We start from the raw sequence: 57,671 nt of genomic DNA, 5'->3' as shown, positions 1-57,671 counted from the left end.
TGCCATTCGCTCAATTTAGCTGGATCGTCAACCATTCCCTGCGGCATGATGCCAGCGTTGTTATAAATTACATCGAGCTTGCCAAACTTTTTGATGACTAAATCGACTAAGGATTGCACCTCGTCTTTTTTCGTAACGTCAGTTTGTTGATAGGCAAAGTTTTCGGGATGGTCAACTTCATCGGCCATTCGTTCTAATTTTTCTTCGTTTCGTGATCCAACGACCACTTTGGCACCTCTTTTGAGGGCCAACTTAGCGGTAGCTTCTCCCATTCCAGAAGAGCCACCGGTGATGACAACAACTTTATCTTTAACAGACATCATAACAACTCCCTTCTTAATACAGTTAAAGGGTAAACCCTCATATGGCGTAAACGTCAAGAAAGGAGACTTGATGAAACTTTTCCGTCTTCCATGTAACGTTTTGAGACATTAAACCTGTTCAAATGAAAATTAAAGCCTAGACTATTAGTATACTAAATTGATGAACGGGCGTGACTTACATGGCAGCAAACGAGGTTTTTGTATTTATCTGTACGATTTTGGTGTTCTTCATGACACCGGGGCTGGCGTTTTTCTACGCCGGGATGGTTTCAAGAAAAAACGTGGTGAACACCCTGATGTCGGTCTTCATCATGTGCAGCATCCCCGTTCTTTTGTGGGTCATCATTGGCTACTCGCTCTCATTTTCAGGAAACTATTTCAACGTTATCGGTGGGCTGCATGATTTCATGTTACATAATTTCAACTTTACCGCCCCAGCAACTGCCGGTCCCATCTCCAACGGTTCATACATGCTGTTTCAGATGATGTTTGCCATCATCACGCCAGCCCTTTGGATTGGTGGAATCGTTGGCCGGATGAAGTTTAAGTTCCTAATCTTGTTCACGATTGCCTGGTGTATCTTGATTTACTACCCACTCGTTCACATTGTGTGGGGTGGTGGTTTCTTACAACAGTTGGGCGTCTTGGATTTTGCCGGGGGAACGGTCATTCACATTAACGCGGGAATTACCGCCCTGGTGTTGGCCATCATGCTTGGGAAACACAAACGGGGTAAGAACGATAAAGCCTATAACCTGACCTGGGTCTTTTTGGGAACGGTCATCTTGTGGCTTGGTTGGTACGGTTTTAACTGTGGGTCGGCACTTGCCATTAATCACATCGCGTTTCAGGCGATGCTGACAACCACGATTGCTACGGCAACCTCGATGTTAACATGGATTATTTTGGACGTCTTCATCCTAGGCGCACCATCCCTGATGGGCGCATGTACCGGAACTTTGTGTGGCCTGGTTGCCATCACTCCGGCCTGTGGGTTTGTTGGAATTGGCAGTGCGATTGCGATTGGCGTCATTGCCACCTTATGTAGTTACACGTTCATTAAATACTTAAAGCCCCGTTTGCACGTCGACGATACGTTGGATGCGTTCGGTTGTCATGGGGTATCTGGAATCGTTGGTAGTCTTTTGACCGGACTGTTCGCTAGTAAGGCAATCAATCCGCAGGTGAAGTTTAGTGGCATCTTTGCTGGTGGTTCACTCCATCAGTTTTGGATTCAGCTGCTGGCAACTGGTTTCAGTATCGTGTTTGTGACCGTCATGGTCGTTTTGATTGTGTTAGTGCTAAAGCACGTTACGAAGATGCGAGTTACTCCAGAAGAAGAGGCTAAGGGATTAGACCTGAGCGAGCATAAGGAACGAATTGATTGTGATGCGATTAATCGCTAGGATAACATGAAAGAAAATAATTTTATGTAGTTTGCCTATTAAGTAAAAAGTCAATTAATTTTTCAATCAAATGAGTTAATAAATTAATTATTACTGGAATAATGACTGATAGTAAGAGATACACAAATCACCAGTTTGTGGTGAACTGATGATTGAGCTTATCAGCTAATGGTGGGCTCTTTTTTGTCTTACTCTCGAAGTTAATGCCAATTGAATTACCACGTTTTTGATTTTATTTTTTTCATTTTAAAACCAACATTGTTAATATTATCTATTCAGTTTGATTATTCTAGCTCTATGTATTTCACTTGAAATTGTGGGAATAAAATTTTGAACCCAGAATAGTTTAGATAACCATAAATGCCAATGCTTTTGTTGCCAATTGATCCTACATAATAATGAAGATTAACTGACCCTTGATCATCAGATAAATTTTTGAGTGGTTCATATTTATGGCGTTTTATGTAGTTATAAGTGGCCCAATTTTTGCTAAACTTTTTAATTTTAGTATTTGATAAAGTTATTGCTCTCATTTGAATGCTCACTGCTGCATGGTCAGCAAACAAAAGGTCGAAAGCAAGAAAACCAATCGATAAAATGATAATGAGTGATGTTGATATAAGAATTGTTTTAGCTTTCATTTTGTAGTCTCCTTAATTTATTATTTTTCGTGATAATATTTTATCACTAAATATTATTTATGTAACATAACACCTATGAAAACGGATAAGTTAATTTTGTTTGTTGTAATTTCAATTTTCTCGGTGCTTTTGATTGTTTTTAGTAATATTAATTCAAATCCAATTAATATTTTTAGCAAGGACTTAATGAGCATGGACACGGAGTCAAAGACTGCTCATCAGGGAAGAGTCAAAAGAAACGACATCACAATTGGCCTAAAACTGCATGGTATCGAAATTAGAAAAAGTACTATTAGATACTATAGGTAGGCATTTATGTGATTTTTCTGTTTCTCATTATAATGATGATACAATTGTCACAGGAGCCTTTATAACTCTAAAAAACAAAAATCGAGGTAGATATCTATGTCACAAGAAGATGATCTTTTAAAAGCCGCCTTAAACGGTGGAACGTTTGACTTTCGTGACCCGTCGTTTAAACCAATCTTTGATATTCATTTTAAAAATGCTGAACTATTAAAACAGTTTAACAGTGAACTAGATCCAGTTAAGCAACAGGAAATCCTGGCGAAGATTACTGGCAGAAAAGTACCAGAAAATGTGATTGTCTTTCCACCACTTCAGACTGATTTTGGCCGCAATATTTTCCTAAAACCAGGTGTTTTAATTAACACCGATTGTCTGTTTGACGACGCTGGTGGGATTTATCTCGACGAAAACGTTTTGATTGGACCACGAGTTTCACTGATTACGCTTAACCATGATACGCGACCAGATCACCGAAATTTGATTACCGCTAGTGCCATTCATATTCACAAGAATGCTTGGCTTGGAACTGGTGTCATTGTCCTTCCAGGCGTTACCATTGGTGAGAATGCCATTATCGGTGCTGGCTCGGTTGTCAATAAGGATGTGCCTGCCAATGCAACTTACGTAGGCGATCCGGCCAAACCAATTAAGAGGCATGATTAAGAGTAAAATTGGTTTCAGCGTTTTTGAAACGTGGAATGATTTGATAATACTGTTAGTACTAACAATATGAATGCCAAAGCCTCTAACTAATTCGATAGTTAGAGGCTTTTTGTGGCGTATCAGTTTTTTATTACTATTTGTTTTATCCCTGGCTAGGGAAATTAAAGATCTGACCTACTAATTGTTCTATGATTAGTAAGTCGTATTGAGTTAATTTTTCAATGAATTTAATATTTCTATCACTGTTGCTAGACCAATCATAACTTGCTAGCTGACTAGTTATAACCTGACCATGTGTTTTGTATCCATTTAAATTAAAATTACCAGCATAGTTTCTAATTGTACTCGTAATTGGACAAACAACAGCAAAACGAGTTGCGTCATTAAAGGCTTTGGTACTGATTACTAGGCCAGGACGTCTTTTTTTAATTTCGTTTCCTCTACTGGGATCAAAATCAATCCAAACAACGTCTCCTTGATTTGGACAATACGATTGATTATTCAAATCATTTCACGTCCCTCTAGTTGACTTTTATTATTAATGGGAGACTGGTAAAGTTTTCCGTTGGCATATTTTTTGTCGCCATAAATTTGTTTTATTTTTGGGACCAACATAAGTGCTCCCTGTTGATCTTTAGTTAGAAAGTATTCTTGTCCCAAAGCTAATCCATATTCTTTTTGAGTCTCACTATTGAAGTTAATACCAATTGAGTTTCCACGTTTTCTGATTTTAACTTTTTCCATCAACATCATCTCCTCAATTACATTGTATCACATGTAACACTGAAGAACATAAGAGTACATAGTTTTTCTTTTTTTATTGTTAATTAAACTTTTTAATATATTTAGAACCTCTTAATTGGTTTTGAATTTTTGGTATTTTATTTCTCATTATTGGTGGCTGTTGTACGTTTTTGGAGGATTTATAGGATGGTTTGTTCCTGAAATTGTTGATGTATTTAAATAAATAAAATGAAGTGTCAGACATAGAATTTTAACTTTATCTGGCACTTCATTTTATTTTTACGGTTTTTATTAAATAAAATTACCTCATCTTAATCACTATCTTGCCAGTAGCGTGGTGTGATTCCAGTAGTTTATATCCCGCTAGCACGTCACTAAAGGGGAAAACCTTATCAATAATCGGCCTTAACTGCTGGTCTTCAATCATTTGGGTTAAGATGTTTAGTTGATGACCACTGGGATGCATGATGAAAAAGGTGTATTCAATGTGATGTTTTTTGGCTAAAAGTTGTAGGGGACCACTAGCAATCTCAAACAAAATTGATTTAAACCAACCGAGATGATGTTTCATGCCGAATTTAAAGGTTGGAATTCCGTTGATGGTGATTAGCTTGCCACCAGGTTTTAAGATTTTAAAGGTATCTTTGAGGGTCTTGCCGCCACGACTGTCAAAAGCAATGTCGTAATCACTTAACACCTCGGAAAAATCCGTCGTATGATAATCAATCACTTGATCGACACCTAAAGAGCGCATTAACGCCACGTTCTTTGGACTCGTGGTCGTTGCAACGAAGGCACCCCGCGCTTTGGCAATCTGAATTGCCATGGTACCAACACCACCTGACCCGGCTTGAATGAAGACCTTTTGGCCCTTTTTCAGTTTGCCAATTTCAATTAAGGCCTGATAGCTCGTTAATCCGGTTAGGGGAACGGCACTGGCGTCAACTAGACTCAAGTTACTAGGCGTTTTAGCGATGTTGTTCTCATCGATCGCGATAAATTGGGTTAAAGTGCCACTTTGATAATCAGCAGGACGCCCATACACCTGGTCACCCGATTTGAATTTAGTTACCCTTTTGCCAACTTTGACCACCGTGCCAGAGAGGTCGTTTCCGACGGTAATTGGCAACTTGTATGGCATGATGATTTTTACCTTACCGGATTGAATGGTGTAGTCGATTGGGTTGAGTGATGAGGCCGCGATTGACACCAAGACCTCGTTGTCATTGATTTGAGGAACGGGGATGATGTCCTTTACGAAGGGCGTTCGGTATTTCAGCAGTTGCAGCGCGGTCATTTGTTTGGAAATGTTAGTCATATTAGGCACCTCTTACATAAATTTGGGGATCAGACGATCCATCAGTCTCGTTGGTAAAATGGCGTTGAAGAACGCGGTTGGTTTCGCACCGAACCCGATGAGATATCGTGGTCTGGGATTTCTGGCTAAAACGACTTTTTGAATTGTTTTGGCAATCAAAGTGGGTTGTGACGCTAATTTTGAAGCATAAATTTTATTAGTTTTATTGGCCATTTCTTTAGCGGCTGCTTCGTACTTGGTTCCCTTAGAGGAATTAACCAGCTTGTTCATAGCGATTTTGGACCAGTTACTTTTTACAACCCCCGGTTCGATTAAGACCACCTGGATGCCAAGCTTTCTTACTTCCATTCGAAGTGAATCACTTAAAGTTTCAAGCGCATGTTTGGATGCGAAGTACCAGCCGGCGAGTGGGCTACTGAACCGGCCCGCCATTGAAGAAATGTTGATAATTTTGCCCGCGTGTTGTTTTTCCATGTAGGGTAGAACCAGTTTGGTTAGGGCAACTAATCCAAAGACGTTGACGTCAAATTGGCGTTTGGCTTCCTCAGTACTGACGTTTTCGATGGCGCCAAAAGAACCATAACCAGCCCCGTTGATCAAGACGTCAATCTTGCTGGCAGTTTGAATAACTTGATGAACACCTTTTTGCATCGAATTTTGGTCGGTAACGTCCATGTTAATTGGAGTAACCCCGAAAGCCTTTAATGGTTCCATTGCGTCCGTGTTTCTGGCAGCCCCAAAAACTTGATAACCGGAGTTTGCCAGTCGTTTAGCGGTTTGATATCCCATTCCGGAGCTAACTCCTGTGATTAAGATTGTTTTCATTAGTTACCTCCTAAATGATATAAGTTTCGTTGATTAAGTTACACGAGTATATTATAATACAACTGTTGCATTTGCAACTATTAACCTAAAAAAGGTGATTATTAATGGAAAAAAAGATTGACAGAAGGGTTCGAAAGACCCAAAAAGCCATCCAGGACAGCTTTCGTGAACTATTGCAGGAGAAGCCTAGTTTAGATCAAATTTCGGTGAAAATGATTTGCGATCAAGCCGACATTACGAGAAAAGCCTTTTACGACCACTATTCTGACAAGTCGGCGCTGGTTTTGGACTTTATGAATTCATATTTCAAAGAGTTGAGGTTGACCTGTCAGAATGTCGACGACACGAAAGTCCAAGAAAAGATTGAACTTTGGATTAATTTCTTCACTCAGGACCGTAACTTCTTTCGTAATCTATTAAAAAGTCAAGATTCGTATCAGTTCAGAAAAGAATTCAACGATTTTACCAGGGAACAACTGGCGTTTGTCACTAAAGACATCAGTCAAACGGAACTAGACTTCATTTGCTACGGAATTGATGGCATCATCGAAGAGCTAGTTTTATCAGACGAGCAGGTTGATAAGGGTAAGCTGGCCAAGAGAGTGAAGGCAATTTTAGTGCCATATCTGGGTCAAGATAAATAGGAGGATGCTGCGATGAAAAAGATTTTAGTGGTTGAGACTAACACAACTAATTTTCCCAATAGTAATCGACTGACTGGCTTATGGTTGGGGGAATCAGCTGAATTTGTGGCGGAAGTTCAAGAGGCTGGATACGACGTGGATTATCTTAGTCCGAAGGGAAGGTACGTCCCGATTGATCCGAGAAGTATGAAGTCGTCGTACGTTGATGCTGATACTCTAAGGATGTATCAAGATCGCGACTATCAGAATCATGGATTGGCTAACACTCTGAAACCAGTCGACATCAACCCCGAAGATTATTTGGCGATTTACTATACTGGTGGCCACGGAGTAATGTGGGATTTCCCCGATGACCCGCAGTTACAAAAAATCAGTTTGGAAATCTACAATAACGGTGGATACATCTGTTCGGTGTGTCATGGCATTGCGGGAATCCTTAACATTAAGTTGCCAGATGGGAAATATCTCATTTCTAATAAAAAGATTACTGGTTTTACGACTGCTGAGGAAGTTTTAAGTGGCAACTATAAAAGAGTGCCGTTCTTAAATGAGAAGGTTTCCGAAGAGCACGGGGCCCATTTTGAAAAGGTACGACCATTTAAAAGCCATGCCGTAAAAGACGGACGCTTAATTACGGGACAAAATCCGTAATCACCGAAAGCGGTGGCAAAGGAGCTTGTGGGGGCGATAAATAGTAAAAGTATTTGAACAATAAGAATGGAAGTTGTTTAATAGAGCTAACTTAATTGTAAAAGGGGAAGAAATATTCTTCCCTTTTTTTAGAATCTGATTGATTGGAGGAGATCCTATCGATGCTTTAAGTACTCAAATAAAAAGCTTTTTAACCGGAAACTTTATGTATAATTTTTCCAGGGTCCTCCCGCATGCGATCTTATCCGTAATTCTGTTGGATAAGGGATTTTCTATCAGTCAAATATCTATCATTCAAAGTATTTTTATGGTTGCAGCTCTCATAATGGAGATTCCATCTGGTATTGTTTCAGATATTATTTCAGAGAAGAACATGTACCAACTTTCTCTAATTTTGATTTTTATTTCTTATTTTTTAACTTTTATGACCAAATCATTTCTGCTAATCAGCGTGGCATGGTTTTTGTATGGGATGTCATCAGCGGGCATGACAGGGTCTTTAGACACCTATTTTGTGAAAACCATTAAAAATCATGACGGTAGTATCAAAAAATTCAACGTGAAAAACAACTATGCGATTTTGTTTAGTGGATTAATTGGTGGCGGACTAGGTGCAACCATTTATAACTACATCGGAATTAACATATACATTGTGTCTTTATTAGGATTTGTGCTTGCCTTTATACTAATTCAAGGCTTAATTCCAAAAGTAAACATCAAGATGGAGGATCGGATCACCTTAAGTCAAATGGTAGGCGGACTTAAAAGTCTTAAAAGTAACAGTAAATTATCAGTAATCATTGTATTGATGTGTTTTCTGCAGATGTTTGCCCAAGTGTTCTATCAATATTGGCAATTTATCTTGTTACAAGACCACATCTCTAAAGCTTACTTCGGAATTGTGTATGTGTTGTTTCAACTCTTTTCAATTATTGGAAATATGATGTTAAAACACATCAAAATTTCAAAGATATCTTATATTATTAACCTGATACTTATTCTGATTTTATTTGCGTTGTGTAATGTATTCAGGCTTGATTTTATGCCCGTCGTTTTTTTTGACGCTTTTACAGATTCCTTTCAATGTCTATTCGTATCAACTTAATATTGAATTTCAGCATTACGTTAATAGTAAGATGATGTCCACTTTTATTTCTATCATGGAGTTCTTATCAATGATTGTTGCCGCTCTCACTTTGTGGTTTATTGCGGCTTTTGTGTCGAATAGTAATTTAATGATGGTTTTAAATGTAGTTGTGTTAATTTTCTTTGTTGGGTCTATGATAATCAATTTTTTGAGAAAAAATGAAGAGATTCAGAATGAATAGATTTTATAAATGATTTGTTTTAGATGGTGCTATGATTATCTCAATTTATTTGAATCACATAAAAATTAACGGTAGTTAATATTAGATATTGGGAGCAGGCCAATGAAATATTTTGCTAAACATTTGATTAATCGAATTGGTATTTTGAAGATTATCATTTACCTTTTATTTTTATTTGTATCGTACGCCATCTTCTATTTGCAGCCGTATTTACTAAGTAACATCATTAATTCAAACGGTAAGAAAGTCATCTTTACGAGTTGTTTATTGTTTTTAACGCTAATGATTCCTTCGATTACCACTTATGTTAGTAATTATTTTTTACAGGCTACCCGTAAGTATTCTAAACAGGAGATCTGGTCAAACATCGAAAAGGGTGGTTACAAGTACTTTCAAGCAGAAAAAGTGGGCAAACTTCAAAGTTACATTGATGAGGTATCGTTTTCATGTCGCAAGTTGGTTCAAGAGGTGATGCCAGCAGGAATTAAGGGAGTTGCCTTACTTTCTTTATATACCGTTATTTTGGCTAAAATGAATTTAATGATTGGAATTGCATATTTAATTGTCTTTCTCATCTACATTTTACTTTCCGTTAAATTGTCGGGAAGAAATCGGCAATATGTCCGCGACTCTTTAAGTAAAACTTCCAAAGTGAATGAATACATCTTGGATTTTTATAATAATAAAGAAACAATTTATTCACTAAGAAGTTTAAGCTACGAAAACGGTATTTTTAATAACCTACTAAATAATGAGAGAAGAATCTATTATAAATTACAAAATAAAATTAATGGATCTGCGATTATCCAGCAGTTATTCATTGTGGTGATGGCATTTGGAATTATTGTATTTATCAGTATTGTTGGTAAGAACAAGTCCTACAGTATTTCTGGACTTTTAATTTTAGTGTATTCAATCATTAGTTTGAGTCAATTTGGGTCCGAGTATCTGGAGATGATTGAGCTTTTTGATCGTATCAGGTCAGGATTAGACGATTTACACTATCCTGTTTTGGGTTCGGTTCATGAGGGCAGAATTTTTGCCCCGGGTAGTGATTGGTTGAAGGTTAAAAACATTAAATTTAGTTATCGTAATAGCAAAAACATTTTTATCCATTTGTCATTAAACATTCATAAGGGTGAAAAGACGGCGATTGTTGGTGATAATGGCTTAGGGAAAAGTACGTTGTTAAAAATAATTGGTGGACTGATAGTGCCACAAAGGGGTGAAATTATAATTCCAGCGGAAGGTCCAACTGATGTTGTTTATCTTGGTCAGGATACACCGTTATTTAACCGATCGTTATACGATAATTTAACGTATCCAGGAAATCAGAGGACATCGTTTGACTTAATTAATCAACTTTTTGACGAAATCGGATTAGGGAAAATTTCAAAAGATGATGCTTTGAAAAATTATTCTACCAAAGAATTTAAGAGTCATTTTTCTGGCGGTGAGCAACAGAAAATTCTGATTTTGCGAACTTTTATTCAGGACCCATCGGTGGTTTTGTTTGATGAAAGTAGTAATGGACTTGATCCACAATCGGTTAATATATTTTATGAATTAATGGGAAAGTATTTAAAAAGCAGTACCGTTATTTCTGTCGTTCATAATAAGTCTGAACTACAGTACTTTGATCATGTAGTTAATCTAAATAGCTTCATTTGATAATCATTCCTTGACCACTAGGACATCTTCTAGCGGTTTGGGGATGTTTTTATTTCCGAACAATTCGTGTGATTTTCATTTTTACTTCGTTTTACCAAAACAATTATTGTGAAATTATTATTTATATTAATTTATTTCAGAATAAAATGAGAATCAAAATGATTTAAAATATTGATCTTAGTATATTTGCTGATTCAGAGGTGCTTGTGAAGTTGTTATTTATTGCCATGCCAATAGTGTAAGCGGTTGCATTATTAAAATTCCGAGTATATATTGAATGTGTAAATAAAAACAAGCGCTTATTTTACTTACTATTAATTAATACTAAATTTAACATGATAAAAAGAGGCTATTTATTATGAATGATAAAATGAATGCTTTAGTAATGACTGCCAAACAAAAGATGAAAATGGAGCAGATTGACACTCCAACTCCAAAAGACGATGAGGTTTTGGTTGAAACGGCCTATGCAGGAATCTGTGGGACTGATAATGGGCTGTTTAACGGACTACCAGGCTCCACTGACGCTACCCCACCAATCGTGTTAGGTCACGAAAATTCTGGGATTGTTGCCGCCGTTGGTAAAAACGTCCAAGAATTTAAAAAGGGTGATCGGGTGGCCGTTGACCCCAATATTTATTGTGACAAGTGTTTCTATTGTCGAACTGGTCGTTATGAACTCTGTGACAACTTGTCAGCCATTGGAGTAACTCGTAATGGTGGACTTGCTCAATACTTTACAGCACCTGAAAAAGTGGTTTACAAGTTACCAGATTCAGTCTCACTTCAAGCTGCATGTTCACTTGAACCAATCTCTTGTGTGGTTCACGCAATGAAGATTACCGAGAACATTACCCCTTACCAACACGCTTTAATCATTGGTGATGGTTTCATGGCTCGTCTGTTCGCTCAAATCCTGCGTGACTACGGGATTCAACGAATTGATTTAGCCGGGATTCTAGACGACTCGGTGCTTGACCGTTTGAAGACTGAATTAAAGTTAGACAACGTGATTAACACGACGAAGACCCCGATTAAAGAAAATTATGACTTTGTGGTTGAAGCCGTTGGTCGTCCCGAGACTCAAGAAGAAGCTGCTGAGCACACCAACAAGGGTGCTCAAGTGCTGATGTTTGGAGTCGGTAAACCTGATCAGACCTTCTCAATGAATACTTACAATGTCTTTAAGAAACAGTTAACGATTAAAGGATCGATTATTAATCCCCATGCCTTTGAAGATGCGATTGCTTTACTGGCATCCGGTGCCGTTAAGACCACTCCGTTCCAGGATAATATTTTAAAGCTTGACGAAGTTGAAGGAGTTCTAAATCACACGACCCCTAAGATGGGGAAGTCGATTGTCGCAGTTAACCCAGAACTTAAATAGAAAAATGTGGTGATTGTTATGACTGCAAAGAAAACACCACGAACGATTTCGATGAGTGCTTCGATTATTTATTTTATTATTTCAATCATCATCAATTCACTTGGAAACGTTCTGACGTTGGTCACCAGTGCCAAGGTGGTTCCCCAGTTTTTGGGGTCCGCGTACTGGACGGCGGCCGAAACCAACTTTAGTATTGCGATTCATTGGAATCTTTTTTGGACTTTCGTCCTGATCGGAGTCGCCATCATCATTTTGAATGCACTCTTGCTTGGAAAATGGGACTGGGGCAGAGCCATTGGAAACATGATTTTCATGATTCCGTTTTCCTGGTTAGTTCAGGTATTCTATGACCTTTTGACCGAGATTATCAAGTTACCGGAGGCCCGTTCGTTGGGCTTAATCACCGTTTACGTGCTGGTCAACTTTATCGGAGTTGCATTTATTGCGATTGGAATTTCGATTTATCAACGGGTCAACCTGGTCTTACACCCAAATGACGATCTAATGCAGATCCTACGTTTCAAGTATTTTAAGGGGAACGCCGCTGAAGCAATGTGGGCTTCATACATCCCACCGACTGTTATTGGAATAATTGCGATTTTGATCACACATCGAATTGAATACTATGGGATTGGAACGGTTTTTGCCTTTCTTTTCCAGGGTGGCATTACCGGAATTGCCGATAAGGTCGTCTTTCCAAGCCTCAAGCACCAAGCGTTAGATACGTCTAATGGCATAGAAGATTCAACGGTGGCAACCGACGTTGATAATGATGAACACCAATTATCGCATAATAAAAAGGGGAGTAAGAAAATGAATATTAGTGATTACTTTACTGGTCTTCAACACGTAGGAATTCCTACCAAAGACCTTAACAAAACCATTCAGTACTATGAAAAACTTGGATTTAAAAAGATTGGCGATTTCCCAAATGGTAACATTCACTGTGCCTTTATGAAGTACGACAACCTTACCCTTGAAATTTGGGAAGGCGAGCCAACCAACCCAGTTGATGGCGCGATTAACCACTTTGCCTTAAATACCACTGACATTGAAAGTGCCTTTAAGGCCGCTAAAGAAATGGGACTGAACGTCGATGATGATCAGATTCAATACATTGGGGCGTACTGGACGAAGGGAATTAAATTCTTTAACGTCTATGGTCCTAACCATGAACGCATTGAATTTTGTCAGATTCTGAAGTAACGATTGATTGCCATTAAATTATTAAAACCTCAATTTTTAAAACCCATACCAAAAAGGGGATGTTGAACAATTCGTTCAGCATCCTCTTTTAATTTTATAGGGCTTTTTCTAATTTTTGTAGGTGAGACATGTGTTGGTTGAACTTGTTGTGAATGTGTCGTCTTACGAAGTACTTTCTGATCTCATCGATTAGAACCAGTGGAATTGGGATGGCAATCAGATAGATCCAGTCACTGACACCAATTGCAGCGGTTCCAAAGACACCTTGAAGGAACGGAACGTAGATTAGAAGGGTGATTAGGACAATCTGAAAGGCAATCCCCCACATGATGCGGTGGTTACTAAAGATCCCAATTTTAAATAGGGAAGTCGAATCGGTTCGACAGTTAAGGACGGCAGCGATTTGACAGAAGCCGATGGCAGCTAGCGTCATGGTAGTGGCTTCGGCGTAAAACGTGCCACTGCCAGCTAGCGGAATCTTGGGCCAACCGTGTTGGTAGTTGGCAAAGAAGTAACCGCCAGTTGACAAGATAGACGCAAATAGTCCGTACCAACCAAACGCTTTGATAATAAGTCCCTTGTTTAGTAGGTGCGAGCTTCTTGAACGTGGTGGCCGTTTCATGATTCCCGGTTCACTCTTTTCGGTTCCAAGTCCTAGCGCTGGCAGTAAGTCAGTCCCCAGGTCAACGGTCAGGATTTCCATGACCGTCAGTGGGAGTGGAATTGCACCGTTGGAGATCAGGAACAGGATTGACGGAAAGGCTTCGGCCATATTACTGTTCAAGATGTAGAGGAGGAACTTCTGGATGTTGCTGTAGACGGTCCGACCTTCTTCAATGGCAGAAACAATGGAGGCAAAGTTATCGTCGGTTAAAATCATGTCGGCGGCATCCTTGGCGACGTCGGTTCCGTTGACGCCCATGGCAATGCCGATGTTGGCCTTCTTTAATGCCGGAGCATCGTTGACACCGTCACCAGTGGCGGCAACCACGTCACCGTTCTTTTGACACATGGAGACGATGCGATACTTGTCTTCCGGAGCCACCCTGGCGAAGATGACTTCACCCTTGACGGCTTCTTGAAGTTGATCGTCTGACATCTTAGTTAATTCTTCGCCGGTAATGACCCGCGCCTTGTCAGAAGTAATGCCGATTTGAACGGCAACACTTTTGGCGGTCAAGGAACTATCTCCAGTGACCATGATGATCCGAATGTCGGCACTGTGACACTTTTTAACCGCGTCGAAGATTTCCTCTCGTGGCGGGTCGGACATGACGGCTAGACCAACAAACACAAGGCTCTTTTCGGTGTTGTCAATCGTGGCTTGTTTCGGATCATCGGTATCATTATCGCGGTAGGCAAAAGCGAGTGAACGCAGGCCTTGTCTAGCGTAATCGGCATTGGCCTGGTTAATCTTTTCCTTATCAGTTGCGGTGATGGGGCGCACCTGACCGTTTACTAGGATTTTGTCACAAATCGAAAGAATGTTATCAAGGGCTCCCTTGGTGTAAATGACGTTACTGCCGTTTAGCGCCGTCTTTTGAATCGTGGTCATGCGGCGCCGATTGGCGTCAAATGGGAGTTCTTTCAGCCTCGGCGTCTGTTTGGTCGCGTCATCACGGTTTAAACCAGCCTTGTCGGTTAAGATGTTCAATCCCGCTTCGGTTGGGGTCCCTAAAATTGACGGAGCTTTCTTGTTGTCTGGGTCGTACTTAATGGCAGTATCATTATTTAATAGGGCAATCTTTAACAAAAGGGCCAAATCCGGTTCGTCAGCGAGATTGACATTTTTGCCGTTGAACTGGATTTTGCCGTTGTTGAAGTACCCCGTTCCGGTGACGGTGTACTCCTTGTCTGGAAGCCAGACGTGGTTGACCGTCATCTGATTTTGGGTCAGCGTTCCGGTCTTATCAGAACAGATGACGTTGGTTTCACCCAAGGTCTCAACGCTGTCTAAGTCCTTTAAAAGGGCGTGACGTTTGGCCATGACCTGGGTGCCATGGGCTAGAGACAACGTGACGGTCGGAAGGAGTCCCTCCGGGATGAAGGCCACGATCATTCCCAGTGCAAAGATAAACGATTTGGCAAGCGGGTAATGAACAAAGTAAATTGCCAGGATAAAGAACGTAATTCCAATCGCAAAAGCAATAATGGAAATTTGACGGGTCAAACGGTTCAATTCCTTAGTAAGTGGTGATTCCGTCTTCTTCTGATTTTGCGTCAGACTGGCAATCTTACCGAATTCGGTGTTCATCCCGGTCTTAACGGCTAAAACGGTCGCCGTTCCGTTGGTGACAACGGTCCCAGCGTAGACCACGTTACTGATGGCAAACTTTCCGTCACCATGTTGGTACTTATTGTTCTTATCAACCGGAAGTGATTCACCGGTTAGAGCGGATTCGTCCACCTGTAGTGATGAAGAATGGACCACGACTCCATCAACTGGGATGGCGTTACCGGCTTGCAGTTGCAGGAGGTCGCCGGCGACAATCCCATCAGCGTTGATTTGAACTGATTTCCCGTTTCTGATGACATTGACGTAGGTTGGCAGTAGATTACTAAGGGCGTCGGTGGCCTTTTTGGCTGCATGTTCCTCCCAAAATGAGAAGAGACCATTAATAATGTTGACTGCCCAAATTGCGATTCCAAGGTCGACGGTTCCTGCCAGAATGGCAATCACACCACTGACCCACAGCAGCATGGCCATTAGTGAAGTGAAGTTTTTAAGGAAGGCGATTAAAACCGATTCCTGCTTACCTTTCTTGATGACGTTGTATCCGTTTTTTTGTAACTTTTGTTTGGCTTCGCTGGTACTTAGACCCTTGGTGCTTGACGTGTCTAACGTGCTAGTGAGATCTGACAATGGCATTTTGGCGTAATCATCGTCAGTTAGAATTTTGTTATCCAATGTTTCTCACCCCTTTTTCCAAATATCGTTTAGAATGTGCTTCTAAACAACCGTGGCCTGATTTTAGCCTCTTTTTTAAAAAAAGCAATAGAAAAAACTGACTTTTGTAAAATAAATTAATTTAGCCTGAGTCAGGGCGAAACCATCACGATTAAGTAGGAATAATTGCCGCCCTTTTGCTTTTGAATTATCATAAAATTAACTACTTCAAAGGAGTCTTAAAATGGTTAAATTCATTGAACGTGAACATAAATTTTCACCAGCCGATTCTGACTTCGTGGACCGCAAGTTCATCGATGTGGCCTATGCGGAAGGCAAACGACACAAACTTGACGTTTACCTGCCAAATGAAAAGCGCGGCCGTTACCCGGTCATCATTGATGTGCATGGTGGTGGGATGTACTTTGGACAGAAGAGTTCTTTTAAATTAAACGGTGCTTTGGAACTGTTAAAGCGCGGTTACGCGGTTGTCAGCCCCAATTATTCGCTTAGTTACATGAAACCATTTCCCACCGCAATCTACGAATTAAAAGCCGTGGTGCGCTTCGTGAAAGCTCACGCTGATAGTTATCACTTTGATAGTAACGCAGTTTTCATGATGGGTGAATCATCAGGGGCTCAATTAGCGATGTTACTGGCAGCTTCTGAAGCCAGTGGCCACCTTGAAAGTGATTTTGGTAGTCATTTTGACTATTCAAGTCAGGTTGATGGTGTGATTTCTTCGTACGGATTGTACGAAATGGACCTTTTAAAGCCGGAGTTTGAGGCGCTCGGTCAAAAGCCCAATTTTTATGAAACCGGTGACGCCGACTCTTTTGAGGGTGCCATGCTGGGATTTCACCGACCGATTGACGTTCCTGATTTAGTTGCCGAGGCCAATCCGGTGACGTACCTAAATGATGCCATGGTTCCGGCGCTTCTGTACGCGGGAACCGGTGACCGAGTTGTTCCTTACGTTCAGACGATTAACATGGCGGCCGAACTCATCAAGTTCATTGGCAAACAGAACGTTGAGGTTCACATTGTTGACGGCGTTCCCCATGGTCCAAGTGGTTTTATGAATGAGACCGTGTTTGACCAGAAGGATCAGTTCATGAGACGAGTTATGAAACAAGACAAAAAGGCATCCCACTAGGATGCCTTTTTGTTAATTAATGAAAGAAATGGGCAATCGTGCCGTTTTGAACTAAAACGGAGACTCCCAAAAGGATGTACACGATTGATGACAGGTAACGACCGTATTTTCCTAACAGATTTTTAATCCGTTTATTGTCCTCAATGAGGATGGCACAGAAGAAAAAGATGACCGCCATGATGAGCATGGTGATGAGTGCCAAGAGTAGTTCTAAATTAGTTTTGCGGATGAAAATGGGAATGAAAACGGCGACGTTATCGGCACCACACGCGGTGATGGTGATCGCCACGACTTTCATCACAATTTTGAATTTTGATCCATTACTGGTACTGATATCACTACTTGAGTGCGGCTTTGGTGGAAATAACTCCTTAATTCCAAATAAAATGGGGAAGATCCCAAGAAGGCCGAGAATCCACATCTGGGGAACAGCCCCGAGAATCCGTGCAATCGCCATCGGTAGGATAGTTAATCCTACCGTTCCAATTAAGTCACCAGTTAGGACCAACTTTGGGCTCTTATAAGCTCCTAACAAAAGGACCAAGACGAGCAGGTAATCCAGATTGGTTGAAAAATAAGCCACGATTGAGCTGAAAATAATTTCGATCATTAATTCACTCCTTAAAATGCTCGAACGGCAATGACGATGCCATCGGCGACGAAGAACAAGGCCAATAAGATGACCGTTTCTGAGGTGGAGACAAACGACAGAATGGTGAGGGCCACTGAAACGATAATGCCCAAAATCCCGAGGCCAATCACGACTGAGTGGTACCACTTCCGAACCTTAGGGATGAATTTGACCGTTAAAAGTTCGGTGAGGGAGTCCACGATGATCAAGGTAAATATTAAGATCAGGACCACGTGAAAGTTTAGTAACTGATGAAAAAACAAGATGATACTGATTACGAGTTCAATCGTTCCCGTTACAATTAGGGTCTTATTAATCACATTGAAATAGTTGGACAATTCATAGTACAGGACGTAACGGTAAATTCCGGCAAGTAGGGTTCCAAGTGCCATAATGGTGATTAAAGAGCCAATTGGTCGGATAAATAGGAGGAACGCAACAAATAAAAAGTAGAGTCCGACTACAAGTGAGAAGGAGTCGAAGCGTTTGTTTTTGGTGGTGAGCATGGGGGGTGTTCTCCTTATTGATAGAATAAATCTGCAGAAAACCTGCAGAAAAAATTAATGATTTCGTTTTATTTTCTCACAGTTTTTGGTCTGACCAACAATAAGTTAATCAGAATCATGGCAATTAAAATGATGAGTCCCATTGGCAAATACGTATTTTCACCCATGATACCAACGAGTGGTGAAACAATTCCACCCATGGCGTTTTGCGTTAGACCCACAAGAGCTGAGGCACTGCCGGCGTTCTTACTGGCAGCGTTCATGGCGACGGTCGTGGACAACGTCAGCATCGCACCGATAAAAAGGAGAATGATGAAGACTAGAATAATAACCACTACTAGGTTTTTAAACCAGATGGCACTGAGAATCAGGATGAAACTAGTGATGAGGGTGGCTTTAATGAATCGCTTTAAAAGGGTAATGGAGTCAGTTTTCATTACCAAGCGACCCGGCAACGCACTGCCAATTCCAATGGCAACACCGTTTACGGCGTACAAGAAGCTGAAGCCGGTGACTGACATGTGGAACTGACTCTGAAAGACAAAGGAAGAGGAAGAGATGTAGCTAAATAGCGACCCGTAAACCAGTCCGGTCGCTAATACGAGGCGGAGAAACTTGGGATCCTTTAGGAGGTAAAACATCTGCACTTCGGATTGAAAAAGGGAACCGGTGCTCCGGTTAGCAGGAGTTAGCGTTTCTGGAATGCCAAAGAGGCACATGAAAACAATAATAATCCCAATCACCCCTAAGATGAGGAAGATTCCCTGCCAGTCGGTAATTTTGATGATTAAACCACCAAAGATGGGGGCAATAATTGGGAAGATGCCATTGACGGCGGTCAATAGTGAATAAAAACGGGTCAGGATTTTTCCCGCAAACATGTCACGGGCGACGGCTCTAGAAATGACCTGACCGGTCGCTCCTGCGATTCCCTGAACCAGTCTCAAACTAATGAGCGCGTATACGTTGGGGATGAATGCGATCATCGCAGATGAAACGCTGAATAAAAGAAATCCGATAATTAGGAGTGGTTTTCTACCATAATGGTCACTTAAGGGGCCGATGATGACTTGTCCAACCGCCAGGCCAATCAGACAAGCAGTGATGCTTAGTTGCATCATAGAGGCGTTGGTGTGAAACGTTGCCATCATCTGTGGGAGCGCCGGCATGTATAGGTCCATTGATAGTGGACCAGTTGCGCTCACGATCCCAAGGAGGACCGCTAACCAAATGACATGACTTTTCTTTGTTTCCATTTTTTCATCCCTAGTAAAAAATTTGCGATCAATGACGCACTAATTGCTATTATAAGGTATACTTACTAAATATATAAAGGAAATTTTCGGGATGGAGTTCATCCCTGACAAATCATTAGTGATAGAATAAAATTATACATAATGATTGAGGAGAATCTGAAATGAAATTTTTTAAGAGCGTCATGAGTTGGGTGATTCCGATTGTGATTGGACTGATCCTAGCCTTAATAATCAGACAATATCTATTTACGCTGGCCAAGGTTGATGGACCGTCGATGCAGCCGAACCTTGAAAATGGGGAACGGATCATGGTCTTCAGACAGGCGAAGATTAAGCATCGAAGTGTCGTCGTGTTTAATGCGGCGGGGGAGGATCCCACCGCTGCCCCGAACACCGACTACGTTAAGCGGGTGATTGGACTTCCTGGTGATACTGTTGCCTTTAAGGGTGGCAGTATCTACGTTAACAACAAGAAGGTTAACCAGGATTACATCAGTAAGAGTCAGCAGCAACAGGGAACTTACTACAACCGGATGCCTGGTGACTGGGATCTAACTAGTTTATCCAAGAACTGGCCTAAAAATAAGGGTGCCGTTAAAGTACCTAAAGGTGAGTACTTCGTTCTAGGTGATCACCGGAGCGTCTCAAACGATAGCCGTTACTGGGGCTTTGTTCCAAAGAAGAAGGTCGTTGGGGTTGTCAAGACCTTCCCATGGAGTACCACCAAGCAAAAGCGGTATAATATTAATGAATTAGGATATTAAATCAATAAAAGCTCATCATATTTATGATGAGCTTTTTATTTAAATTAATTTTTGGGGGATTATATGAAGGGATTGATGAAGAAGCTTTTATTTGTGATGTGTCTGCTTTTTGTTGGATTGGTCGTCATTTTTTACCTTTTAGAATTTATGAAATCAAATCAAAATGAGACCCAATCATCAAAACAAGCACACGCCTATCAGGTAGTTGACAACAAGGATTACTCACGGGGCTATTATCCATACGAATCGGCCTATAAACCCGATGAGAACTATCCGAACACTTTACATACGATTCGGGGTGACGGTCATTCTGACTTTGTTACCCAATACTTTTTACCTACTTATACCAGTAGACACGCGCGTTTGAACGACCGCAATCACCGGCTGATGCGTAATCCACAGAGTGTGGTGCTACACGGACAGTATGCGTACGTTATGTACACCTTCTACGGTGGCTCCAACACCGGGTTCGTGGTGCGCTATGATTTAAAAAAGCTAAACGAACTGGGATTTGACTTGCCAGGCTACATGGGGAAGTTTCGTCATAGTAAGACCGAATTGGCCGCCATCAAGGTTGGGCCCGTCTTTCACACGGGGCACGGGCAGTCGATGGCCTATAACCCTAAGAATAAACAGATGTGGTTTATCAGCCAGAATGGGTTTAAGCCGGTTGTCCAACGTCTGAACATGGACACCTTAAAGCCAGAACAAAAAGTCAGAGCACGGGTTCAGTCGACCATTCCTGGTAAGGTTCCAATGGGAATGGTCCTCGCCTTTGATAAAACTGGTCGGGCGTATTTTTACAGCATTACTCATCACGGCATCGCTCCAAGGGGGGCCGTCAAGATTTATCGCGGTCAGATTAACGAACGGGGAGCTAAGTTCAAACTAATTCCGCAGTTAATCCGACACGCTCCTGGCATTGTACCCCAGTCACTGGCATATAACGGTCAGAATAATAACCTTTACCTCGTTTCTAATGGTGGGGTCATGCGAATTCCGGTCAATAAGTTAGGCCACCTCAAGACCAGCGACATCCGGACGATTATTACCGACGGTCACCGCGAGTTTGAGGGGCTGTCGTTTGAAAACGGGAAGGGCATGCTACTGGTAAACCGAGGTCCCGAACTGATGCGGATGACGAATCCTAATTTTTAGTCCCTTCGCTTGTAAAACGATTAGTTGGGACTTAGAATTACAATTAACTAATTAATCGAAAGAAAGGACAAAAATAATGACAGAATTTAACCACCCAATTACACCAGATGACGTTGATCAAATGCAGGCCGATCTGGAAGTGCAACCAAAAAATGAAGTGATCTCACGGGCCATCATGACCAACGGGATTGATAAAGCTTCTGAAGATCCTAAGACCGCAGTCCGCTTAAACCGCACCTTTTCAATTGACATTGATACGGGAACGGTTTCTAATCAGAAACACAGTGGCCGCTGCTGGCTATTTTCATTGTTAAACACCTTGAGACATAAGTTTGCGGTCAAGTACAACAAGAAAGACTTTGAGTTATCCCAAAACTACCTGTTCTTCTGGGATAAGATTGAACGGGCTAACATGTTTTACGATCGGATGATTGCACTGGCCGATCGTCCCACTAGTGACCGGGATGTTGATTTTTATTTGAGTATGCCAGGTGAAGACGGTGGTCAATGGGCCATGGCGGCGGCACTGGTCCAAAAGTACGGCGTTATGCCCAAAGAGGCTTTTCCAGAAACGGCCGTCACCGATGACACCACCGACTACGATGAGGTGATGGATCGAAAGTTACGTCACGACGGGATGGTCCTCAGAAACTTGGTTAATTCCGATGCCTCAGACGAAGATATCAACCAAATGAAACAGAAAATGATGACAGAGGTCTACCGCATGACGGCTTACTCATTTGGTGTTCCACCAAAGACCTTTGACCTTGAATATCGTGATGATGATAAGAAGTATCATTTAGACCAGGGTTTGACTCCCAAGCAATTTTACGACAAGTACATTGGCGTTGACTTAAACGATTACGTCGTTTTGACCAATTCACCTGATAAGAAGATGGATGAGATGTATTCTCTTCCAAGTCAAAACAACGTTGAGGGTGGCATGCCAATTGAGTTCTTGAATGCCCCAATGGACGAACTGAAGGAAGCCGCCATTAAGCAACTTAAAGATGGCGAGACCGTTTGGTTTGGAAATGATGTTTTGCATCAAATGAACCGACAAAAGGGTTACTTGGATAGCAAACTCTACCGTCAATCTGCCTTATTTGATGTAAACATGACCATGACCAAGGCTGAACGCCTCAAGTACCACGAAGCTGAAGTTTCCCACGCCATGACGTTGACCGGTGTTGATTTAATCAACGACGTTCCAACGAAATGGAAAGTTGAAAACAGTTGGGGAAAAAAGGTGGGAGACGACGGCTACTTCGCGATGACCGACGAATGGATGCAGGATTTCGTTTACGAAGTGGTTGTTAAGAAGAGTTATTTAAAGCATACCCAAAAAGAGGTTCTGAAGAAGGCTCCAATCAAGTTGGATCCATGGGATTCATTACAATAAAAATTGATTTAACATCCTTCTGATGTGGAGGGTGTTTTTTTATGGCTTATTTTATTCCGTATGATAATATATAATTATAAAAAAGCAGTCGCATTGATATACAGCTGCCAGTACAATGGCTTCATACTTTAATGAATCGTTATTGGGATGCATAGCTAGGACGGTTATTGGTCACAAAATGTTATTGGTAAAAACACGTAAATATTCCATTTTTGGTTTTAACGTAAGTTCGTTTCACAGTAATTTACCTCTTTTTTAGATTTACATTCGTTGTTTTGGCATGAAAAATTGTTTGTGACATTATACATTATTACAATCCATTTAACAGCGGGTTAAAATTCAAAAACACCGCTACTAAGCGGTAGACACTGATTTATATTGCTTGTATAATTTGCATCAATAATTATTAAACAAGCAGTAGAATAGGTGGGAGAGTAAGATGAAGTGGTTTTTAAAAATTGGATTGTACGTCGTTGAATTTATGATATTTGGATCGTTATCTTTGGTACTAATTAGTCTCCCCATCGATTACTTTCCGATGCTAATATTGGCGTTCTCAAATTTAGCGTTCTTGTTGATCATTAACCAACGTGTTCAAAATACAATCAATCATCATTATAAATATAAATGAAACATAAAAAAGTGTTCCGTAGTTGTGAGCGATGTTTACTAATCGCCAACTATGAAACACTTTTATTTTCTCAAAAACAATTGATAGACTAAGATCGCGATTACTATGGCGGCAAAGACCACGGTTGCGACCTGCGGGTTGGCAATTAAGGCGTTGACTAATCGATGAAGAATCGAAAAACTATGCACACCATGTAGTCCAAGGACAAAGTAAGAATTCATTTTCATCACCTGCTATTTCATGCGAAGTACATATCATTTTAATCCATCGTTAGCAAAAAAGTAAGCAAAGTCTTTTAAAATTATGTATTATAGACGTATAAAACCTAGGAGGATCTACAATGGCAATTGATTGGATGTTAATTTGGCACATTATCGTCATCGGTAATGCGATTTTTGCGATTATTACCGTGTTCAGGCAACCCCGAGACATCGCCGCAACGTGGGCATGGCTTTTAGTACTGGTATTTCTACCATTACTAGGTTTCATTATCTACGCTTTCTTTGGGAGAAAACTACCTAAGAGTAAGTTCTTCCGGTTAAAGGGTAGCGTGAAAAAACACGTGAGACATGAACTTAGTGAAGAAAAAGCAATGCTTAAAAAGCCGAAAGATTCTGACACACCATCAAAACAGATTGCGTGGGAGTCAGCTAACATGGTTCGCATGTTTATGAATTCTGATACCTCGCCACTCTATGACAACAACAAAATCGACGTTTTCACTAATGGCGACAAGTTGATGGATCAGATGTTTTCCGACATTAAGAACGCGAAAAGTTCCATTAACCTGGAATTTTACACTTTTTATGCTGATAAAATTGGGAAAAAAGTTCTAGCGGCATTGGTTGAGAAGGCCAAAGAGGGCGTTGACGTCCGGGTCATCTATGACTCATGGGGTTCGATGGGAACCACACAAAAGTTCTTTAAGCCGCTGTTTGAAGCGGGCGGTCATGCTTACCCATTTTTACACACCCATTCTAATTTCTTTGATTTCCGGGTTAACTTTCGAGATCACCACAAGATTCTAGTGATTGATGGTGAGCATGCTTACGTCGGTGGGTTTAACATCGGCGACCAGTACATGGGTTGGAGCAAGAAATTTGGCAATTGGCAGGACTGTTCAATTCGAATTCACGGAAACGCCATTTATGGACTCCAGTCCCAGTTTATTTTGGATTGGAACGCCACTGATGGGAAACTCCAAATTAATCCCAACAACCCCGAAATGATCAAGAAGTACTATCCAGTCATTCATACCGACGGTGAAGCGGTGATGCAGATTGTTTCCAGCGGTCCTGATACCAGTATGGAACAGATTAAGATCGGCTACATTAAGATGATTGAGATGGCCAAACACAAGGTCCAGATTACTACGCCATATTTAATCCCTGACCCATCGGTCTTGGACGCTTTAAAGATTGCATCCATGTCGGGCGTTGACGTCCAAATCATTGTGCCAGACATGCCAGATCATCCGTTCGTATACCGTGCCACCCAGTACTATGCACGTCAGTTAACCAAACTGGGGGTCAAAGTTTACTACTACAATAATGGGTTCATGCACGCTAAAACGGTGGTCGTTGATGATAAAATTGTTTCAGTTGGGTCCGCTAACATGGATTATCGTAGTTTTAAACTAAACTTCGAGATTAATTCATTTACCTACGATGAAGCATTTGGAAAACAAATGGGAGCAATTTTTGAAGAGGACTTGAAGAATAGTACCCTTCAAACAACAAAGATGTTTGAATCAGAGTCATGGTGGTTAAACTTCAAGCAACACTTTAGCCGCTTGTTGTCACCAATTCTCTAACGTTCAAATTTAAAAATAAAGAAGAGCCTAGATCAAACGATCTAGGCTCTTCTTTATTAAAAAGGATGAATTATTTAAGTTCATTCTTAGTTTGATTTATTTTTCTGGGTCAGTGGCAACCAGTGCACCTGCCAGGTTATGCATATCTGGTTCTTGAGCGGTAACGATCAATTGCTGATTGACGAAGGCCATTTGTCCAATGTCACTCATTTCTCTTCCGTAGCCAGAGCCTTTCACACCACCGAATGGTAATGCTGGAAGGGAAGCGAGGAAGTTGTTAACAAAGACCATCCCGGTTTCAATCTGGTCGGCAACCTTGGCGCCGTGTTGGGGATCGCCAGAGAAAACAATCCCACCTAGTCCATAAGGGTTGTCGTTTGCAAGGTCAATGGCTTCTTGTTCACTGTGGGCCTTGTAGACCGAAGCAACTGGACCAAAGAATTCAGTGGTGTAACCAGGGTTAGACTTGTCGATATCGGTGAGAATGGTTGGCATGAAGAATTGACCTGGGAGATCAACTGGTTCATTGCCATAAACCACATTAGCACCCGCTTTAATGGTGGCATCAACTTGGGATTGAAGTTTGTCCTTAGCCTTCTTGGAATTCATTGGAGCAAGCGTTGTGGATGGGTCCATTGGATCGCCCATTTTAACCTTACTGAAGTCTTCCTTTAATTTCTCAACAAACTTGTCGTAGACGTTGTCCATGACGATGAAACGTTTGTCAGAACAGCAGACCTGACCGTCGTTATAGAGACGAACCCGCCAAGCAATGTCTTCCGCTTTGTCTAAATCAGCGTCATCTAGAATCAGGAATGGATCCATTCCACCCAGTTCCATTGAGTTTTTCTTGAGGTTCTTACCAGCAGCCTCAGCGACTGAAGATCCACCACGTTCTGATCCGGTTAAAGCTACTCCTTGAACTCGTTTGTCTTCGATGGCCTTGGTAACTTGATCATAAGACAGGAACATGTTGGTTAAAGCACCTTCTGGAGCGCCAGCTTTTTTAATAACATCCGCAAACAATTGAGCTGAAGCAGGAATGTTGGATGCATCCTTTAAAATCATTGGGTTTCCGACCATAAAGTTGGGAGCGAAGACTCGCATAATTTGGTAATAAGGAAAGTTCCAGGGTTCAACCATTACAAGTGTTCCAAGGGCATGGTAGTGAACTTCAGCCTCACCAGTTACAATTGAAGAGATGGCCTTTGGTTGAAGTAATTCTTCGCTGTGGTCGGCGAACCAATCAGCAATGATGGCACAAAGTTCAACTTCACCTTGAGATTCGCGGAACAACTTGCCCATTTCAATGGTAGCGGTTTTAGCTAAATCGTCCTTGTTGTCACGTAAAGCCTTGGCAACGTTGTGAAGGATTTTAGCTCGTTCTTTGATGTCTTGCTTTTTAGTACTTTGATAAAGTGCCTCGTCAGTTTTAAGCACCTGCTCTAATTCTGCGTCGGTAGCGTTTGGATAAGTCTTAATTGTTTCGTTGTTAAATGGATTTACAGTCTCGTATGCCATAATAACTCTCCCTTATTATAAATAAACTTGAATTAAATTTTAGTGACCAAATAACTATGAGAATCAGTTAGCTAACTCGGATCTCACTTTGAGTATAATCCATTCGGAAGCGGTTACAATGAAATTGGCTTAATTGTTTTGAAAAAATTATTTATCTATATAATTACGAAAAAGATCCAAAAATCTTGCAAGTGGAAAAAGAACAAAAAATAAATATATACTTGATAAGGAGAGAATATAATGAATAAGTTAGAAAAGTATGTCTTAGATAGAGATAAAAAAGAACCCGGCTTTAGAAGTAGGGTTCAAAAAGAAGAAGGCAAATTAGAAGTTGCTGTTTCAGTTATGAAAGCACGGAAAGATGCGGGATATTCTCAAAGAGAACTTGCTAAAAAGGCTAGAATTCCTCAGTCAACTGTTAACCGCGTTGAAAAGGGTGATAACGTTAGTGTAAAGACGCTTTCAAAAATTGCGACGGCGTTAGGTAAAAAACTTAGTATTAACATTTCTTAAAAAAGTCCCAAAATGAACTTTTAAATTCATTTTGGGACTTTTTGTTATTTAATGTTTAAGATCCATAAGAAGACTAGGAAGATAATTGCTAACGAATACATCATCCAACCGACTTCTTTACCACGTTTAGCGGCAATCATGGTGATTGGATAGGCGATGAAACCAAGCGCAATTCCGTCAGAAATACTGTACGTCAGTGGCATTCCAATCGCGATCAGAAAGGCTGGGGCTGCCACTTCAAACTTGTTCCAGTGAATGTTTCCAAGCGATTTAGCCATCAAGATTCCAACGATAATTAGTGCTGGAGCAGTGACTTGACTGGTAATGACGGTCAAAAGTGGTGAGAAGAACATCGCTAACAAGAATAGAATTCCGGTCACAATGACGGTAAAACCAGAACGACCACCAACCGCAATGCCGGCTGATGATTCAACGTAAGCTCCCATTGGGGAAGTTCCTAGAAGTGAACCAACCAGCATGGTAACCGAATCGGCACCTAAAGCGCGGCCAATTCGTGGAATCTTGTTGTTTTTCATGTAACCAGCCTGTTCGGCTAACCCAACTAACGTTCCGGCGGTATCAAAGAAGGTTACCAAAAGGAACGTCAGCACGACGACAATTAACTGGGGCGTGTTGATCTTGTCAACGTTGAATAATCCTACTAGGAAAGTGGATTTAATGCTTGGAACTGCTGAGACGATTCCGGTAGGCATTTTGATTAATCCGAAAAGGACTCCAATTACGGCTGAAGCAACCATCCCAATGAAGATTGAGGCTGGAACGTTAGCGGCCATCAAGAACAAGGTGATGACTAAGCCGGCAACCGTCAGTAAAGTGAGTGGGTTACTGAACGAACCAAGTCCAACTAACGTTGACTTATTGGCAACCACAAGCCCACCATTGTTCAATCCTAGAAAGGCAATGAACAGACCAATCCCACCCGCAATGGCTGACTTTAAGTCGGATGGAATCGAATCAATGATTTTTTCTCGCAACTTGAGCAAGGTCAAGATGACGAAAAGAATCGAAGCGACAAACACGCCGGCTAGTGCGGTCTGCCATGGAATCTTCATCCCAATACATACGGAGTACGCAAAGAAGGCGTTGAGCCCCAGACTGGCGGATAATGCAAACGGATAGTTTGCGATGATTCCCATTAGGAAACAGCCAAAGGCAGAGGCGAGGGCCGTTGCCGTAAAGACGGCACCTTTATCCATTCCTGCGGCACCCAAAACGTTCGGGTTTACGAATAAAATGTACACCATGGAAACAAAGGTCGTAACTCCCGCAACCGTTTCACGGGTGAAGTTAGTTCCTAATTCCTGAAAGTGAAAAAACGAGGCAATTCGATTAGCCATTTCCACAACTCCTATCAAATTAATATTCGGTTTTTCAAAAACGAATTACGATAATAGGATAACACAAAGTTAAAATGTGTCAAATCACGAACGATACTAATTACAAGGCAAAAATCGTGCATTAACGTCCGTTGACATGTTTGTTAGAATTAGAGTATGAATGGAGTTTTAGAGATGAAGAAGATTTTATTATTAGGAAATACTCCGGCCGAACAAATGGTCTTTAACTATTTTAATAGAAGTAATAAATTTCAGGTTTTTGAGATTACCGCGGGCGATTTTACTAAGGAACGGACGTATCAGGGACACTTAAAGGATGTTGATATCGTGGTTTCTTTTCTGGGACCGATGGACGTCGATTTGGACATGGAAGCGTTGTTTTCCGTGATTTATTCGCACCGCTTTCAACTAGAACGAGTTATTTTTCTTTCGGTAGCAGGCATTGACAAAGAAGTTGACGGAAAACTTGATTATCCGGGAGTCGATGACGTCTCTGAATTTTTAAAGCAGCAACAGTATGCCATAAAAGTCATTGATGAATCGGAAATCCCCTACACTGTTTTTCGCTTGGTTAACGTAGTTAATACCAAACACAACGATGGTCATACGATTGAAGAAGGAAAGTCCGTTCCAGTTGGAGACGTTTCCCATGAAACGGTTGCACATTTTGTAATTGACGCAATCGTGAACGAGAAATTTATCAATCAGTCACAAGCACTCATTGAGGAGCGTTCAGAAAGGAAAGCATAATGGCACTACAATTTGTCTTAGGCAAAGCCAGTAACGACCATTTTAAAAAAGTGGTCGGAAATCTTGATCAGTCCATGCAGCAGCATCCACACGATGCATATTTTTATTTGGTACCGAACCATATTAAGTTTGAGTCCGAACTAGGGACGCTGAAACAATTGAATCATAAGCAGCAGAGCACGTTTGCTGAGACACGGGTCCAGGTCTTTTCCTTTTCACGATTGATGTGGTATTTTCTCGGTAACAGTAAGGAGTACCAACTACCTCGGCTTTCAAAAGATGCCATCAACATGATCATTTTCCAGATTATTGAAAATCAACAGGAACAATTATCCGTATTTAAGGGCGAGGGAGCTCAACCAGGATTTATTTCGCAGGTGGCTGATCAGATTAACGAACTGCAGCAGGGCAAGATTGACCCCGATACGTTGGATAAGATTGCTGATCTTGATCCTGGAACGATTAATCCCGAATTACAGGGAAAACTGAAAGACATTAGCGTGATTTATCGCGAATTCTTGAAAAAAACGGACGGAAAATACGTCTATAGTTCACAGACTTTGACAATGTTAAACCAGTACCTACTAAACACCGACCTGTCCCAGATGCATTTTTACATCAGTGGTTTCTCCCAATTTTCTGCTTCGGAACTAGACATCGTCAAAACGTTGATTGATAAGGCCAAAGACATCACGATTGACCTCAACTTGGACCGTTCGTATCCAAATGAAATGCCCGATAACTCGGCCTTCTTTTTGCGTTCGGGAAGACTGTACAACCAGTTGTACCAGTACGCTAAGGCAAGCGGGGTCAAAATCATGACCGATCAGTACGCGGGCGACTGTCGTTGTAGTGATGGCATTAAGGAACTAGAGGACTACTGGATTTCAAGTAGCCAGGTCGGGACACCAATTTCGCCGAACACAAATGGCAACTCGGACCTCGAACTTTTTCGGGCTGATTCCAATTATGACGAGTTGATGAACATTGCGACCATGATTCGTCAGATGGTTGCCACGGGACGCTTTCGTTACTCCGATTTCATGGTAGTGACTAGACATCTAGACAAGTATCAAAACGTCATTGACCCGATTTTTCAGATGCAACAAATTCCGTATTTCGTGGACATTCAGAAACACATGGACAATCATCCCTTAGTGGAACTAATCGACGCGTTGTTTTCCATCTATCGTACCGATCGGAAACGGAATTACCGCTACGACGATGTGATGCGATTACTAAAGTCAGAATTACTACTGCCAAGGGATCAAGACGGAAAGCCGATGAACATTGATCGTTACCGTCGCTGTCTTTCGTTGTGTGAAAATTTAGTCCTAAAAAATGGCTACGAGGGGAAATGTTGGACTCAGGACGAAGACTGGGAGTACGCCACTGTTTCTGACAACGATACGGGCATTGTGTCAAATCGAAATAAGGAAATCTCCACTGACATCAACGTCATTCGCCACTTTGTAAAAGAAACGTTACCACCATTTTATAAGAAAATGGCGCAAGCCAAGACGGGGAAAGATGCTGCCAACCTGCTGTACCAATTTTTGGATGAAAATGGTGTGATTAATGAACTAAAACACTGGCAGGATCATGCCACTGAACGTGGTGACTTACAGGAAGCTGGTCAGTCGGAACAAGTTTGGAACACGCTGTGTGGTTTACTGGACGACTTTGTGACTTTTTTGGGTGATCATCCCTTTGAAATGGACACCTTCCTGGACCTCTTAAAGGCTGGTTTTGAAGGGGCTTCGTACTCCCAGATTCCATCAACCTTGGATCAGGTCACGATTTCTGAAACCGGACTAGTCCAATTGAACGATAAAAAAGTGACCTTTGTAATGGGAGCTGACGACAATAGTATGCCGGCCACGATTGAAAACAATAGTCTTTTTAACGACGCTGATCGTGACCAGATGAATGATCACTTTACTGATGACCAGTATTTAAATGACAACAGTGAGACCCAAATGGTCAACGAACCCTACTTAAATTATTTAGCCTTCATGACCCCATCTGATAAATTGGTCTTTTCGTACAACTTGGGTGGCGGAAAGGAAGACGTGACTCAGTCCATCTCACCGTACGTCGCCAGAATTAGGGATCACTTTAACCTAAAAGAGCAACATGTAAGTGGGACGCCAGCATCTGATTCTAACGATGTTCGGCAGTTCATTGGTTCCAAGCGTGCCACCTTAAAGTTCTTGGTCAAGGCCGCACTCGATGCTAAGGTTAGTGGTAAAAAATTGAGTCCAGCTTGGAATCAGATTAAAGCGAACCTTGAAAATGACCCAACGATGCGGACCATCACGCAGAAGTTACTTGGTAGTCTGAAGTATGAGAACGTGCCAGCTTCTTTGAAGCCACAAATTGTGACGGGGCTGTACGGGAACACGATTAATACCTCCATTTCTAAGCTAGAAGAATTCTACTATGATCCGTACGAATACTTTTTGAAGTATGGACTACGACTAAGAGAACGAGACGAGTTTAACCTTGACCCCAGCAGTACGGGAACGTTCTACCACGAGTCCCTTGATGAGTTGGTCAAGAAGATTAATGCCGAACACATTGACATTACTAAGTTAACCAACGAACAGATTAAAAACATGGTAACTGAAATCACTGATACCATTATTGAAAACGACCCGAACCTGCAGTACGAAATCCTGAAGAGTTCCAACCGGATGGAGTACATTGCTAGGCAGTTAGTTCAAACTGTGATCCAGATGGCGACGGCACTTAGAGACCAGTCCCATTACACCAAGATGCGACCGAAAAACACCGAGGTCATCTTTGGTGAACCCGGAAAACCGAATGGCATTGACGGTCTGAACTTTGATTTAGGCAGTCAACACTCGGTGAACGTGCGGGGCCGAATTGACCGGATTGACCAGATGTTCATTGATGGGACTGAGTATCTCGGGGTGGTCGACTATAAATCCGGTGAAAAGAAGATTGATTTATCGGAAGCCTATGACGGAACGCGGATGCAGATGATGACTTACCTTGATGCGGTGCTACAAAATCAGGACAAGCTGTCTACTACTGACAAGGTGAAGTTAGCGGGAGCGCTTTACATGCACATCTTTGACCCGATTTTGAAACCGCAGGACGTCAAGAATTTTGATGATCCGAAGCAGCGGGAAGCTGCATTGATGAAGGCTCATAAGTACACGGGCCTCTTGGTTAATAACGATGGTATGTTAGAAGACATGGTCAATAACGTTGACGATGCCGGTAATATTTATCCCTATCAGTTTACCAGTAAGGGTGATTTATACAGTAATGCGGTCAAGACCAGTATTGTTGAACCACGTGACTTGGACCTTCTACTGAAACGGACTGAGGATCGGATTAAGAATGCCGGTAAGCAGATTTTTGCCGGAAACATTAAATTGGAACCGTCTCAGTATAAAGACCAATCCAAGATTATTTATTCTCCCTATAAACCGGTGATGCAGTTTGACCCATTATTAACTGAAAATAACTATCGAATTGTGAAAGACATGGGAAACAACAAGGACGTGATTGACTTCTTAAGAAAGGAGGCACGTGATAATGGCGAATAATAGTATGAATTTTACCCCCGAACAAGAAAAAGCTATTACGGAAAAGTTCCCGGGGAATGCGCTAGTGTCGGCCTCGGCTGGCTCGGGAAAAACCCGAGTGCTGGTTCAACGAGTCCTAAATAAGGTTGAACACGGCGTTGACGTCGATCATCTGTTGATTGTGACGTTCACGAAGGCGGCTGCTAAGGAGATGCAGGACCGCATTAAAAAGGGTCTCCAGGATCAAATTAATCAGACCAGTGATAATTCACAAAAACGAAACTTGGTCAAACAAATTCGGAAGTTGTCAGTGGCCCAAATTTCAACGATGGATGCTTTTTGTCAGTGGTTGGTCCAGAAGTACTACTACGCCATTGACCTAGATCCCAACTTTCGGATTTTGGCCGACCGAACGGAGCTGGAGATGCTCCGGGATACCGTTTGGGAAGACGTGCGCGAAGACCTGTACGGAGAGGATGAGGATGGGTCATTTGCCAGATTAACCCGCAATTTTTCAAGTGATCGGGGTGACGACGGTTTAACCGACGTGGTTCTGGGACTTTATGATTTCGCAAACGTTGATCGAGATCCAGTAGCGTGGTTAGATAAGCTTTCAGGCTTGTATCAAATGGACGGTAGTATCACTCGGAGTGCGTTTTACCAGAAGTACCTCCTTCCAGAACTTCAAAACAAAATGAAGCAAGCCATTAGTTTACTTGAGCAGTCCCGTCAGGAATTTTTAAACGGTGCCATGTCTGATCGGGCCGATTTGGTTGAAGCTGACATTAAAAAGTTGAATCAGATTTACGATCGGTTGAAAACGGCGGACTGGGATGCTCTCTATGATGTATTTCATGATTTTAAACTGGGAACCATGTCTCGGAAAAAGGTGGATGATTCCCAAAAAGAATTCAAGAAACGAGCCATGGAACTGCGTAAAAATGCTGATGATACGATCAAAAAGAACCTTACCAATCGGTACTTTTTTGCCAAACAAGCTGACAATCTGGATGTGATTCATCATTCTGAAACCATCGTTAACAAGTTAGTGGACGTCGTTAAGACGTTTTCGACGCGCTATGCTGAAGTCAAAAAACAAAAGCACGCCTACGAATTTATTGATATTGAACACTTTGCGTTAAACATTTTAACTGGGAACAGCAAGGACAGTCCTGAAATTCAACATCAGTTTCAGAACTACTTTAATGAAATCATGGTTGATGAGTATCAGGATAATAACCGACTGCAAGACGCCATTTTAAACGCCATGAAGAATCCGAAACACGAGAACATGTTCATGGTGGGTGACGTGAAGCAGTCGATTTATCGTTTCCGGTTGGCTGACCCGGGGATGTTTCTAGAAAAACTCGATAATTATCAAGAATCCGATAATCCGGATACGGCGGTCGTTTTGGCCGATAATTTCCGTTCAGCCAAAAACGTCGATGACTTTACCAACTTAGTCTTTTCTCAAATCATGGACCGGGGTCTTGGTGAGATGAACTATACCGGCAACGCCAAGTTGAAGTACGGGGCCACTTACTACGGTGACGACGTTCAATCAAACGCCAATATCATGATGTACGTTGATGATTCAGACCATGATGACGACGATCTGACCCTTGAACCAGACAGTAGTTCTGAAGGTCAGGTTAAAATGGTGGCCGATCAAATTCAGGACCTAATGAAAAAGAAGATGCAAATCTACGACAAGACTACGCACGAGATGCGTGACATTCGTTACGGTGATATTGCCATCTTGGAACCAACCCGTAAGAACAATTTAGATATTTCCAAAGAATTTGCCCAAAAACAGATCCCACTTTCAATTGATGGTGGCGAGAGCTACTTTAAAACCACTGAAGTTCAGATTATGATGTCACTCTTACAGATTATTGATAATCCCTATCAAGATATTCCGCTCGCGGCGGTCCTGCGTTCGCCGATCGTGGGAATGGATGAAAATGAGATGGCTTATCTGCGAATTAACCACAAGACCGGTGACTATTTCACGTCGCTTCTTGATTTCTACCACAACTATCCGACACAGGAACCAACCGAATTTGGTAATTTGGTTTCCAAAAAAGTGCAGTTGTTCTTGGATCAACTGAATGATTTTAAGGACTTTGCGACAAAGCATGAGCTTTCAGACTTGATCTGGCACATTTACAGTGTGACTGGTTTCTTGGACTACGTTGGTGGGATGCCAGCCGGAAAGAAGCGCCAGGCTAACCTGCACGCTTTATACGAACGGGCCGCTGAATACGAAAAGAGTAGTTTTAAGGGTTTATTTGCCTTCGTGCAGTTTGTCAAACGATTGCAGGACAAGGACGACGATTTAGCGGAGGCCCCTGCAGAAATTGAGACCGACTCGGTCCACGTCATGACGATTCACGGTAGCAAAGGGCTGGAATTTCCGGTGGTCTTTTTGATGGACGCTACCAAACAGTTCAATAACTCTGACAGCCGGGGAAACTACATTTTCAATAATAAATTGGGAATTGGGGTTAAATACTTAGACCAAAGAAAGCATGAACTTTTGCCCAGTTTGCAGTACGTGGCCATTAATGATTTAGAGTACAACAGTATGTTAGCCGAAGAGATGCGGCAGTTGTACGTTGCGCTGACGCGGGCTGAGCAACAACTCTACATCACTGGGATTGTTAAGAACAAGAAGTCGGTCGAAGATGAGACCAAGAAGTGGGAGCGCGCCTATCAGAGTTCAGACCTGGTCCTAAATCAGTCCACGAGAAGTAGTGCGAATAACTTTATGGACTGGATTGGGGCGGCCCTTGCTCGTCATCCAAACTACTATCAGGACCGCGGAAAAGTTGATGCCACCCACGTTTTGGCGAAGGATCCGACGAACTTTAAGGTTGAATTTGTGACGGCGAAGGATTTGAAGCAACCTGGGACGACCGAAACAAAGTCGACCACAGAGGAACAGGAACTTCCAGCTGATCAAATTGATCAATCACAAATTAAGCAGATTATGGGGTTCAAATATCCATACAAAGCAGCCACTACCACCACGGCCTATCAGTCCGTTTCGGAAATCAAACGATTGTTTGATGATCCGGACAACATTCAACTGGGAAGTGTCGCCGAAAGTCGCAACATGATTTTAAGGCGAACGCGATACAATAACTCAACGTTTATGCAGCCGCAGTTTATGCAATCGGTCGGACAACCCAACTCGATGGAGATTGGAACGGCAACGCATCTGATTTTGCAGAAGATTAACGTCAAAGAACCGGTTAATCACGAGACGGTTTCAGAACTCTTGGCACAGTTGGTTAATGATAAGTTAATTACGCCGGAGGTTGCCAAAAAGGTCAACGTTGATTCGGTTGTCGAGTTTTATCAAAGTGACCTAGGCAAACTAATTAAGGCTCATCCCGATCAACTTCATCGGGAAGTTCCGTTTTCGCTGCTGGTCTCGGCCGATCAAATTTTCTCTGAGTTTGAAAACGATTCAAAACAAAAGTTGTTGGTCCACGGAATTATTGATGGTTATCTTGATTTAGACGATGGACCCGTTCTGTTTGATTACAAAACCGATTTCGTTAATCCGAAGAAGCCGGATGAAAGTGTCAAGAAGATCATTGACCAGTATCGTGGTCAGGTAAATATCTATGGAATTGCTTTATCAGACATCTTGGGTAAACCAGTTAAAGACGAATATTTATACCTGCTATCAAATAATACTTTGCAGCGGGTTAGAGCTAAGAAGTAAATAATAAGAACGTCAGTCAAAAATGATTGGCGTTTTTATTTTTCTAAAAAGCGAACAATATTAGCTAACCAACTTAATTGATTCAAAGAAAAACGAATGATAGAATTTGTGGTAACTTAATGATTTGCCTAATGTAATTCAGAATTTTAGTAATTGAGGAGGCGTTCGAATTATTCGTTGTGAAGGATTCTTTCAGTGGTATACTTGAAATAAGTTGCAAATACGACCATCAGACAGTAAACCAAACCAGTCGTTAATAATTGGAGGATAAAATGGAGCGAAATAAGAAATATGCATTTGAGTCAATCCCAATTTCCGAACGAGACATGAATTATTGGGATATGTTTGCCACGTGGTTCGGAGCGAACGCTAACAACGGAACCTGGTTCATTGGTGGCGTGATTGCCGCCGCTGGTTTCTTTGGCGGAATTAGTTCCGCCGTCATTGCTTCAGCAATTGCCTTCGCGTTTTTGAGCATGGTGGGCTACATGGGATATCAAACGGGGGCATCGACCACGATCTTGTCCAGAGCTCCCTTTGGAATTCGGGGAAGTGTCGTGCCATCAGTCATTAATCTGACGCTTTTTATGGGGTGGACGGCCGTTAACACGTTTATCGCCGCTACTTCCCTTGCGTATCTGTTCCACAGTATGTTTGGCTGGGCGTTGTTTGGTCAACCCGGCGGCTACTTTGGGATTATTGTTGGAATTATCATCATGAGCATTCTGCACTTACTTAGTATCATCGCTGGCCCCAAGTCCGTTCAAATTATTGAACGAATTGGAGTGATTTTGGTAATTATTTTTGTTATTATCGAAGTCATTGTAGTCTTTCGTGACGTTTCGTTTTCACAGATTGCCAAGTATCAAGTTCCAATGAAAGCCCGGATGCCATTTGGGGTCGCCCTCGATACGATTGCTGCGGCTGCCCTTGGCTGGGTAGTGGGTGGAGCTGACTTTACCCGGTTCACTTCCAGTAAACGTATTGCCACCCAGGCTCCGTACGTCGGTGCCATTCTTGGGATGGTCAGTTTTGTCATCATCGGTCTGTGCACGACTCTGAGTGTTGCCTTGACGTCCGGGGTCTTCAATCCTAATAACTCCGATCCTAGTACGGTTGCTAATAAATTGGGACTAGGAGTTATTGCGATGGTTGTCATTGTTTTGACCAGTATGACTGCCAACGCCGTCAACATTCAGTCTGGTGGCTCCGCCCTAAATAACTTGATTCCTAAGATTAGTTTGAATAAATCACTGTTCATCGTTACCATCTTGTCCATGATTTTGACACTGGTTCCTTTGATTAACGGTAGTTTCCTTGATGCCTTTACCGCATTTCTGAACTATACTGGGATGTTTCTTGGTCCAATCATTGCCATCTTGGTGGTTGATTACTTTGGCTTGTCAGATGGGAAATACGATTTAAAAGCCTTAGAAACTCCCGCCGGAAAGTATTGGTACAAAAATGGAATTAACTGGTTTGCGATGTTATGTATCGCCATCGGGGTGGTATTGTACATTGCGTTAAACATGTTGCCAATTATTAAAGCAACGGTTGGTGCCACCTTCATTTCCATGATTGTGATTGCCATTATCTACTATGTCGGTAGTAAGTTAATGAGAAAAGCGTAATTAAATAACAAACTAAAAAAGCATCAAATCATTATGTAATGATTTGATGCTTTTTTAGTTTTTATCAATGAATTGTTCATTTACGAAGCGATGATATTCTGGAACTCGATTCATTAATTCTTCGTGGTTTCCAAAGCCTAATATTTTGTGACGGTCTAGAAAGTATATTTTATCGGCATTTATAATGGTTGAAAGTCTGTGTGCAATGGCAATAATTGTTTTGCCGGTCATCATCTTATCAATTTCATGTGTTACTAATTGTTCAGAATCAGAGTCCAGACTAGAAGTTGCTTCATCAAGAATTAGGAATTTAGGATGTTTTAAATATGCTCTAGCAATTTGTAATCGTTGTCTTTGTCCTCCAGATAATTTAAGTCCTTGTTCACCAATGATTGTTTTTATTCCATCTGGTAATGATGATACACAATTTTCTAAATCAGCAATTTTAATTGCTGTTGATATTTCTGATTTGCTTGGGATATTTACTAAACCAAGAACTAAGTTATCATAAAATGTTCCAGAAAAAATAGTGTTATCTTGAGTTACTACTCCAAAAAGCGAACGCCATTGCGAAATCGAAAAATTAGAAGCGTCATTGTCATCAAACAAGAGTTTTCCATATTGGATTGGATAAAGTCTTGTTAATAAATTGATAATAGTGGTTTTCCCAGCGCCTGAGGGACCAACGATTGCAATTTTATCACCAGGAGTAAAATCCATTGAAACATTACTTAGTACTAGGTGATTTTCATAAGAAAAAGATACATTTTTTAATTTAATAACTGAATTTTTTGAAGTGTTTTTAATAACAGGATTTTTATAGTTATTTTCTGGACTTAACTGTAAGATTCTAGTAATTTGTTTTGTTGCTCCCTTTGCTTGCTTGTAGCTTGCATAGAAATCAGCTATGACATTAATTGGTCCAATTACTTGGAATAGATACATTAGAAAAGCGACTAGGGTTCCAATGGAAAGAGTTCCAGCTGATACCCGAACGCCACCGTACCAAATGATTATAATAATCAATAAAAGTCCAAACATGGTTTGAATTGGACCTGTTATAGCAAAAATTGCATTCATTTTTAGTGATAAATGATAAAGAGCATTTACGTCTTTTTTGAATTTATTTTGGATACTATGTTCTGCGTTATTTAATTTAACCGCTCGAATGTTTCTAAGACTTTCAGAACTGGTTTCATTCATTTGAGCTAGTTTCTCTTGAGATTTAATTGAAACCTTCTCATCAATTATTCCAATTGGGATGGTAACCATCGCGTCTAGTGGAAATGCAATTAAGATAAGTAAAGATAGTTTCCAATCAAGTGAAAATAAAATTGCAAATGTTCCCACCACAGTAATTATTCCACTAATTGAAGAGGGGATTATTTCAGTAGTAAAGTTTTGAATTATTGAGGCATCATTAATAACCCTACTAGAAAGTTTTCCACTTAATTGGTTATCAAAATAGGTAGTTGGTAAATAAAGAAGATGATCTTGAATACGAGTGCGAATATTTGCAATTTGTTTGGCTCCTGAACGACTAAGCAAATATCCACTAATTGCTGTAAAAATGGCACTAAAAATTAGCAAGGCCAAAATTCCAATAATTGTCCACGTATTATTTTTTTGACTGAGTAACGATTTAATGTTGATAGCCTTACCAATTAATAGGGGAATAAATAAAGAAACTATTGTTCCAATCAGACTTAAACCGAGTCCAACGAAGAAGACGGCATCTAGTTTAATGAAATTAATTTTTGTCTTTTTCATTATTTTCCTACTTTTAATTTATTTAAGAATTAATCATAATAAATGATTTTATACGATGACATTAATTTAATTTTGATTAGGAAAGAAACAGTTGATTTAAGACAGATTTAGGCACTGGCATCCATTTCCAAGCGTTATTATCTTTAATGCCTTGTAAGACAGTCATTAGACCAGCATTTCCAGTAAACAAATCATTTGAAAAACGATATCCATATGTTCCGGGTGACATAATATTATTATTAGAATCTACAAGCAGATAGTTTTCTAATGACTGGACTAATTTATCGATGTCGGATAATTTGTTTTTATTATCAATTCCTATAAGGATAATTCCACTGATCCCTCTGGTTAGTCCAGATGAGTATGTGCAGTAAGTTTGGAGATTTTTAGTGAATTGTTCTTGAAGGTTTAAATATTTTTCGTTTTGAAATTCATGTAAGCGCCTAATAAATTGGCTCAATACTAATCCGACACCAACTCCTCCTTCTCCTAGATATGGAAGTATTCTGGGAAAACCAATTGAATTATCCAAAATCTCTGCAGATTGTGAGTCGGAAATTTCAATGTTTTTATCTAGTTCAAAATTCAACATATCTTTGGCATTTTTCAGAGTTTCTTTGTTTTTTGTTACATCAAATAGTAGTAATAAAAATAAACTCGCGCCTGACCATCCATTCATTAATCCATAAGGAATGGTATCTTCATCATCTGGTTGAGTTCCCGAACCATTTATAAATAATGTATTTAAGCGGATCGCGATTAATTTACTCATTTCTAAAAATTTATTATTATTATTTTTTTTAAAGAAGGCTAGTAAACTTAAACCAATTCCGCTTAATCCAGAGTAAAGAGTGTAATCTGTTTCTTTTAAAATTCTATTTTTTTGATCAAGTATAAATTCAAGAAATTGGTTTGAATGTTCCTGTAAGTTTAAATCATCTAAAATAGACGCGATTCCTGAAATACCATTAAATAGTCCAAGACTGGTGTCTTCATTGAAGTGGCTAATAAGATTTTTGCTGCTATTATTAGCCCAATTGATTTCTTTTGTTAACTTTGTATTACTCCGATTTAATGCCATTAGTATTCCAAAACCACCATTAGCGATGTTAACTTTTCCAAGCTTGTCAATAAATTGTCTAATGTCACCACCTGAAAAACTATCATTTTGATTTGATGAATATTCAATTATTCCGGTTTTTAACCCATTGATGAGTTTGTCTACTGCTTTTATATTGATTTCAAATTTTGGGACGTCGAAAATGTTCTTTAATTTTGGAATGAAATTTTTACAATCCTTTTCTGTATTTTGTAATATATCAAGTGCTTTTTCGCCAAAATAATCTGTTATCCATTTATTTTGATTTTCTTCAATTTTTAAAGACAAATCAGAAACGAACTCAATCGGTAGTAACAAAAATCTTGAGATCCTCATGTAAGCAAACCAATCAGCACTTTTAAAGTCACTAATTTTAGAATTAACGTATCCCATAGTTTGTAGTTCTGGATGATATTCATTTGAGAGGAGGGTAGCAGTCTCAAAATCGATTAGTTTAATGTTATTGTTAGGAGTAACCATAATATTATTTGGATTTAAGTCACCAATAGCAAAACCAGCCTGATGAACTTCTGTGATTGCCACTTTTAATTGTTTGATTAATTGATCTATAAGTTTTAAATATTCATTTCGATTCTTTTCGTATGAGAAAGGAAAGTTTTCTGGAATGAAATCGGATAATGAATTTCCAGGAACAAATTCTTCAATCAAGTAATTATTTTCCCATATCTCAAAATAATCATAGACCTTAACTGTTCTGTTAATCCCATTTAATTTTTTTAGGGTATTGTATTCATTCTTTACACGGAAAAAACCATCATTCCCTTGTGCATCAATTCCAGACTGTTTTCGTCCCTCCTTCATTACATAATTTTTACCATCTTTTGTGACTTGATAGACGCCGCCACCATTACTAAAGTGAATTGCGGAAATAACCTCATAGCGTTTGAATTTAGTTAAATCAATTTTGGAATATTCAATCGTTTGTATTTTATCCATTTTTTTAATTTCTTTTGGTTCAGAAATAAATGAGGGAACGTTATAGTATGGAACCCTTAAGTCTGGCACTAACTCTCCATTTGGATTTTTGATTCCCATGATCGTTTTTCCATCATGTACCATTGGCATTCCAATAAATCCCCCATACCTAAAGAAGATGTTGGAATTGTACCACTGTTTATCGTTTAAAATATATGCACCCTTGGGGATGTCATTGGTTAGGTCAGTTAGGGGACTTAATAGTTGAATAAATTGATCTTCATCTTTGGGGTAAATTGTTATGAATTTTCCACATGCAGATCGATCACCATATTTTGAATTTTTCATAATTAATTCTTTTTTGGTAGGAACAAATTTAAAAGAAATGTTATTTTCTATCAAATACGGTGTGATTTGGTCCAATGTTTTTTGCGCGTAATCAATGGGAGATGTTACATGAATTTTCCACCCTTGGTTTGGCAGTTGTCTATTTTTATTGATAAAATAATTCCAATTTTTATCGATATGATGATTCCATTTATCCTTGTCGTGAATAGTAACTTTATAAATTAAACTGTTTGTTTCGGCTGTGGTGGGTTGATAAAATAATGATCCTTTTTTTAAATAATCTAAATATCTTAAATCCATAACTACATCCTTTAAGTTTAAAATAAAAAGAGAGTCCTATTAGGGCTCTCTTATCTCTTGCATATAAGAATACTAACGTCACTGTTAATTGTGCATCCAACGCTCAGATGAGAACCCTTACGTCCTTTTCGGCGCTTTTTTCTTAATGCTACATTATCAAGTTGTTGTAATTGCAGAATAGGTTTCATGAAATGCTCCTATAGTATTATTTGCACATAATACTAATATTGCTGTTGTTGCCACATCCCATAACACTAATATGAGAATCTTTTTTCCCGCCAACAAGCTTCTTGGCATTTTTACCCACAGTCTTTTGGAGGTCTAGCAAAGTTTTCATAATAAATACACCTATTGTTAAATTACTGACAGAAGACACTTACATTGCTTCGAACATCACATTGAACACTGATATTACTTCGTACTCCGTGATGGTGATGACGACGCTTCTTCTTTAACTCCACGTTTGGTTGTGCTTGTAAATTAAGCAAGTACTTCATATTAAATCTTCCTTTCTTGTGAGAGGTTTAATTACCGTAATTAATATAAATTAAACGATATAGAAAGTCAACAATTTTTTAAAAGTTATAAAAATTGTTTTTTATAGTTGTGTAATTACACTGAAAATTCATTTGAGTATTCGATATTTGACTTATGTAGATTTAATTAAAATATTGTTTAAAGCTTTATCAAGATTATTATTTGTATTAAAAAAGCATCAAATCATTACATAATGATTTGATGCTTTTCCATTTAATTAAACGTCTAACTTAGTTTCGCTATCTTTTTTGGTACTTGCTTTGGTTGTTTTCTTAGTAGTGGCCTTATTGTCAGTTGACTTGGATTTTGCATCCTTGTCACTGTCATCGTCCTTTGATTCTTCATCATTGGCAATGCCATAGGCTTCTCTGACCTTGTTCTTGATTTCTTCGACCATCTCAGGTTTGTCACGCAGATTGGCCACGGTCTTATTTAGGCCTTGTCCCAGTCGTTCCTCACCGTATGAGTACCATGATCCAGATTTGTCGACGATGTCTTTGTCAACGGCTAGGTTGACCATGTCAGCAATCGGTTCGATACCCTTTCCAAAACTCATCAAAGTGTCAACGGTCTTGAATGGGGGAGCCACCTTGTTCTTTACGACTTTAATCTTGGTTTCTCGACCAACGACGTCTTGACCTTCCTTTGATTGCTTACCAGAACTAACACGGAGTCGCACACTTGAGTAGAACTTAAGGGCCCGACCACCAGGAGTTGTTTCTGGGTTACCGAACATCACACCAACTTTTTCTCTTAGTTGGTTAATGAAGATAACGACGGTATTGGTCTTGTTGATACTGGAAGCTAGTTTTCTAAGTGCCTGTGACATTAGACGAGCTTGTAAACCAACGTGAGAATCACCAATGTCACCCTCAATTTCAGACTTCGGAACTAGGGCAGCTACTGAGTCGACAACGATTAAGTCGATAGCACCGGATTGTACCAGTGCATCGGCAATTTGCAGTCCTTCTTCACCGGTTCCTGGTTGCGATAACAAAAGGTTGTCAATGTTAACTCCCAGGCTGTGAGCGTATTCCGGATCCATCGCGTTTTCGGCATCGATGTATGCGGCCGTTCCGCCAGCTTGTTGGAGGGCAGCAACGGTCTGAAGGGCAATCGTGGTTTTACCAGATGATTCGGCACCGAAGATCTCAACGACTCGGCCACGAGGGAAACCCCCAATGCCAAGGGCGATATCTAAGGATAAAATGCCGGTTGAAATGGAATCAACGTTTTGGTTAGGGGATTCGCCCATCCGCATGATAGCGCCAGTTCCAAATTCTTTTTTGATTTTGCTGAGTGCTTTATCGAGCTCGATTTGACGCCCGTCGACACTGTTTTTAGAATTTGCCATAAAATTCCTTTCTTTTTACATATTACGTAATTGCGAACATACGTTTGGTTATTTAATATAATCAATTGTACACTAATAATTACGTAATTTCCAATTAAATTAAATCAATTAATTAGATTCGTTTATTAACGTAATAAGGCGAAGTTTGATCGTTATTTTTAGCATCTGATTGAGCGTTATCCGAAAGGAAAATATCGAATGATTTTTTGTCTTTTCCATGAACTACTACGACGTTTTTGGCCTCCACTTGTTTGTCACGGTAAAGTTGAGCAGAACGAACTGCATCATTATAGTCGTGAAAGTTTCCAAGTGAGTCGCCGGGATTGAAAAATACTGTTTCTGGCATAGTAATTACCACCTTTCTTCTACTATATTGTACCAGATTACGACCTTAATTATCTATTCGCAGGCTGACATGTGAGTTGCTTAATGGTTGACGTAAGAACATTAATTAAATAAATTATTAAATCAAATTGATAAGTTACATTCCAACTTTTGGGTACGTTATAATATAAATATAAGCATATGTGAAACTGCTAACATAGAGACAAATGCTTACTACGTATTTAAATCTAGGAGGTTTAATATGACTAAGGAAAAAGCAATTATGATTGGTGCCGGCATTTCTAACATGGCCGCCGCCGTTTACTTGATTCAAGAAGGTCACTGGGACGGAAAGAACATTACTTTCTATTCATTGGACGACCATGGCGCAAATGATGGTGCCAAGACTGACGTGACCGGCAATGAATACTGGAATCGCAATCACGAAACGTCTGACCAGACTGGCTTTGTCGCTCGTGGGGGAAGAATGTTGAATTACCGGACCTACGTTGATTTGATGGATCTCTTAAGTCGGGTTCCGTCAGCCACCGAAGAGGGAATGACTGCCGCAGAGGACACGCGTGACTTTGATTCTAAGCATCGGACCTACGATAAAGCGCGTTTGATGGAAGGCGAAAAGGGCATCATTAACTCCTCTAAAATGGGATTTAACAACAAGGATCGGTTCTTATTGACGAAGTTAATCATGATGCCAGACGACAAGGAGACTGAACTTGATAACGTCTCCATCGCTGACTACTTCAAGGACGATCCCCACATGTTTCAAACCAACTTCTGGTACATGTGGGAGACGACCTTTGCCTTTCGTACCCAAAGTTCAGCTCAAGAACTCAGGCGTTACATGCACCAAATGATTTACGAATTTACCCAAATTAACACGCTCGTGGGGGTTAACCGAACTCGCTACAATCAGTACGAAAGTTTGATGCTACCATTAATTAATTACTTGAAGAAACAAGGCGTAACCTTCGTCTTGAACCGTCGGGTTAATGATTGGGACTTCAAAGAAACTCCAATGAACGAAGAAATTACCGTTAAGGGCCTAGAAATGGAGAACGTTGACACTGGTAAAGATGAACACATTGATGTCGATGATGATACTGCGGTATTCTTCACCAATGGTTCCATTACCGATTCGGCTACGCTTGGAGACTTCAACACCCCGTCCGGTGAAAACACCGATTATGGAGCTGCTTCAAGTTTGTGGAAGAAAGCCACCAATCACTTCTACAACTTGGGGAATCCAGACAAATTCTTCGCCGATCGGAACGCCAGTGGCTGGAGTAGTTTTACCGTAACCACTAAGGATCATACTTTCTTAAACGAAATCACCCGTATTACTACGCAACTACCTGGGAATGCTTTGAACTCCTTCCTATCAACGAGTCCAATTACTCCGTTAGGTCAAAAAGACGTGAGAATGTCGATTGTGGTTCATCATCAACCTCATTTCACCGACCAGAAGCCAAACGAAACCGTTCTTTGGGGTTACTTCTTGTATCCATATCGTCGCGGTGAATTCGTCGACAAGCAGTACATCAAGATGACTGGAAAAGAAATGGTTCAAGAGTTGATCGGACAGCTTTCAAAGGTCGATCCGGGTCCCGTAAACATCCGTGATAAAGAAAAGGAAATCATGGACTCAATTGTCAACTCGGTTCCCGTTTACATGCCATACGCTTCGGCATTGTTTAACAACCGGGCTAAGATTGACCGTCCCAAGGTCATCCCTGACCATTCAACGAATCTAGCATTCACCGGTGAGTTTGTTGAACAACCTTACCAAATGGTCTTCACCGAACAAAGTGCCGTTCGTTCTGGTGAAATGGCCGCTTACCACTTTGCTGGTGTTCCAATGTCAAAACTCGTGGACAACCCACGATTTGATAAGAATCCGAAGATTCTGGCCAAGGCCGCTAAAAAATTATTTGAATAGATGATCGTAAATGAAAAGCTCAACTTCGAAATGAAGTTGAGCTTTTTTGATGTTTCAATCAACATAGTCTTTAATTTCAGTAAAACACACGTCACGTAGTGAATCCGGGATGGCAAATAAATCCATGAATTCCTCTAGGTTAAGCTGGTCAATTTCCTTGTTGTCAGCGTAGAAGGGAACTAGAAGCCTAACGGCATTCACGTTGGCCTTCTGTTCGTACTTGGGATTCATCAGAGTGGTAAAACTAAGAATGGCATCATCCTGATCGCACTGCAGGACGTGGCTAATTTCGTGCGCAATGATAAATGGAAGTTGTTTTCGTAGCTGCCAGTTGGCATTAATCACAATTGAATGGGAACGAACGTCCGCAAAGGATTGGGTATTTTGATGGAGTTTGTCCGTGTATACAACGGCAATGTCATTATCTAACGCATAGTTAAAAAGACTATTGATGATTTCGTGCATTTCGAAGTTTCCTTAAGATTTCCACGACTGTTTCACGGTCTTCTTCTGGGATGGGTTTGCCCCCAAACATCATGATCGTTGAGAGGTCATCTAAGTCAGCCGAGTTACCAGTTGAGTTTCCTAAGAGATAGTCAACGGAGACGTTGAAGTAGTTGGCAACTTTTTTGAGTTTTTGCGAATTAGCGGTTTGGTCCCACTTTTGCATGGTTCCGTTGGAGAACCCAAGTTGATGCTCTAATTCGCGAATGGAAATATTTTTATTTTTAGCAAGCTCTTTAACCCGTTGATAGATCGACATTTTTGACTCCTTTTAATTATTTACATAGAAAATTAATCTATGAAATTGTTGACATGTAGAAATAATGGATATATGATTGTTCTTGTAAACAGATGAGAAATCAAGCAACAACCTCGAAGAGATGTCGGTTTAGATTATTTCAGCTGATTTTCTTTACCATCATTGTAGAACTTTTGTCTATAAGATTCAATGATTATTCTACATGATTGCAAATTGATTTCGATGTGTTTACGTACGAGTTAGCGCTAACTCTTAAATCTTATAAAGAGAAATTTAGGAGGAAATAATTATGGATGAACAAGTTTTAAGCGTTCAAAAGTGGTTGAACCAAGAATACGGTAATGTTTCGGGATTTGATAAGGTCAAGGAGAATGGAAAGACGGGTTGGCCAACTATTTATGCTTTAAGAATGGGACTTCAGCATGAACTAGGGATTAGTCCACTTGGTAGTGGTTTTGGTGATAAAACCAAGAAAGCACTAAGTGGGATGGTTGATCAGTTGAAGGTCGGTTACAAGGGTAAGATTGCGAAGTTAATTCAAGGTGCCTTCTGGTGTAAGGGAATTAGTCCGAATGCGTTTGACGAGAAATATACCAAAGATACACAGAATGCGGTAAATAAATTACGTAATGATGCTGGATTAGATAAAGGTGGGGTTACTGTTCCATTAATGGCTGGTCTATTTGATATGGCTGCCTTTGAATTACTTGATGGTGGTAAAAAGAAATATCGTCAAATGCAACAATATTTAAACCATAACTATTTAGATTATTTTGGTGATGATCTTGGCTTGGTTCCAACTGATGGTTTGTATCAACGAAATACAAACACAGCTTTGATTTATGCCCTGCAAGCTGTTGAAGGAATGACACCTGGACAAGCAAACGGAGTTTATGGACCTGGAACCATTAATAAAACGCCAACTTTAACTGAAGGGGACAAAGGTGCAGGCGTTAAGCTACTTCAATATGGATTAATGGTTAATGATTTTCTGAGTGGATCTGTTGATGGAGTATTTAATAATTCGGTTGCTGAAGATGTGGTTAATTTTAGGAAGTTTATGAATTTACCACCATTTACAGGGAAAGCTGATTTAACCGTTATCAAGGGGTTGCTTACCAGTAATGGGAATACTAATCGAGATTCAAATGCTTGTGATACTTCATTTCAATTAAGTGATAAAGACGTTAAAAACATCAAAAATTATGGCTTTGAAATTGTTGGTCGCTATTTAACTGGATCAGTTGGCACTGGCTCAAAACGTCGTAACAAAAATCTGACTGATGATGAACTGAAAAGAATTACTGATGGTGGCCTAAAGGTGTTTCCAATCTATCAAGATAATGATGGCAGTCAGGAATACTTTAAATACGGCCAGGGTTGTGCTGATGCAGGAATTGCAAATGCAACAGCACAACGGCTTGGATTCCCAAAGGATACTATTATTTACTTTGCTGTTGATACTGATATTCAAGCTGGTGACATTGATAGTACGGTTATTCCATATATGGAGGGAGTCAAAAAAGCATTAGGCGGCTCAAGTTATCAAGCAGGAATTTACGGAACCAGAAATGTTTGTGCTCAAGCCCTTGGTAAAGGACTTGCAAAAACGGCGTTTGTATCTGATATGTCAACTGGATATAGTGGAAATTTGGGTTATCAGATGCCTAAAAATTGGGCAATTGACCAATTTGTTGAATACAGTTTAGGTGACATTGCGATTGACCAAGATGCGTCGTCTGGTAGAGATGATGGTACTAATAAGATTAAGCCAACGGGAATTGGAGAAATGTCTGCTAAAGAAGCTTTAAAGAATATTGTTGATAATACACAGGTAGAAATTGATGTTCCTTATGTGCTATACAATGATAATAAATCATTAAAAATTACTTTAGTAGGTGAAGCTGATATTAAGCCAGTCCATGGATCTGGGATGTTTACCATTAGTAATGGGAAATTACCACTAAAATTTATGTTTGATTGGGTCATGCAAAGTTGTAATAACAATGTTAATGCTGGCGTATACATCGTTAGTTTATTTAATAAGTGGGAATTTGTTCAAAAAATTGAAGATGGTCAAGTTTCAATTGAGATTGTAGAAACTAAAGACGGTTGGAGTATATCAGTAGAATTTAATATTTTTAAGTTAAAAATTAATAATAAAAGTTTTGATACAGAGCTTTCTATTTCAATAGATATTGATTCTCATCCACATGATTATCCTGACTTTAAGAGTTATGAAAAAGCTTATGATGAGGTTACCGATAAATTAGGAGAAAAGACTGATACGCTTGCGTTGACACCGGCATATGTAAGATATGCAATTGAGGGTGAAAGTGTTGGTATTGCTGTAATAATTGCATTTTTAGCGGCACTAGTAGGATGATATATGTCATTATTTGCGTAATTTATGTTGTATTAAAATGATTAAATAAATGGACCTGTAATTTGTAATTACAGGTCCATTTATTGATTTATATCTCAATTACTTATTTCATCTTTTTAATTCCCTCAGTAAGTTCTTTTGAATATTTCTTTTTCCGATATTTTAAGGTGCTTTTAGAAAGATAATATAATAAAAATCCAGAGCAAATTAAAAACGTTGGCAGCATTGGAGATTCATATGCCTCCCATAAATTGTTTGAAAGTAATAGTATTTCAATTGATCCAATGAAAACAAAAATTCCAAAACACAGAAATAAAATAATGACCCATAAACAATAATAATGTTTTAACCTTGAAGGTCGCATATGCTTAATCTTATATTTTTCTATCATTAATCTTATTGTAGTTCCTAGTGCGGTAATAAATAGCGATAATGTAATTCCATCGATTGTCCCCATGATCCAAAGGATGAATTTGTTTGCATGCATATTAAGGAGAATGGATCCCAAAGTGAAGGTAATGATTACCAATATAATGGATGGTAGCAATAAGCGTGACATAATGTGGTATTTATGTAAGTATTCTTGGTAGTCTTTGATGTAGTCCGGTTTTTCTGACATTTATCTTCCTCCTCACAATTAGGATATTACCTTATTAGTAAAATACAAAATGATAGATTATTCCTAATGCAACATTAATAAATGAAATTATGCAAGTAAATATAATTAATATATAGATATAGTTAATATGTTTAAAAAATGATTGTTTCAGTTGCTTAATTAATTTTGGTTGTTGGTTCCCATTATTGTAAATGTTCCAGCGTTTGATTGTCATGCACAAAATAATACAGGTAAGAATAATTACGTATGACATTAGCATAATTAGTCCACTAGGGTTCCCGATTAAATAATTCCAGCGATCTGTTAATGTTTTGTTCCACATGTAATTATCAGTTAAAGTATGTCCAATCACATTGTTAGAGACAAAATATAGAAAAAGAATCAAAATGTATATTAGGGAAGAGATATTGTTAAATATTTCTCCCCTTTTTCTTAAATAATGTCTGGAACGCTCATAGGCAACAATTTCATAGATAATTACTATAAGCATACAAAAAAAGAATAATTTAGCCAGCAGATAATAACCTAATTGAAAATATGATTGCAAGAGAATCCCTCCAGTAAAAGTACGTTATCAATGCCCTTATGTTCCATCTTTTTTAATCCCCTCAGTAAATTCTTTTAAATACTTCTTTTTTCGATACTTTAAGATGTCTTTTTCCATCGAATAAATAAATATACTTCCAAAAACTGAAAATGTGGTCATGTTAGAAACAAGATATATATAACTTAAATTATGTAAAATTGGCATCAGTACAATTAAAAATAATAAAAAGTAATATACCAAAGACAAATAAAATTATTAAGATCCATAAATTAAGGTAGTATTTCTTTCTCATTAAATTTACACTCTTAGGTTTTTTTATTTTTAAATTTAACCATGCTCCTAATGAGGCTATAAATAATGCTAGTACAATTCCAGTCAGTAATCCCATTATTAAAATAATAACCCTATTTACATCTAGCTTGATAAGAGTAAATCCTATGGCTAAAAAAATTACTGATATTATGATAGAAGGGATCAATAAGCGAGAAGCGGTATGATACTTATGTAAAAATTCTTTTCGATCTTTAATGTAATTGGCTTTTTCTGGCATTTTATTTTTCTCCTTATAACTATGGTTACCTAATTAATAAAATATAAAATGATAAATTATTCCAAAGCAATATTTATGTGTATAAATTTGATTATCTTATTGTATTTCATTAAAACTCTTCTTAACTAAATTAACGGTTTTAAGTATAGTAAAGTCTCAATGTTTACACAAATTGATGGTTAAAGAATCCCAAAACAAAAGGCCCAATCCGTGAATATCATAGGTTGAGCCTCTTTTTATACCAGAATAACTAGGATGATAATGAAAACCGAATATTCTTATTGATTAATCGTTATCTTGATCATTATTGGTATTTGGTTCCGTAGTTGTGTCATCGTCAGAGTTGGTATCAGTATCTGAGTTATTGTCATTATCAGAATCTGAATTATTATCATTAGAATCAGTATTTGAATCTGAATTATCGTCGTTTGAATTTGTGTCAGCATCTGAGGAGTTATTGTTAGAGCTATTATCGTTAGTATTAGAGGCACTATATGTACCATTTAAAAAATTATTCGAACATCCTGATACACTTACACTTCCATTTTGATTTTTGGTAATCTGTATGTTTTCTGGTTTACTAATAGTTGAGGTTGCCGTTGATTCTCCATCTCCAGAATTGCTATCACCTTTAATAATGTAAGTATTCCCAGTCTTTTTATAAGATTTAACTAAGATACTACTATCGGCAGTTCCTAAGCCCACGGTGTTACTAGATATTATTAGTGTATAATCGTCTGATTCCTTATAATCTCCCTGTAATGATTGAGGCAAAGTTGTTCCGGTTTCCTCAGCATCTGAACTGTTATTTTTAGTTGAAGCTTGATCAGTTGCTTGCTTATTTTTGTTGTCAGTTTCTTTTTTGTGCTTAGTTGGCTTACGTTTCTTAGATATACTTGTAGTATTTTTCTTATTATTACTATTGTTATTATTTCCATTTATTTTAAATGCAAATATTATTCCTAAGGCAAATGCTAGGAGGACTACTAGAACGACTATAATTATATTTTTCTTGTTTTTCAAACCAGTTTACATCCCTTAACTTTTTATTAAATTTTGACACATAAATAATTATATTCTTTAGATAACAGAATTAATAGGGCGAATGTGAAATCTGGTACATATTAGAAATGCTTAGTTATTAGTTATAGTAGAAAAAATAAACAAAATTCCAAAACAAAAGGCCCAACCCATGAATATCATAGGTTGAGCCTCTTTTTATGCCAGAATAATTAGGATGATAATGAAACAAATTGCCAACACTGATAATGCCAAAAAACGTTTTGACGTCAATTTATGGGTCTTATGATAGGTCCATCCCATGCAACCCAAAATTACGATCAATCCGAACGTTGCCATTATGATTAATTTGATTAATACCGCTGTGTCGCCCAATTTGGCCACTTCCTAGTTATTATTTTAATTCGATTTGGTAAGCGAAACGTTTTGTTCCATGACTCTTTTTACCGTTTGCGTAAATGATACCACGTTTGGTGAAACCATTTGAGAGAATGACGTGTTGCATCCCCTTGTTGTCGGGATGAGTGTCGATTCTGACGTCTTTAAAACCACGAAAGGCTGAGATGGTGAATAGGCCACTGATGAATTTGGATGCTAGTCCCTGACCACGATAGTCGTTTGAGACGGCGATACGGTGAATGGCGGAGTAGTGACCTTGGTCACCGTTTTCCCACTCGCCACCTTCAAGGTGTAAGTAATCGGGGTCGATTCCTAAATGCAATGTTGCGGTTCCAGCAACTTTTCCGTCAACATCTAGGACGTATGAGATGCCAAATTTAACGTCTCTGGCTAAATTCTCTTCACTCGGGTAATCACTTTGCCATTGGTCGATGCCTTGTTCGCCCAAAAACTTCTTGGCGTTTTTGATGATAGTGTAGATATCGTTTAAGTCAGCTTCAGTAGCTTTTCTTACGTAAATAGTAGACATAATAACACTTCCTTACTTTTATTATCAGACGATAAATAATTATAGTGAAGCTCATGTGGTTTTTCAACCACCAAATTAATTATGGCGCTCCCTTTTTTTCTGGTAAAATGCATTGAACAGTAATTTAGGAAAGTTGGAGAAAACTTGGAAAAGAAATTAAGTGTAAGACAGATTATTTACGTTGGAATCATGTTGTTTGGGATCTTCTTTGGAGCTGGTAATTTAATTTTTCCCGTTAACATGGGACAGATGGCTGGTGGCAACGTATGGTGGGCAACACTTGGGTTTGTTTTAACCGGAGTGGGGCTCCCAATATTGGGAATCATTGCGTTAGGTGTTACTGACATTTCGGGAGCATTTGAAATTTCTTCAAACGTTGGCAAGTCGTTTGCGTACGTCTTTACCATTTTAATTTCCTTTATAATGGGACCGTTGTTAGCGATTCCCCGTTTGGCAGCCACTTCATTTCAGATTGGAATTGCACCCTTTCTTAGTTCTGGTCGTCAACAATTAGGTTTAATCGGTTTTATTTTAATTTTCTTTATTGCCGTCTTTTTACTTTCATATAATCAAGGTCGCTTATTAGAATACATTGGGAAATTTTTGACACCATTGTTTTTAATTTTATTAGCGGTTATCATCGTCATGTCGATTGTTAAACCAATGGGTTCACCACGCTTTTATCATCCAATGGGTGAATACGGGCACTCCCCACTCCTATCTGGATTCGTTGAGGGATACAACACGCTTGACGGGGCCGGATCGATTGCATTTGGAATTGTGATTGTGGAGACTGTGCGTGGATTAGGGGTCAAGAGTCCGAAGCAGTTGGCCGTTAGCATCGGAAAAGCTGGTCTGATTGGCGGATTGATGATGGCAGTTGTCTACGTTCTACTAAGTTACATGGGCGCTAGTAGTCTGGGAGATTTTCGTCCTTCAGCGAACGGTGGCATTGCCTTAGTTCAGATTGCCACGCATTATTTTGGTGGTTATGGGAACATTTTGTTATCACTGATTGTGATTGTTGCCTGTCTTAAGACGGCAATTGCGATGAGTAGTGCCTTTGCGGATACGATGTCAGATGTTTTTCCTAAGTTTAAGTATCTCCCGTTGCTCGTTTTTGCGGTGGTTATGTCAGCGCTTTTGGCAACTTTAGGTTTAACAGAGATGATTAGGTTTATCATGCCAGTCTTGATGATTGTTTATCCGTTTTCCATCTGTCTGATTTTGATTTCGTTAATTAAACCATTACTTAAAAACTCTAAGATTGTTTACCAAATGACGATCTGGTTCATCGCCATTCCAGCCTTTTTAAGCGGGATTACCACCATTCCCGAATTGACGCACGTGCCAGAATTAGCTTGGTTATTTAAAATTAATGACCTTTTGCCGCTGGCGCAGTACGGAATGGGATGGGTTTTGTTCGCATTGATTGGATTTGCGATTGGATTGATTCTTTCGGTGAAAAAGACCAGAAAACAATTGAAGCAAGGATAAATAAAGACCCCGGTAGTTAGAAATGAATCTAACTACCGAGATCTTTTTTTGTTTCTTCATTATAGTGTATGAACTGTCATCGCCATTCCCATTCCACCACCGATACAGAGGGTGGCCAGTCCCTTAGTCTGACCAGTTCGTTTGAGGTTGTTAATTAAGGTAATGAGGATTCTAGAACCGGAATCGCCGAGGGGGTGACCCATTGAGACGGCACCACCTGTAATGTTAAGCTTAGCGTCTGGGATGTGAAGGTCCCGTGCTACCGCTAAACTTTGAGAGGCAAAGGCTTCGTTTAGTTCAAACAAATCAAAGTCACTGATTTGTTGGCCCGTCTTATCCAGTAGTTTATTAACGGCGTAGTAGGGGGCATATCCCATGATTTTAGGGTCACATCCAGCTTCGGCGTAGTCATCCAGCACCGCCAGCGGAGTTAGACCAAGCTCGTTGGACTTACTTTGCTTCATTAATAGGATTGCGGAAGCCCCATCATTTAGGCTGGCAGCATTTCCGGCCGTCACCGTTCCGTTTTCTTTAAAGGATGGCTTTAACTTTTTTAATTGTTCCATTGAGGTGTCAAAACGAACGCCCTCATCCTTATCAACCACGGTGCTTCCGTGGCGATTCTGAACTTCAATTGGGATCATTTCTTCATTAAAGTAACCATTTTGTTGAGCTTTGCTGGCTTTTCGATGGGACTGAAGGGCAAAAGCATCCTGATCCCTTCTTGAAATGTTGAACTGGTCGGCAACGTTTTCGGCGGTCATTCCCATCGGTTTTCCACTCCAGGCGTCGTTTAGTCCGTCTTTTTGAATGCTGTCCTCTAAAGTGATTGGGCCAAATTTGTGGCCCCTTCTTTCGTTCACATTTAGGTATGGAGCGTTCGACATGCTTTCGGTTCCCCCGACAAGGACGATGTCAGCATCGTCCATTTGGATGGCGGATTGCCCCAGTCGGACCGCTTTCATACCGGAACCACAAACTTGGTTAATGGTGGAGGCGGTGGCTGTGTCAGAAATGCCAGCGTTTAACTCGATTTGTCTGGCGACGTTTTGTCCACCGCCCGCTTGAATTACGTTTCCAAAGATGACTTGGTCGATTTGTTTTGGATCAATGCCCGCGTCTTTGATGGTTGCCTTGGCGGCAATGGTTCCAAGATCAACCGAAGTTAGGCTATCGAGGGTGCCGTTGATTTTACCAATCGGAGTCCTCTTTGCGCTTACAATTACGATATTGTCATTCATAGATTCGATGCTCCTTTGACATGATTCGTTGATAATTATACATGTTTTTACTTAACTTTTTTTAAAGTGCAAAAGTTAATGTTAATTTCGAGTTTCTACTATAATAAAGTGAATAATAAAAATACTTTAGGAGATGAAGTCATGGATAAGGATGAAGAAGTACAACAAGTAGGGGAAATGATCGATCGCTGGCTAGACGCTATTGATGATCAATCTGATGTATCAGAAAAGACTCAAGATGAAATTGACGAGATTGATACGATTATTGATAGTTTTTCTGAGATTGCGATTGTTGGTTTAGGCGTTCAGCCCAAAGACTGGAACGTTGATTTAGTTACTAACGTAATGTTTAATCGTTTTACTTTGATGCTAGATAGTGATGAGAAAACGGACTCGCTGTTTCAACTAATTCCCTTTGCCTTAATCCATTTATTTTCTTATTTAAACGATCAGGGAATTATTAGTAATGGTCCTAGTTTGAATAAATGGGTAGAAAATAATAGTAAAGCATTACGTTCAATGTACGATTCTAATTTTGATGCCTTTTATAAGAAATTGGTTAGTGCGATGGAAGATGCTGACGTTGATTTAGAGGATAAGAGTGCAGTGGATGCTTTTACGACGCGTTATCTAAGACAACACCCGCAAGATGGAATTGACTTATATTCAAAGAAAAAGTAGGCCAATTTTCTTGATAAAAAATGAAAATTAAAAAAGTTTGACCTTTTTTGACCAAAAGTGTTGACAAATGATTTGAGCGCATGTATAGTAGTAAATGCTCAGTGAGGGAGACAAAGTGATTTGATAATAATCGATTAGTCACTGATTATGAACTGAATTAATTATTTTAATCATTTCTCTTGCATCTTCATTATGAGCGTTGTATAATAGTCTTTGTTGTCTGGGTTTTCCGGATACAATGCTTGAACAAATAAATTTAAAATAATTGAGTTTATCTGTTGACATTTAAAACGCAACGTAGTATAGTTATATATGTTGCGATAAGGAAGAATCAAACAGCAACAATCAAGAGTAGATCTTTGAAAACTGAACAAGATTTTGATTACAAGTGTAAGGTAGTTTTAAGTTGTAGAACTTAAAATTAA

Annotated in this window: 50 protein-coding genes and 1 pseudogene (1 of these 51 running past the window's edge); 23 read left to right on the top strand and 28 right to left on the bottom strand. The window is 39.8% G+C overall.

Features of this window, described 5'->3' with window-relative positions:
* Positions 1-320, bottom strand: the 5' portion of a protein-coding gene (locus AC6UDC_RS00255; RefSeq protein ID WP_500720676.1) for an SDR family oxidoreductase. 427 nt of this gene lie to the left of the window's left edge; 320 of the gene's 747 nt are visible here — the first part of the coding sequence; it begins with the start codon at positions 318-320; its stop codon lies off the left edge, out of view.
* 182 nt (positions 321-502) lie between these two features.
* On the opposite strand from AC6UDC_RS00255, the gene AC6UDC_RS00250 reads away from it, so the two are divergent.
* Entirely contained in the window at positions 503-1,729 is a 1,227-nt protein-coding gene (locus AC6UDC_RS00250) for an ammonium transporter (RefSeq protein ID WP_500720674.1), read from the top strand.
* Between the two features lie 284 nt (positions 1,730-2,013).
* On the opposite strand, the gene AC6UDC_RS00245 is transcribed toward AC6UDC_RS00250, so the two are convergent.
* A complete protein-coding gene (locus AC6UDC_RS00245; protein ID WP_500720672.1) occupies positions 2,014-2,370 on the bottom strand; it encodes a hypothetical protein in 357 nt (118 codons plus the stop codon).
* A gap of 405 nt (positions 2,371-2,775) precedes the next feature.
* On the opposite strand from AC6UDC_RS00245, the gene AC6UDC_RS00240 reads away from it, so the two are divergent.
* Positions 2,776-3,342, top strand: a complete 567-nt coding sequence (locus tag AC6UDC_RS00240; protein WP_500720670.1) for an LbetaH domain-containing protein — start codon at positions 2,776-2,778, stop codon at positions 3,340-3,342.
* Between the two features lie 142 nt (positions 3,343-3,484).
* Here AC6UDC_RS00240 and AC6UDC_RS00235 read toward each other — a convergent pair whose 3' ends face one another.
* From AC6UDC_RS00235 to AC6UDC_RS00220, 4 genes are all read right to left on the bottom strand, one after another.
* Positions 3,485-3,847 (bottom strand): type II toxin-antitoxin system PemK/MazF family toxin, encoded by a 363-nt coding sequence (locus tag AC6UDC_RS00235; protein ID WP_500694238.1) that lies wholly within the window; start codon positions 3,845-3,847, stop codon positions 3,485-3,487.
* Complete coding sequence (locus tag AC6UDC_RS00230; protein WP_500694239.1) at positions 3,844-4,086, bottom strand: hypothetical protein; 243 nt, start codon at positions 4,084-4,086, stop codon at positions 3,844-3,846. The genes AC6UDC_RS00235 and AC6UDC_RS00230 overlap by 4 nt, the downstream gene beginning before the upstream one ends.
* A 301-nt stretch (positions 4,087-4,387) precedes the next feature.
* Positions 4,388-5,404: an NADP-dependent oxidoreductase gene (locus AC6UDC_RS00225; RefSeq protein ID WP_500720668.1), complete on the bottom strand. Its 1,017-nt coding sequence runs from the start codon at positions 5,402-5,404 to the stop codon at positions 4,388-4,390.
* 12 nt (positions 5,405-5,416) lie between these two features.
* Positions 5,417-6,229 (bottom strand): oxidoreductase, encoded by an 813-nt coding sequence (locus tag AC6UDC_RS00220; protein ID WP_500720666.1) that lies wholly within the window; start codon positions 6,227-6,229, stop codon positions 5,417-5,419.
* A 104-nt stretch (positions 6,230-6,333) separates the two neighbouring features.
* Between AC6UDC_RS00220 and AC6UDC_RS00215 the strand changes: the two genes are divergently transcribed.
* From AC6UDC_RS00215 to AC6UDC_RS00185, 7 genes and pseudogenes are all read left to right on the top strand, one after another.
* The gene (locus tag AC6UDC_RS00215) at positions 6,334-6,873 is read left to right on the top strand and encodes a TetR/AcrR family transcriptional regulator (RefSeq protein ID WP_500720664.1); all 540 of its coding nucleotides are present in this window, start codon (positions 6,334-6,336) and stop codon (positions 6,871-6,873) included.
* A 12-nt stretch (positions 6,874-6,885) separates the two neighbouring features.
* Positions 6,886-7,524, top strand: coding sequence for a type 1 glutamine amidotransferase domain-containing protein (locus AC6UDC_RS00210; RefSeq protein ID WP_500720662.1), 639 nt, complete (start codon positions 6,886-6,888; stop codon positions 7,522-7,524).
* 205 nt (positions 7,525-7,729) lie between these two features.
* The gene (locus AC6UDC_RS00205; RefSeq protein WP_500720660.1) at positions 7,730-8,629 is read left to right on the top strand and encodes an MFS transporter; all 900 of its coding nucleotides are present in this window, start codon (positions 7,730-7,732) and stop codon (positions 8,627-8,629) included.
* A gap of 325 nt (positions 8,630-8,954) precedes the next feature.
* Entirely contained in the window at positions 8,955-10,523 is a 1,569-nt protein-coding gene (locus AC6UDC_RS00200; RefSeq protein ID WP_500720658.1) for an ATP-binding cassette domain-containing protein, read from the top strand.
* Between the two features lie 370 nt (positions 10,524-10,893).
* Positions 10,894-11,910, top strand: coding sequence for a zinc-dependent alcohol dehydrogenase family protein (locus AC6UDC_RS00195; RefSeq protein ID WP_500694283.1), 1,017 nt, complete (start codon positions 10,894-10,896; stop codon positions 11,908-11,910).
* 18 nt (positions 11,911-11,928) lie between these two features.
* Positions 11,929-12,651: pseudogene (locus AC6UDC_RS00190) on the top strand (DUF6198 family protein); the annotation flags it as partial.
* A gap of 72 nt (positions 12,652-12,723) precedes the next feature.
* Positions 12,724-13,116 carry a VOC family protein gene (locus AC6UDC_RS00185; RefSeq protein WP_500696009.1) on the top strand — a complete coding sequence of 131 codons (393 nt, stop codon included), beginning with the start codon at positions 12,724-12,726 and terminating at the stop codon, positions 13,114-13,116.
* Positions 13,117-13,210: 94 nt separating this feature from the next.
* Here AC6UDC_RS00185 and AC6UDC_RS00180 read toward each other — a convergent pair whose 3' ends face one another.
* Entirely contained in the window at positions 13,211-15,985 is a 2,775-nt protein-coding gene (locus AC6UDC_RS00180; RefSeq protein WP_500721200.1) for a cation-translocating P-type ATPase, read from the bottom strand.
* 262 nt (positions 15,986-16,247) lie between these two features.
* Between AC6UDC_RS00180 and AC6UDC_RS00175 the strand changes: the two genes are divergently transcribed.
* Positions 16,248-17,159, top strand: a complete 912-nt coding sequence (locus AC6UDC_RS00175) for an alpha/beta hydrolase fold domain-containing protein (protein ID WP_500720656.1) — start codon at positions 16,248-16,250, stop codon at positions 17,157-17,159.
* A 16-nt stretch (positions 17,160-17,175) separates the two neighbouring features.
* Here AC6UDC_RS00175 and AC6UDC_RS00170 read toward each other — a convergent pair whose 3' ends face one another.
* From AC6UDC_RS00170 to AC6UDC_RS00160, 3 genes are all read right to left on the bottom strand, one after another.
* Positions 17,176-17,769 carry a cadmium resistance transporter gene (locus tag AC6UDC_RS00170; RefSeq protein ID WP_500720655.1) on the bottom strand — a complete coding sequence of 198 codons (594 nt, stop codon included), beginning with the start codon at positions 17,767-17,769 and terminating at the stop codon, positions 17,176-17,178.
* A gap of 11 nt (positions 17,770-17,780) precedes the next feature.
* A complete protein-coding gene (locus tag AC6UDC_RS00165; protein WP_500720653.1) occupies positions 17,781-18,296 on the bottom strand; it encodes a hypothetical protein in 516 nt (171 codons plus the stop codon).
* Between the two features lie 68 nt (positions 18,297-18,364).
* Complete coding sequence (locus AC6UDC_RS00160) at positions 18,365-19,552, bottom strand: Bcr/CflA family efflux MFS transporter (protein ID WP_500720651.1); 1,188 nt, start codon at positions 19,550-19,552, stop codon at positions 18,365-18,367.
* A 161-nt stretch (positions 19,553-19,713) separates the two neighbouring features.
* Between AC6UDC_RS00160 and lepB the strand changes: the two genes are divergently transcribed.
* From lepB to AC6UDC_RS00145, 3 genes are all read left to right on the top strand, one after another.
* Positions 19,714-20,316: a signal peptidase I gene (lepB, locus tag AC6UDC_RS00155; protein ID WP_500699744.1), complete on the top strand. Its 603-nt coding sequence runs from the start codon at positions 19,714-19,716 to the stop codon at positions 20,314-20,316.
* Between the two features lie 63 nt (positions 20,317-20,379).
* On the top strand, positions 20,380-21,474 hold the full coding sequence (locus tag AC6UDC_RS00150) for a hypothetical protein (protein WP_500720649.1): 1,095 nt from the start codon (positions 20,380-20,382) through the stop codon (positions 21,472-21,474).
* 76 nt (positions 21,475-21,550) lie between these two features.
* Entirely contained in the window at positions 21,551-22,876 is a 1,326-nt protein-coding gene (locus AC6UDC_RS00145) for a C1 family peptidase (RefSeq protein ID WP_500720647.1), read from the top strand.
* A 693-nt stretch (positions 22,877-23,569) separates the two neighbouring features.
* Here AC6UDC_RS00145 and AC6UDC_RS00140 read toward each other — a convergent pair.
* A complete protein-coding gene (locus tag AC6UDC_RS00140; protein ID WP_500720645.1) occupies positions 23,570-23,728 on the bottom strand; it encodes a hypothetical protein in 159 nt (52 codons plus the stop codon).
* A gap of 119 nt (positions 23,729-23,847) precedes the next feature.
* Between AC6UDC_RS00140 and cls the strand changes: the two genes are divergently transcribed.
* Entirely contained in the window at positions 23,848-25,320 is a 1,473-nt protein-coding gene (gene cls / locus AC6UDC_RS00135) for a cardiolipin synthase (protein ID WP_500720643.1), read from the top strand.
* A 96-nt stretch (positions 25,321-25,416) separates the two neighbouring features.
* Here cls and AC6UDC_RS00130 read toward each other — a convergent pair whose 3' ends face one another.
* Entirely contained in the window at positions 25,417-26,841 is a 1,425-nt protein-coding gene (locus tag AC6UDC_RS00130; RefSeq protein WP_500720641.1) for an NAD-dependent succinate-semialdehyde dehydrogenase, read from the bottom strand.
* Between the two features lie 240 nt (positions 26,842-27,081).
* On the opposite strand from AC6UDC_RS00130, the gene AC6UDC_RS00125 reads away from it, so the two are divergent.
* Complete coding sequence (locus AC6UDC_RS00125; protein ID WP_500720639.1) at positions 27,082-27,354, top strand: helix-turn-helix domain-containing protein; 273 nt, start codon at positions 27,082-27,084, stop codon at positions 27,352-27,354.
* A gap of 44 nt (positions 27,355-27,398) precedes the next feature.
* Here the strand turns inward: AC6UDC_RS00125 and AC6UDC_RS00120 are convergent, their stop codons facing one another.
* Positions 27,399-28,712 carry an NCS2 family permease gene (locus tag AC6UDC_RS00120; RefSeq protein ID WP_500701520.1) on the bottom strand — a complete coding sequence of 438 codons (1,314 nt, stop codon included), beginning with the start codon at positions 28,710-28,712 and terminating at the stop codon, positions 27,399-27,401.
* Between the two features lie 174 nt (positions 28,713-28,886).
* Between AC6UDC_RS00120 and AC6UDC_RS00115 the strand changes: the two genes are divergently transcribed.
* The 4 genes from AC6UDC_RS00115 (at position 28,887) to AC6UDC_RS00100 (ending at position 38,389) form a co-directional block, all read left to right on the top strand.
* The gene (locus AC6UDC_RS00115) at positions 28,887-29,462 is read left to right on the top strand and encodes an NAD(P)H-binding protein (protein WP_500720637.1); all 576 of its coding nucleotides are present in this window, start codon (positions 28,887-28,889) and stop codon (positions 29,460-29,462) included.
* Positions 29,462-33,043, top strand: coding sequence for a PD-(D/E)XK nuclease family protein (locus AC6UDC_RS00110; protein WP_500720634.1), 3,582 nt, complete (start codon positions 29,462-29,464; stop codon positions 33,041-33,043). Before AC6UDC_RS00115 ends, AC6UDC_RS00110 begins: the two co-directional genes overlap by 1 nt.
* Complete coding sequence (addA, locus tag AC6UDC_RS00105; protein WP_500720632.1) at positions 33,033-36,758, top strand: helicase-exonuclease AddAB subunit AddA; 3,726 nt, start codon at positions 33,033-33,035, stop codon at positions 36,756-36,758. Before AC6UDC_RS00110 ends, addA begins: the two co-directional genes overlap by 11 nt.
* 272 nt (positions 36,759-37,030) lie before the next feature.
* Positions 37,031-38,389: a cytosine permease gene (locus tag AC6UDC_RS00100; RefSeq protein ID WP_500694263.1), complete on the top strand. Its 1,359-nt coding sequence runs from the start codon at positions 37,031-37,033 to the stop codon at positions 38,387-38,389.
* Positions 38,390-38,443: 54 nt separating this feature from the next.
* On the opposite strand, the gene AC6UDC_RS00095 is transcribed toward AC6UDC_RS00100, so the two are convergent.
* The 7 genes from AC6UDC_RS00095 to AC6UDC_RS00065 form a co-directional block, all read right to left on the bottom strand.
* Positions 38,444-40,159, bottom strand: coding sequence for an ABC transporter ATP-binding protein (locus tag AC6UDC_RS00095; protein WP_500720631.1), 1,716 nt, complete (start codon positions 40,157-40,159; stop codon positions 38,444-38,446).
* Positions 40,160-40,235: 76 nt separating this feature from the next.
* Positions 40,236-42,842 (bottom strand): class III lanthionine synthetase LanKC, encoded by a 2,607-nt coding sequence (gene lanKC / locus AC6UDC_RS00090; protein ID WP_500694265.1) that lies wholly within the window; start codon positions 42,840-42,842, stop codon positions 40,236-40,238.
* A gap of 50 nt (positions 42,843-42,892) precedes the next feature.
* Positions 42,893-43,030, bottom strand: a complete 138-nt coding sequence (locus tag AC6UDC_RS00085) for a class III lanthipeptide (protein ID WP_500694266.1) — start codon at positions 43,028-43,030, stop codon at positions 42,893-42,895.
* Between the two features lie 17 nt (positions 43,031-43,047).
* Positions 43,048-43,179 carry a class III lanthipeptide gene (locus AC6UDC_RS00080; RefSeq protein ID WP_500694267.1) on the bottom strand — a complete coding sequence of 44 codons (132 nt, stop codon included), beginning with the start codon at positions 43,177-43,179 and terminating at the stop codon, positions 43,048-43,050.
* Positions 43,180-43,201: 22 nt separating this feature from the next.
* A complete protein-coding gene (locus AC6UDC_RS00075) occupies positions 43,202-43,339 on the bottom strand; it encodes a hypothetical protein (RefSeq protein WP_500694268.1) in 138 nt (45 codons plus the stop codon).
* A 257-nt stretch (positions 43,340-43,596) separates the two neighbouring features.
* A complete protein-coding gene (recA, locus tag AC6UDC_RS00070; protein WP_500694269.1) occupies positions 43,597-44,733 on the bottom strand; it encodes a recombinase RecA in 1,137 nt (378 codons plus the stop codon).
* 112 nt (positions 44,734-44,845) lie between these two features.
* Positions 44,846-45,079: a hypothetical protein gene (locus AC6UDC_RS00065; protein ID WP_500694270.1), complete on the bottom strand. Its 234-nt coding sequence runs from the start codon at positions 45,077-45,079 to the stop codon at positions 44,846-44,848.
* A gap of 195 nt (positions 45,080-45,274) precedes the next feature.
* Between AC6UDC_RS00065 and AC6UDC_RS00060 the strand changes: the two genes are divergently transcribed.
* Positions 45,275-47,014, top strand: a complete 1,740-nt coding sequence (locus tag AC6UDC_RS00060) for an oleate hydratase (RefSeq protein ID WP_500721198.1) — start codon at positions 45,275-45,277, stop codon at positions 47,012-47,014.
* A 54-nt stretch (positions 47,015-47,068) separates the two neighbouring features.
* Here AC6UDC_RS00060 and AC6UDC_RS00055 read toward each other — a convergent pair whose 3' ends face one another.
* Positions 47,069-47,479 (bottom strand): ImmA/IrrE family metallo-endopeptidase, encoded by a 411-nt coding sequence (locus AC6UDC_RS00055; protein WP_500694271.1) that lies wholly within the window; start codon positions 47,477-47,479, stop codon positions 47,069-47,071.
* Positions 47,460-47,777: a helix-turn-helix domain-containing protein gene (locus tag AC6UDC_RS00050; protein WP_500694272.1), complete on the bottom strand. Its 318-nt coding sequence runs from the start codon at positions 47,775-47,777 to the stop codon at positions 47,460-47,462. Before AC6UDC_RS00050 ends, AC6UDC_RS00055 begins: the two co-directional genes overlap by 20 nt.
* A gap of 289 nt (positions 47,778-48,066) precedes the next feature.
* On the opposite strand from AC6UDC_RS00050, the gene AC6UDC_RS00045 reads away from it, so the two are divergent.
* Positions 48,067-50,163 (top strand): glycoside hydrolase domain-containing protein, encoded by a 2,097-nt coding sequence (locus tag AC6UDC_RS00045; RefSeq protein ID WP_500694273.1) that lies wholly within the window; start codon positions 48,067-48,069, stop codon positions 50,161-50,163.
* A 103-nt stretch (positions 50,164-50,266) separates the two neighbouring features.
* Here AC6UDC_RS00045 and AC6UDC_RS00040 read toward each other — a convergent pair whose 3' ends face one another.
* The 5 genes from AC6UDC_RS00040 to AC6UDC_RS00020 all read right to left on the bottom strand — a co-directional run bounded on the left by AC6UDC_RS00040 (position 50,267) and on the right by AC6UDC_RS00020 (position 53,827).
* Positions 50,267-50,782 carry a hypothetical protein gene (locus AC6UDC_RS00040; RefSeq protein WP_500720628.1) on the bottom strand — a complete coding sequence of 172 codons (516 nt, stop codon included), beginning with the start codon at positions 50,780-50,782 and terminating at the stop codon, positions 50,267-50,269.
* 734 nt (positions 50,783-51,516) lie between these two features.
* Positions 51,517-51,879, bottom strand: a complete 363-nt coding sequence (locus tag AC6UDC_RS00035; RefSeq protein WP_500706024.1) for a hypothetical protein — start codon at positions 51,877-51,879, stop codon at positions 51,517-51,519.
* A gap of 285 nt (positions 51,880-52,164) precedes the next feature.
* Positions 52,165-52,902, bottom strand: coding sequence for a hypothetical protein (locus AC6UDC_RS00030; protein WP_500706023.1), 738 nt, complete (start codon positions 52,900-52,902; stop codon positions 52,165-52,167).
* A 195-nt stretch (positions 52,903-53,097) separates the two neighbouring features.
* Entirely contained in the window at positions 53,098-53,274 is a 177-nt protein-coding gene (locus AC6UDC_RS00025) for a hypothetical protein (RefSeq protein WP_500720626.1), read from the bottom strand.
* A gap of 19 nt (positions 53,275-53,293) precedes the next feature.
* Positions 53,294-53,827 (bottom strand): GNAT family N-acetyltransferase, encoded by a 534-nt coding sequence (locus AC6UDC_RS00020; RefSeq protein WP_500720624.1) that lies wholly within the window; start codon positions 53,825-53,827, stop codon positions 53,294-53,296.
* A 144-nt stretch (positions 53,828-53,971) separates the two neighbouring features.
* Here AC6UDC_RS00020 and brnQ point away from each other — a divergent pair, with 144 nt between their 5' ends.
* Positions 53,972-55,324 (top strand): branched-chain amino acid transport system II carrier protein, encoded by a 1,353-nt coding sequence (gene brnQ / locus AC6UDC_RS00015; protein ID WP_500720622.1) that lies wholly within the window; start codon positions 53,972-53,974, stop codon positions 55,322-55,324.
* A gap of 59 nt (positions 55,325-55,383) precedes the next feature.
* Here the strand turns inward: brnQ and AC6UDC_RS00010 are convergent, their stop codons facing one another.
* Positions 55,384-56,565 (bottom strand): thiolase family protein, encoded by a 1,182-nt coding sequence (locus AC6UDC_RS00010; protein ID WP_500707943.1) that lies wholly within the window; start codon positions 56,563-56,565, stop codon positions 55,384-55,386.
* 141 nt (positions 56,566-56,706) lie between these two features.
* Between AC6UDC_RS00010 and AC6UDC_RS00005 the strand changes: the two genes are divergently transcribed.
* A complete protein-coding gene (locus AC6UDC_RS00005; RefSeq protein WP_500695879.1) occupies positions 56,707-57,246 on the top strand; it encodes a hypothetical protein in 540 nt (179 codons plus the stop codon).
* Positions 57,247-57,671 lie beyond the last annotated feature (425 nt).

It is taken from the genome of Fructilactobacillus sp. X7R7C1, assembly GCF_059901065.1.
The sequence above is the reverse complement of the archived record's forward strand: the minus strand, read 5'-3'. Positions and strand labels throughout refer to the sequence as shown.

Bases quoted from the DNA above. Each gene is read 5' to 3' on its own strand.
- AC6UDC_RS00250 (WP_500720674.1), top strand. From the start codon at position 503: ATGGCAGCAAACGAGGTTTTTGTATTTATCTGTACGATTTTGGTGTTC.
- AC6UDC_RS00245 (WP_500720672.1), bottom strand. From the start codon at position 2,370: ATGAAAGCTAAAACAATTCTTATATCAACATCACTCATTATCATTTTA.
- AC6UDC_RS00240 (WP_500720670.1), top strand. From the start codon at position 2,776: ATGTCACAAGAAGATGATCTTTTAAAAGCCGCCTTAAACGGTGGAACG.
- AC6UDC_RS00230 (WP_500694239.1), bottom strand. From the start codon at position 4,086: ATGGAAAAAGTTAAAATCAGAAAACGTGGAAACTCAATTGGTATTAAC.
- AC6UDC_RS00225 (WP_500720668.1), bottom strand. From the start codon at position 5,404: ATGACTAACATTTCCAAACAAATGACCGCGCTGCAACTGCTGAAATAC.
- AC6UDC_RS00220 (WP_500720666.1), bottom strand. From the start codon at position 6,229: ATGAAAACAATCTTAATCACAGGAGTTAGCTCCGGAATGGGATATCAA.
- AC6UDC_RS00215 (WP_500720664.1), top strand. From the start codon at position 6,334: ATGGAAAAAAAGATTGACAGAAGGGTTCGAAAGACCCAAAAAGCCATC.
- AC6UDC_RS00210 (WP_500720662.1), top strand. From the start codon at position 6,886: ATGAAAAAGATTTTAGTGGTTGAGACTAACACAACTAATTTTCCCAAT.
- AC6UDC_RS00205 (WP_500720660.1), top strand. From the start codon at position 7,730: ATGTATAATTTTTCCAGGGTCCTCCCGCATGCGATCTTATCCGTAATT.
- AC6UDC_RS00200 (WP_500720658.1), top strand. From the start codon at position 8,955: ATGAAATATTTTGCTAAACATTTGATTAATCGAATTGGTATTTTGAAG.
- AC6UDC_RS00195 (WP_500694283.1), top strand. From the start codon at position 10,894: ATGAATGCTTTAGTAATGACTGCCAAACAAAAGATGAAAATGGAGCAG.
- AC6UDC_RS00185 (WP_500696009.1), top strand. From the start codon at position 12,724: ATGAATATTAGTGATTACTTTACTGGTCTTCAACACGTAGGAATTCCT.
- AC6UDC_RS00180 (WP_500721200.1), bottom strand. From the start codon at position 15,985: ATGCCATTGTCAGATCTCACTAGCACGTTAGACACGTCAAGCACCAAG.
- AC6UDC_RS00175 (WP_500720656.1), top strand. From the start codon at position 16,248: ATGGTTAAATTCATTGAACGTGAACATAAATTTTCACCAGCCGATTCT.
- AC6UDC_RS00170 (WP_500720655.1), bottom strand. From the start codon at position 17,769: ATGATCGAAATTATTTTCAGCTCAATCGTGGCTTATTTTTCAACCAAT.
- AC6UDC_RS00165 (WP_500720653.1), bottom strand. From the start codon at position 18,296: ATGCTCACCACCAAAAACAAACGCTTCGACTCCTTCTCACTTGTAGTC.
- AC6UDC_RS00160 (WP_500720651.1), bottom strand. From the start codon at position 19,552: ATGGAAACAAAGAAAAGTCATGTCATTTGGTTAGCGGTCCTCCTTGGG.
- lepB (WP_500699744.1), top strand. From the start codon at position 19,714: ATGAAATTTTTTAAGAGCGTCATGAGTTGGGTGATTCCGATTGTGATT.
- AC6UDC_RS00150 (WP_500720649.1), top strand. From the start codon at position 20,380: ATGAAGGGATTGATGAAGAAGCTTTTATTTGTGATGTGTCTGCTTTTT.
- AC6UDC_RS00145 (WP_500720647.1), top strand. From the start codon at position 21,551: ATGACAGAATTTAACCACCCAATTACACCAGATGACGTTGATCAAATG.
- AC6UDC_RS00140 (WP_500720645.1), bottom strand. From the start codon at position 23,728: ATGAATTCTTACTTTGTCCTTGGACTACATGGTGTGCATAGTTTTTCG.
- cls (WP_500720643.1), top strand. From the start codon at position 23,848: ATGGCAATTGATTGGATGTTAATTTGGCACATTATCGTCATCGGTAAT.
- AC6UDC_RS00130 (WP_500720641.1), bottom strand. From the start codon at position 26,841: ATGGCATACGAGACTGTAAATCCATTTAACAACGAAACAATTAAGACT.
- AC6UDC_RS00125 (WP_500720639.1), top strand. From the start codon at position 27,082: ATGAATAAGTTAGAAAAGTATGTCTTAGATAGAGATAAAAAAGAACCC.
- AC6UDC_RS00120 (WP_500701520.1), bottom strand. From the start codon at position 28,712: ATGGCTAATCGAATTGCCTCGTTTTTTCACTTTCAGGAATTAGGAACT.
- AC6UDC_RS00115 (WP_500720637.1), top strand. From the start codon at position 28,887: ATGAAGAAGATTTTATTATTAGGAAATACTCCGGCCGAACAAATGGTC.
- AC6UDC_RS00110 (WP_500720634.1), top strand. From the start codon at position 29,462: ATGGCACTACAATTTGTCTTAGGCAAAGCCAGTAACGACCATTTTAAA.
- addA (WP_500720632.1), top strand. From the start codon at position 33,033: ATGGCGAATAATAGTATGAATTTTACCCCCGAACAAGAAAAAGCTATT.
- AC6UDC_RS00100 (WP_500694263.1), top strand. From the start codon at position 37,031: ATGGAGCGAAATAAGAAATATGCATTTGAGTCAATCCCAATTTCCGAA.
- AC6UDC_RS00095 (WP_500720631.1), bottom strand. From the start codon at position 40,159: ATGAAAAAGACAAAAATTAATTTCATTAAACTAGATGCCGTCTTCTTC.
- lanKC (WP_500694265.1), bottom strand. From the start codon at position 42,842: ATGGATTTAAGATATTTAGATTATTTAAAAAAAGGATCATTATTTTAT.
- AC6UDC_RS00085 (WP_500694266.1), bottom strand. From the start codon at position 43,030: ATGAAACCTATTCTGCAATTACAACAACTTGATAATGTAGCATTAAGA.
- AC6UDC_RS00080 (WP_500694267.1), bottom strand. From the start codon at position 43,179: ATGAAAACTTTGCTAGACCTCCAAAAGACTGTGGGTAAAAATGCCAAG.
- AC6UDC_RS00075 (WP_500694268.1), bottom strand. From the start codon at position 43,339: ATGAAGTACTTGCTTAATTTACAAGCACAACCAAACGTGGAGTTAAAG.
- recA (WP_500694269.1), bottom strand. From the start codon at position 44,733: ATGGCAAATTCTAAAAACAGTGTCGACGGGCGTCAAATCGAGCTCGAT.
- AC6UDC_RS00065 (WP_500694270.1), bottom strand. From the start codon at position 45,079: ATGCCAGAAACAGTATTTTTCAATCCCGGCGACTCACTTGGAAACTTT.
- AC6UDC_RS00055 (WP_500694271.1), bottom strand. From the start codon at position 47,479: ATGCACGAAATCATCAATAGTCTTTTTAACTATGCGTTAGATAATGAC.
- AC6UDC_RS00050 (WP_500694272.1), bottom strand. From the start codon at position 47,777: ATGTCGATCTATCAACGGGTTAAAGAGCTTGCTAAAAATAAAAATATT.
- AC6UDC_RS00045 (WP_500694273.1), top strand. From the start codon at position 48,067: ATGGATGAACAAGTTTTAAGCGTTCAAAAGTGGTTGAACCAAGAATAC.
- AC6UDC_RS00040 (WP_500720628.1), bottom strand. From the start codon at position 50,782: ATGTCAGAAAAACCGGACTACATCAAAGACTACCAAGAATACTTACAT.
- AC6UDC_RS00035 (WP_500706024.1), bottom strand. From the start codon at position 51,879: ATGCCAGAAAAAGCCAATTACATTAAAGATCGAAAAGAATTTTTACAT.
- AC6UDC_RS00020 (WP_500720624.1), bottom strand. From the start codon at position 53,827: ATGTCTACTATTTACGTAAGAAAAGCTACTGAAGCTGACTTAAACGAT.
- AC6UDC_RS00010 (WP_500707943.1), bottom strand. From the start codon at position 56,565: ATGAATGACAATATCGTAATTGTAAGCGCAAAGAGGACTCCGATTGGT.
- AC6UDC_RS00005 (WP_500695879.1), top strand. From the start codon at position 56,707: ATGGATAAGGATGAAGAAGTACAACAAGTAGGGGAAATGATCGATCGC.